This window comes from Vibrio sp. 10N.222.55.B11 (genome assembly GCF_041473705.1).
In the GTDB taxonomy this organism is placed as follows: Bacteria; Pseudomonadota; Gammaproteobacteria; order Enterobacterales; family Vibrionaceae; genus Vibrio; species Vibrio crassostreae_C.
Genome location: NZ_JBFRST010000046.1, coordinates 1 through 57,293 on the forward strand (window position 1 = coordinate 1; position 57,293 = coordinate 57,293).

At 43.8% G+C, this 57,293-nt stretch carries 54 protein-coding genes, 2 tRNA genes and 4 pseudogenes; 30 read left to right on the top strand and 30 right to left on the bottom strand.

Annotated elements, in window-relative coordinates:
- Window positions 1-1,327, bottom strand: a 1,327-nt coding sequence (locus AB4503_RS16710) for an ATP-binding protein (RefSeq protein ID WP_372115408.1), incomplete at its 3' end; no start/stop codon positions are given.
- A 275-nt stretch (window positions 1,328-1,602) separates the two neighbouring features.
- On the opposite strand from AB4503_RS16710, the gene AB4503_RS16715 reads away from it, so the two are divergent.
- Window positions 1,603-2,457 carry a WYL domain-containing protein gene (locus tag AB4503_RS16715; RefSeq protein ID WP_372115409.1) on the top strand — a complete coding sequence of 285 codons (855 nt, stop codon included), beginning with the start codon at window positions 1,603-1,605 and terminating at the stop codon, window positions 2,455-2,457.
- 201 nt (window positions 2,458-2,658) lie between these two features.
- Here AB4503_RS16715 and AB4503_RS16720 read toward each other — a convergent pair whose 3' ends face one another.
- Window positions 2,659-2,889: a helix-turn-helix transcriptional regulator gene (locus tag AB4503_RS16720; protein ID WP_102393890.1), complete on the bottom strand. Its 231-nt coding sequence runs from the start codon at window positions 2,887-2,889 to the stop codon at window positions 2,659-2,661.
- A gap of 60 nt (window positions 2,890-2,949) precedes the next feature.
- Between AB4503_RS16720 and AB4503_RS16725 the strand changes: the two genes are divergently transcribed.
- Genes AB4503_RS16725 through AB4503_RS16735 form a run of 3 tightly spaced genes read left to right on the top strand, consistent with a single transcriptional unit; the run spans window position 2,950 to window position 4,699 of the window.
- The gene (locus tag AB4503_RS16725; protein WP_102321027.1) at window positions 2,950-3,186 is read left to right on the top strand and encodes a hypothetical protein; all 237 of its coding nucleotides are present in this window, start codon (window positions 2,950-2,952) and stop codon (window positions 3,184-3,186) included.
- On the top strand, window positions 3,179-4,390 hold the full coding sequence (locus tag AB4503_RS16730) for an Arm DNA-binding domain-containing protein (RefSeq protein WP_372115410.1): 1,212 nt from the start codon (window positions 3,179-3,181) through the stop codon (window positions 4,388-4,390). Before AB4503_RS16725 ends, AB4503_RS16730 begins: the two co-directional genes overlap by 8 nt.
- Complete coding sequence (locus tag AB4503_RS16735; RefSeq protein WP_102321029.1) at window positions 4,391-4,699, top strand: hypothetical protein; 309 nt, start codon at window positions 4,391-4,393, stop codon at window positions 4,697-4,699.
- 557 nt (window positions 4,700-5,256) lie between these two features.
- Here AB4503_RS16735 and AB4503_RS16740 read toward each other — a convergent pair.
- Together AB4503_RS16740 and AB4503_RS16745 are read right to left on the bottom strand one after the other, a co-directional pair.
- A tRNA-Val gene (locus AB4503_RS16740) sits at window positions 5,257-5,332 on the bottom strand.
- A gap of 69 nt (window positions 5,333-5,401) precedes the next feature.
- Window positions 5,402-5,478 (bottom strand) — tRNA-Val (locus AB4503_RS16745).
- A gap of 758 nt (window positions 5,479-6,236) precedes the next feature.
- Here AB4503_RS16745 and AB4503_RS16750 point away from each other — a divergent pair.
- Complete coding sequence (locus tag AB4503_RS16750) at window positions 6,237-7,250, top strand: porin (RefSeq protein ID WP_229647281.1); 1,014 nt, start codon at window positions 6,237-6,239, stop codon at window positions 7,248-7,250.
- 127 nt (window positions 7,251-7,377) lie between these two features.
- On the opposite strand, the gene AB4503_RS16755 is transcribed toward AB4503_RS16750, so the two are convergent.
- The gene (locus AB4503_RS16755; RefSeq protein ID WP_372115411.1) at window positions 7,378-8,037 is read right to left on the bottom strand and encodes a DUF2726 domain-containing protein; all 660 of its coding nucleotides are present in this window, start codon (window positions 8,035-8,037) and stop codon (window positions 7,378-7,380) included.
- A gap of 272 nt (window positions 8,038-8,309) precedes the next feature.
- On the opposite strand from AB4503_RS16755, the pseudogene AB4503_RS16760 reads away from it, so the two are divergent.
- A pseudogene (locus AB4503_RS16760) lies at window positions 8,310-8,495 on the top strand (hypothetical protein).
- A gap of 153 nt (window positions 8,496-8,648) precedes the next feature.
- On the opposite strand, the gene AB4503_RS16765 reads toward AB4503_RS16760, so the two are convergent.
- Window positions 8,649-10,613 carry a diguanylate cyclase domain-containing protein gene (locus tag AB4503_RS16765; RefSeq protein ID WP_372115412.1) on the bottom strand — a complete coding sequence of 655 codons (1,965 nt, stop codon included), beginning with the start codon at window positions 10,611-10,613 and terminating at the stop codon, window positions 8,649-8,651.
- 260 nt (window positions 10,614-10,873) lie between these two features.
- On the opposite strand from AB4503_RS16765, the gene AB4503_RS16770 reads away from it, so the two are divergent.
- On the top strand, window positions 10,874-11,980 hold the full coding sequence (locus AB4503_RS16770; RefSeq protein ID WP_017059177.1) for a M20/M25/M40 family metallo-hydrolase: 1,107 nt from the start codon (window positions 10,874-10,876) through the stop codon (window positions 11,978-11,980).
- A 108-nt stretch (window positions 11,981-12,088) separates the two neighbouring features.
- On the opposite strand, the gene AB4503_RS16775 is transcribed toward AB4503_RS16770, so the two are convergent.
- Both AB4503_RS16775 and AB4503_RS16780 read right to left on the bottom strand, forming a co-directional pair.
- Entirely contained in the window at window positions 12,089-12,511 is a 423-nt protein-coding gene (locus AB4503_RS16775) for a DUF3859 domain-containing protein (protein ID WP_019824122.1), read from the bottom strand.
- A 78-nt stretch (window positions 12,512-12,589) separates the two neighbouring features.
- Window positions 12,590-12,958, bottom strand: coding sequence for an ATP-binding protein (locus AB4503_RS16780; RefSeq protein WP_102333268.1), 369 nt, complete (start codon window positions 12,956-12,958; stop codon window positions 12,590-12,592).
- Window positions 12,959-13,233: 275 nt separating this feature from the next.
- On the opposite strand from AB4503_RS16780, the gene metA reads away from it, so the two are divergent.
- Window positions 13,234-14,175 (top strand): homoserine O-succinyltransferase, encoded by a 942-nt coding sequence (gene metA / locus AB4503_RS16785; RefSeq protein WP_017066439.1) that lies wholly within the window; start codon window positions 13,234-13,236, stop codon window positions 14,173-14,175.
- A gap of 168 nt (window positions 14,176-14,343) precedes the next feature.
- Window positions 14,344-15,111, top strand: a complete 768-nt coding sequence (gene pilW / locus AB4503_RS16790) for a type IV pilus biogenesis/stability protein PilW (RefSeq protein ID WP_372115413.1) — start codon at window positions 14,344-14,346, stop codon at window positions 15,109-15,111.
- A gap of 90 nt (window positions 15,112-15,201) precedes the next feature.
- Here the strand turns inward: pilW and rlmF are convergent, their stop codons facing one another.
- Window positions 15,202-16,524 carry a 23S rRNA (adenine(1618)-N(6))-methyltransferase RlmF gene (rlmF, locus tag AB4503_RS16795; RefSeq protein ID WP_372115414.1) on the bottom strand — a complete coding sequence of 441 codons (1,323 nt, stop codon included), beginning with the start codon at window positions 16,522-16,524 and terminating at the stop codon, window positions 15,202-15,204.
- Between the two features lie 4 nt (window positions 16,525-16,528).
- Window positions 16,529-17,026, bottom strand: a complete 498-nt coding sequence (locus AB4503_RS16800) for a YgjP-like metallopeptidase domain-containing protein (RefSeq protein ID WP_004734935.1) — start codon at window positions 17,024-17,026, stop codon at window positions 16,529-16,531.
- A gap of 137 nt (window positions 17,027-17,163) precedes the next feature.
- On the opposite strand from AB4503_RS16800, the gene AB4503_RS16805 reads away from it, so the two are divergent.
- Window positions 17,164-17,400 carry a glutaredoxin family protein gene (locus AB4503_RS16805; RefSeq protein ID WP_016786183.1) on the top strand — a complete coding sequence of 79 codons (237 nt, stop codon included), beginning with the start codon at window positions 17,164-17,166 and terminating at the stop codon, window positions 17,398-17,400.
- Between the two features lie 89 nt (window positions 17,401-17,489).
- Here AB4503_RS16805 and AB4503_RS16810 read toward each other — a convergent pair whose 3' ends face one another.
- On the bottom strand, window positions 17,490-18,362 hold the full coding sequence (locus tag AB4503_RS16810; RefSeq protein ID WP_017066171.1) for a LysR family transcriptional regulator: 873 nt from the start codon (window positions 18,360-18,362) through the stop codon (window positions 17,490-17,492).
- 110 nt (window positions 18,363-18,472) lie between these two features.
- On the opposite strand from AB4503_RS16810, the gene AB4503_RS16815 reads away from it, so the two are divergent.
- Window positions 18,473-19,672: an MFS transporter gene (locus AB4503_RS16815; RefSeq protein WP_372115415.1), complete on the top strand. Its 1,200-nt coding sequence runs from the start codon at window positions 18,473-18,475 to the stop codon at window positions 19,670-19,672.
- Between the two features lie 85 nt (window positions 19,673-19,757).
- Entirely contained in the window at window positions 19,758-20,324 is a 567-nt protein-coding gene (locus AB4503_RS16820; protein WP_372115416.1) for a DUF1415 domain-containing protein, read from the top strand.
- Between the two features lie 28 nt (window positions 20,325-20,352).
- Here the strand turns inward: AB4503_RS16820 and AB4503_RS16825 are convergent, their stop codons facing one another.
- Complete coding sequence (locus tag AB4503_RS16825) at window positions 20,353-21,423, bottom strand: diguanylate cyclase (RefSeq protein WP_372115417.1); 1,071 nt, start codon at window positions 21,421-21,423, stop codon at window positions 20,353-20,355.
- A gap of 213 nt (window positions 21,424-21,636) precedes the next feature.
- Between AB4503_RS16825 and AB4503_RS16830 the strand changes: the two genes are divergently transcribed.
- Entirely contained in the window at window positions 21,637-22,212 is a 576-nt protein-coding gene (locus AB4503_RS16830; protein WP_008217561.1) for a nucleoside triphosphate pyrophosphohydrolase family protein, read from the top strand.
- Window positions 22,213-22,347: 135 nt separating this feature from the next.
- Here the strand turns inward: AB4503_RS16830 and AB4503_RS16835 are convergent, their stop codons facing one another.
- The 3 genes and pseudogenes from AB4503_RS16835 to AB4503_RS16845 all read right to left on the bottom strand — a co-directional run.
- Window positions 22,348-22,836: a GNAT family N-acetyltransferase gene (locus tag AB4503_RS16835; protein ID WP_372115418.1), complete on the bottom strand. Its 489-nt coding sequence runs from the start codon at window positions 22,834-22,836 to the stop codon at window positions 22,348-22,350.
- A gap of 114 nt (window positions 22,837-22,950) precedes the next feature.
- Window positions 22,951-23,460: a hypothetical protein gene (locus AB4503_RS16840; RefSeq protein WP_017066167.1), complete on the bottom strand. Its 510-nt coding sequence runs from the start codon at window positions 23,458-23,460 to the stop codon at window positions 22,951-22,953.
- 185 nt (window positions 23,461-23,645) lie between these two features.
- A pseudogene (locus AB4503_RS16845) lies at window positions 23,646-23,924 on the bottom strand (hypothetical protein); the annotation flags it as partial.
- On the opposite strand from AB4503_RS16845, the gene AB4503_RS16850 reads away from it, so the two are divergent.
- Window positions 23,857-24,624 carry a hypothetical protein gene (locus AB4503_RS16850; RefSeq protein WP_372115419.1) on the top strand — a complete coding sequence of 256 codons (768 nt, stop codon included), beginning with the start codon at window positions 23,857-23,859 and terminating at the stop codon, window positions 24,622-24,624. The pseudogene AB4503_RS16845 and the gene AB4503_RS16850 overlap by 68 nt on opposite strands.
- 59 nt (window positions 24,625-24,683) lie before the next feature.
- Window positions 24,684-24,917: a hypothetical protein gene (locus tag AB4503_RS16855; protein ID WP_171733535.1), complete on the top strand. Its 234-nt coding sequence runs from the start codon at window positions 24,684-24,686 to the stop codon at window positions 24,915-24,917.
- Window positions 24,918-25,141: 224 nt separating this feature from the next.
- Here AB4503_RS16855 and AB4503_RS16860 read toward each other — a convergent pair whose 3' ends face one another.
- The 11 genes from AB4503_RS16860 to AB4503_RS16910 all read right to left on the bottom strand — a co-directional run bounded on the left by AB4503_RS16860 (window position 25,142) and on the right by AB4503_RS16910 (window position 36,286).
- Window positions 25,142-26,608 (bottom strand): lytic polysaccharide monooxygenase, encoded by a 1,467-nt coding sequence (locus AB4503_RS16860; RefSeq protein WP_372115433.1) that lies wholly within the window; start codon window positions 26,606-26,608, stop codon window positions 25,142-25,144.
- Window positions 26,609-26,983: 375 nt separating this feature from the next.
- The gene (locus AB4503_RS16865) at window positions 26,984-27,343 is read right to left on the bottom strand and encodes a DUF6559 family protein (protein ID WP_372115420.1); all 360 of its coding nucleotides are present in this window, start codon (window positions 27,341-27,343) and stop codon (window positions 26,984-26,986) included.
- Between the two features lie 58 nt (window positions 27,344-27,401).
- Complete coding sequence (btuD, locus tag AB4503_RS16870; protein ID WP_136974865.1) at window positions 27,402-28,160, bottom strand: vitamin B12 ABC transporter ATP-binding protein BtuD; 759 nt, start codon at window positions 28,158-28,160, stop codon at window positions 27,402-27,404.
- Window positions 28,147-29,142, bottom strand: coding sequence for a vitamin B12 ABC transporter permease BtuC (gene btuC, locus AB4503_RS16875; RefSeq protein ID WP_017096955.1), 996 nt, complete (start codon window positions 29,140-29,142; stop codon window positions 28,147-28,149). The genes btuD and btuC overlap by 14 nt, the downstream gene beginning before the upstream one ends.
- Window positions 29,143-29,275: 133 nt before the next feature.
- A complete protein-coding gene (locus tag AB4503_RS16880; protein WP_372100469.1) occupies window positions 29,276-30,304 on the bottom strand; it encodes a succinylglutamate desuccinylase in 1,029 nt (342 codons plus the stop codon).
- A 278-nt stretch (window positions 30,305-30,582) separates the two neighbouring features.
- On the bottom strand, window positions 30,583-32,379 hold the full coding sequence (locus tag AB4503_RS16885; RefSeq protein ID WP_372115421.1) for a M3 family oligoendopeptidase: 1,797 nt from the start codon (window positions 32,377-32,379) through the stop codon (window positions 30,583-30,585).
- Window positions 32,380-32,518: 139 nt separating this feature from the next.
- Window positions 32,519-33,136, bottom strand: a complete 618-nt coding sequence (locus AB4503_RS16890; RefSeq protein ID WP_372115422.1) for a histidine phosphatase family protein — start codon at window positions 33,134-33,136, stop codon at window positions 32,519-32,521.
- A 9-nt stretch (window positions 33,137-33,145) separates the two neighbouring features.
- Window positions 33,146-33,739, bottom strand: a complete 594-nt coding sequence (gene cobU, locus AB4503_RS16895) for a bifunctional adenosylcobinamide kinase/adenosylcobinamide-phosphate guanylyltransferase (RefSeq protein ID WP_372115423.1) — start codon at window positions 33,737-33,739, stop codon at window positions 33,146-33,148.
- Window positions 33,740-33,763: 24 nt separating this feature from the next.
- On the bottom strand, window positions 33,764-34,570 hold the full coding sequence (locus tag AB4503_RS16900; RefSeq protein WP_372115424.1) for an adenosylcobinamide-GDP ribazoletransferase: 807 nt from the start codon (window positions 34,568-34,570) through the stop codon (window positions 33,764-33,766).
- On the bottom strand, window positions 34,570-35,616 hold the full coding sequence (gene cobT, locus AB4503_RS16905; protein WP_372115425.1) for a nicotinate-nucleotide--dimethylbenzimidazole phosphoribosyltransferase: 1,047 nt from the start codon (window positions 35,614-35,616) through the stop codon (window positions 34,570-34,572). Before cobT ends, AB4503_RS16900 begins: the two co-directional genes overlap by 1 nt.
- 58 nt (window positions 35,617-35,674) lie before the next feature.
- The gene (locus AB4503_RS16910; protein ID WP_371721625.1) at window positions 35,675-36,286 is read right to left on the bottom strand and encodes a flavin reductase family protein; all 612 of its coding nucleotides are present in this window, start codon (window positions 36,284-36,286) and stop codon (window positions 35,675-35,677) included.
- Between the two features lie 717 nt (window positions 36,287-37,003).
- Here AB4503_RS16910 and AB4503_RS16915 point away from each other — a divergent pair.
- Window positions 37,004-37,721, top strand: a pseudogene (locus AB4503_RS16915) (NAD-dependent epimerase/dehydratase family protein).
- 184 nt (window positions 37,722-37,905) lie between these two features.
- Entirely contained in the window at window positions 37,906-39,279 is a 1,374-nt protein-coding gene (locus tag AB4503_RS16920; protein ID WP_372115426.1) for an L-cystine transporter, read from the top strand.
- 112 nt (window positions 39,280-39,391) lie between these two features.
- Here the strand turns inward: AB4503_RS16920 and AB4503_RS16925 are convergent.
- Together AB4503_RS16925 and AB4503_RS16930 are read right to left on the bottom strand one after the other, a co-directional pair.
- A pseudogene (locus tag AB4503_RS16925) lies at window positions 39,392-39,758 on the bottom strand (GlcG/HbpS family heme-binding protein).
- A gap of 9 nt (window positions 39,759-39,767) precedes the next feature.
- Window positions 39,768-40,778 (bottom strand): aldo/keto reductase family oxidoreductase, encoded by a 1,011-nt coding sequence (locus AB4503_RS16930; RefSeq protein ID WP_372115427.1) that lies wholly within the window; start codon window positions 40,776-40,778, stop codon window positions 39,768-39,770.
- A gap of 132 nt (window positions 40,779-40,910) precedes the next feature.
- On the opposite strand from AB4503_RS16930, the gene AB4503_RS16935 reads away from it, so the two are divergent.
- The 4 genes from AB4503_RS16935 (at window position 40,911) to AB4503_RS16950 (ending at window position 45,313) form a co-directional block, all read left to right on the top strand.
- Window positions 40,911-41,795: a LysR family transcriptional regulator gene (locus tag AB4503_RS16935; protein ID WP_372115428.1), complete on the top strand. Its 885-nt coding sequence runs from the start codon at window positions 40,911-40,913 to the stop codon at window positions 41,793-41,795.
- 366 nt (window positions 41,796-42,161) lie between these two features.
- Complete coding sequence (locus AB4503_RS16940) at window positions 42,162-42,923, top strand: YdcF family protein (RefSeq protein WP_372115429.1); 762 nt, start codon at window positions 42,162-42,164, stop codon at window positions 42,921-42,923.
- A 477-nt stretch (window positions 42,924-43,400) separates the two neighbouring features.
- Window positions 43,401-44,873, top strand: a complete 1,473-nt coding sequence (locus tag AB4503_RS16945; protein WP_372115430.1) for an aerolysin family beta-barrel pore-forming toxin — start codon at window positions 43,401-43,403, stop codon at window positions 44,871-44,873.
- A gap of 218 nt (window positions 44,874-45,091) precedes the next feature.
- The gene (locus AB4503_RS16950) at window positions 45,092-45,313 is read left to right on the top strand and encodes a hypothetical protein (protein WP_017059142.1); all 222 of its coding nucleotides are present in this window, start codon (window positions 45,092-45,094) and stop codon (window positions 45,311-45,313) included.
- A 128-nt stretch (window positions 45,314-45,441) separates the two neighbouring features.
- On the opposite strand, the gene AB4503_RS16955 is transcribed toward AB4503_RS16950, so the two are convergent.
- The gene (locus AB4503_RS16955) at window positions 45,442-45,963 is read right to left on the bottom strand and encodes a DUF2058 domain-containing protein (protein ID WP_010441213.1); all 522 of its coding nucleotides are present in this window, start codon (window positions 45,961-45,963) and stop codon (window positions 45,442-45,444) included.
- Window positions 45,964-46,378: 415 nt separating this feature from the next.
- On the opposite strand from AB4503_RS16955, the gene AB4503_RS16960 reads away from it, so the two are divergent.
- Together AB4503_RS16960 and AB4503_RS16965 are read left to right on the top strand one after the other, a co-directional pair.
- Window positions 46,379-47,713 (top strand): sphingomyelin phosphodiesterase, encoded by a 1,335-nt coding sequence (locus AB4503_RS16960; RefSeq protein WP_372115431.1) that lies wholly within the window; start codon window positions 46,379-46,381, stop codon window positions 47,711-47,713.
- 39 nt (window positions 47,714-47,752) lie between these two features.
- Complete coding sequence (locus AB4503_RS16965) at window positions 47,753-48,703, top strand: chromosome partitioning protein ParA (RefSeq protein ID WP_372115434.1); 951 nt, start codon at window positions 47,753-47,755, stop codon at window positions 48,701-48,703.
- 4 nt (window positions 48,704-48,707) lie between these two features.
- Here the strand turns inward: AB4503_RS16965 and AB4503_RS16970 are convergent, their stop codons facing one another.
- The gene (locus AB4503_RS16970; RefSeq protein WP_372115432.1) at window positions 48,708-49,742 is read right to left on the bottom strand and encodes an AraC family transcriptional regulator; all 1,035 of its coding nucleotides are present in this window, start codon (window positions 49,740-49,742) and stop codon (window positions 48,708-48,710) included.
- 170 nt (window positions 49,743-49,912) lie between these two features.
- Here AB4503_RS16970 and AB4503_RS16975 point away from each other — a divergent pair, with 170 nt between their 5' ends.
- From AB4503_RS16975 to purT, 7 genes are all read left to right on the top strand, one after another.
- A complete protein-coding gene (locus AB4503_RS16975) occupies window positions 49,913-50,926 on the top strand; it encodes a DUF2804 domain-containing protein (protein WP_017065509.1) in 1,014 nt (337 codons plus the stop codon).
- Window positions 50,927-51,013: 87 nt separating this feature from the next.
- Window positions 51,014-51,862: a sterol desaturase family protein gene (locus AB4503_RS16980; RefSeq protein WP_017059137.1), complete on the top strand. Its 849-nt coding sequence runs from the start codon at window positions 51,014-51,016 to the stop codon at window positions 51,860-51,862.
- A gap of 206 nt (window positions 51,863-52,068) precedes the next feature.
- Window positions 52,069-53,493 carry an exodeoxyribonuclease I gene (sbcB, locus tag AB4503_RS16985; protein ID WP_017065508.1) on the top strand — a complete coding sequence of 475 codons (1,425 nt, stop codon included), beginning with the start codon at window positions 52,069-52,071 and terminating at the stop codon, window positions 53,491-53,493.
- Between the two features lie 25 nt (window positions 53,494-53,518).
- Window positions 53,519-53,890, top strand: a complete 372-nt coding sequence (locus AB4503_RS16990) for a CidA/LrgA family protein (protein ID WP_017065507.1) — start codon at window positions 53,519-53,521, stop codon at window positions 53,888-53,890.
- Window positions 53,891-53,892: 2 nt separating this feature from the next.
- Window positions 53,893-54,570 carry an LrgB family protein gene (locus tag AB4503_RS16995; protein WP_017059134.1) on the top strand — a complete coding sequence of 226 codons (678 nt, stop codon included), beginning with the start codon at window positions 53,893-53,895 and terminating at the stop codon, window positions 54,568-54,570.
- Window positions 54,571-54,856: 286 nt separating this feature from the next.
- Window positions 54,857-55,744, top strand: coding sequence for a cytidine deaminase (cdd, locus tag AB4503_RS17000; protein WP_017059133.1), 888 nt, complete (start codon window positions 54,857-54,859; stop codon window positions 55,742-55,744).
- Window positions 55,745-55,911: 167 nt separating this feature from the next.
- A complete protein-coding gene (gene purT / locus AB4503_RS17005) occupies window positions 55,912-57,087 on the top strand; it encodes a formate-dependent phosphoribosylglycinamide formyltransferase (RefSeq protein WP_017070928.1) in 1,176 nt (391 codons plus the stop codon).
- The last annotated feature ends 206 nt before the right edge of the window (window positions 57,088-57,293 follow it).

Here is a 57,293-nt window from a genome sequence, read left to right on the forward strand (position 1 = left end):
TCCAATTAGGAAACAAAGCCGTAGCGAGTTCAGCCCTATGCTCCATAAGAGCCTGAGATTTATCCGCTGTAAAAATCGTATGGGTTTGGGTCAGTTCCTTTAACTGTGGCTGATATACATCGTCTATCTTGTCTTTTTTAACCTTACACTCTTTCTCGGCATCAAGTTTTTGCTCTGTTAGGTCAGACTTTTCTTTATTGAACTTACTAACAAGGTTTTGTTTGTCTTTCTCATACTTTGCTTTCGCATCATTTACCTTAGTTTCAAGATCGGCGTAACTTTGTCTTTGTTGTGCCACCCTGTCTTCCATTTCTGGCAATTGCTTTAGCTTAACGGACAGTTCTGGATAACCACTATTTTCGTATGTTATAAGCTTGCTGTGATGTACTTCGATCTCAGAGTTAATACTTGTGATAGAGCGTTGAAGAGCGCTCTTTTGAACCTCTTTATCAAGCTTATCTTGATTAATTTCGCCAATCTGCTTGTCACTGTTTTCAAGAAAATCTGAGCGCTCGATTTCGGTTTTCTTAAGAGATTCATCAAGGCTTTCAGAGGCTTCACGAATGATTGTTAAGGCATTGGCGAGCTGAGTGGTTAGATAGGCAATCTGCTTATTGTTCGCAATAGCTTCAATGAACGCTTCTTTTTTGGCTAGGAACGCTGTTAGGCCGTTGTAGTCATCACACCATTGTTCAATTCTGTTTGCATCCACACCAAACTCTAATGTGCTATTTCCTTGCTCGAGGATATCCAGGAAAAGCGCCTTTGTGTCGGCCATATTGAATTCACCTTGAATCAACGCCGCTGTGATTTTTTCAATGTGACGGACATCATGACGACCAGAGCACAAAGAGTAGCTCAGGAACTGATTGCTCAAATTCCCTGCATTAATATTTTGGATAATTTCGCGGTACTCTTTGACGCTAGTAATACGCGACTCGTATTCTAAGCCGTTAGCGTTCAGCTCCGCGGCCAGCTTTGTACAGCCGATAGCGTAAGGCTTATCTTCGCTGTCTTGTTTAATGATCACTGACTGCTCAAACTGACCTTTGACGAAAAGGTAAACAATGCCACCTTTAGTACTAAGGTTTCGATAACAAATGACATGAGCAACTTGACCACGAGCAGTAATGTACTCGAAAACAATATAACTGTTGTTGTGTGGTAAATACCATTCGGCAAAGGGCTTATTGACATTCGATTTCCTGACGATCTGCGTGCCAGTCGCCCCATAAAAAAACGGAATGAGCCTTAAAAGTGATGTTTTGCCTTCTCCGTTACCGCCAGTGATCTGAGTGGGAGCGTCAAAAGAATACTCAGAAAACATCTTGTTTTTCTGATAAGAATTTATTGCGATAACTTTGGTCAATCCGGCATACATCATCGTATCTATCTCGAGTTATGTTGTTTTTCTTGACTGAAAATCAACCAGTTTGAATTTGTGGCCACTAAATCAGGTTACAGCTTTCAATACCATCGACTCTCTCACAGTAAAGATTCCTGACTTTTCCTGCCCTTGTCAATATCCACAATAAATATATGTACTTTTTTGCTACATGTATATACTGTATACATCAACATGTGACATTTATGAGCACGAACATGAATCAAGCAGATATCAAATGGGACCAACAAGTACGATTTCGACTAATTGAGATAATTGCTCTTTGGGAGGGTCGACTGACGACAAATCACCTATGTGATGCTTTTCACATAGGGAGACAACAAGCTTCCAGGGATATCAACAAGTACATTAGCTTAACTGACCAAGGTCAATTGATACTGGATAGAACAATTAAAGGCTATAGGCCAGCAGACAACTTTAAGCCTTTATTTACTCAAGGCACTGCTCATGAGTATCTACTTATGCTTCATCAGCAATATAACCAAGAAGAGACCTTCGAGTTCTTTAATTGGGGGGAAGCTCAATCGACCGTATTGAACGTTCCTGAAAGGGCTATATCACCAAGCATTGTTCGAGGATTAATTGCGGCAGCAAGGGCTAACCTTCGAGTCGATATTGACTATGTATCGCTCTCTACACCTGAGGTTCGAGGTCGAATTATTGCGCCTCACAGCTTAGTCTATGATGGGATCAGGTGGCATGTAAGAGCATATTGTGAAGAGAAAAATGAATTTCGAGATTTCGTGTTAAGTCGCTTTAGGAACGAACCTGACTTAATGGATAAGTCACCAAAAATGCGAGAACATGATGACAACTGGAACCATCAAGTTAAGTTAACGATTACACCTAATCCTTACTTGTCTGAGCAACAACAAGTTGTTGTTGCTGACGACTACGCTATGAAAAACAAGAAGATGGAAATAGTAACTCGTGGAGCTTTAGTCAATTATTACTTGCGACGTATGAGCGTCATACAAGACCAAAAGCTGCTAAAAGAACAACCAGAAGCCTACCAATTGACAGCTTACTTTGACGTAAGTCTACCTAGATAAATCAAGGTTCGTTCGAGACAGCCCGATAAGATTGGTGATGTTCTAGATGGAACATTACCTGTCTACTCGAAACTAGGGCTGACTGTATTTATGGTGTAAAGATCCATGAATATACGCTCCTTGCTGAATGCTTTAAAACAGCAGCCTACATCTATTGTAAAGTGACGACTAAAAACACCCTACATTTCACTCGATAAGTTTTTAGCTAATATTCCTTTTCTGATACCAAATAACCTCTGACACATCACAATCAAAGTACTGACACAAGGCATCAAGAGTTTTTGTGGTTGTAGTGTACCCTTCATCTCGGATCATTTTCGCCATGGCCGAACGCTGAATACCTATTTCGGCAGCAATTTGAGCTCCAGAGATCTTCCGTCCCTCTTCCGCTGATTTTTTATCTATAAGTTCCTTTAAGTTATATCTAATCACACATCAATTCCTAAAAGATATAATAATGTGTCTTGATAAAACACAAACAATGGAGGTCAAATGGACCAATTATTACTTACAGCAAAAGAGCTTGCAGGTCGTATCAAATTTAGCGCCAACTATATCAATTCGACTCTGCGAGATTCAATTTTCATCGAAGGTAAACACTACATTCGACCATTCAATGGTAGAAAAATTCTCTACATTTGGGAAGAGGTAGAGGCAGAATTATACCAATCTGCATCACGTAACCTTCAGTATATTCCAATGGCTGGCGGGAGGGTGTGTCATGGGTAGTATCAATTCACGTAGCGGTAAGCTCTATCTCGACTTCCGATATGAAGGTATGCGTTGCCGTGAGCAAACTGCACTGCCTGCAACTCAAGTAAACCAACGCAAGCTACAGAAACTGCTAAATCAAATTGAAGCGGACATTCGCCTGAGTTGTTTTGTATATAGTGAGTACTTCCCTGAGTCTAAGAAAGCTCAAACATTTTTGAAACAAGACATCCAAGCTCAAAAACGCAAACAGGAATTACTTGGTAATTACAAAACGGCAGTACAAGGGCTACAAGGAATTGAAACTGTCTTGTTCGAAAGCTTCGCACAGGAGTGGTACGACGAAAACGAAGTGCGTTGGAAAGAAAGCTATAAGGACAGTATGAAGATCTACTTATGGTCGTACCTTGTACCTCACTTCGGGCATTTAGACGTCGCGAAGATCTCTCGACCTGACATCTTAAAGTACCGTGCTTCTTTAGTGAAACCGCGTAACAACGGCAAAAAATTATCTGCCGAGTTCATTAATCATGTCATGACACCACTGCGCATGATTTTGAGCGAAGCCGGAGATCGCTATGATTTTCGTTCGACGTTTGAAAACATCAAACCACTACGTGTTGAACGCACTAATGTAAACCCGTTTGATTTTAATGAAGTGAACTTGTTTTTATCATCGGTACGTTCCAATTTTAAAGATTACTTCACCGTTCGTTTCTTCACCGGAATGCGCACCTCAGAGATCGATGGTCTGAAATGGAAGTACGTAGATTTTGAGCGTGGTTTAATTTCAGTTCGAGAAACGTTTGTACACGGCCGTTCAGACACAACGAAAACGGTGGGTTCAACAAGAGACATTCAAATGTCATCTGTTGTACTTAAAGCTATAAAATCCCAATACAAAGTGACTGGTACTAAGGAGTATGTGTTCTGCAATGCAGTTGGAAACCCTTTAGATAAAGGTAACGTCAGAGACCGAATCTGGAAGCCGACACTTAAAAACTTGGGAATGGAATATCGCCGCCCTTATGAGACTCGACATACGACTGCAACATTATGGTTAGCAGCCGGAGAAGCACCTGAGTGGATAGCTCGCCAAATGGGCCATACCACTACAAAAATGCTGTTCACAGTTTACAGCCGATATATACCAAACCTAACCAGGCAAGACGGCAGTGCTTTTGAAAAGTTATTAGATGCTAATTTAAATGGAGGAAAGTAAATGGCTTATTCACCTCTAGCTATTCACTGCACCAGTTTGTGCTGTGACATTCTTCAGGCTCAGCGTTTTCAGAAAATCTCTCATCAAGATATTGATTGGCTATACGATGAAATTTACGAACTTATCAAGCAACGTACTGAACTGTGGCCAGATAAATTCCATCATGAACATGTCTTTATTGATTCAGTCACGCGCGGTGTACTAAAAGCACTACATCTATGTAAAGACAAGCCAAATAATCGAGATGCCAGTTGGCTGTTGATTGCAATGCAATCACGGATCAGTTTTTCTTTGAAGCAATTGCATTAATGAGAGCTACTCAAAAAAGAGCCAAATGAACCCATGTTTATTTGGCTCTTTTCTATTTCCCATTTTTGAACATTTCCATACTCTTCTTGAATCTACCCTCACCTACAACTGGCGCCTAGTTCACCTTGAAATAACTCATCAGCCATCACCCGTTAACAAGAACACTATAATTTATTGCACACCCACTTCACTGGCCGCACAAAGTTAGCGTTGATAACTTGAACCTAAGTTCTATAGTAGTTTTGCATTAACCGTAGTGCTGGACCCTTCAAACCGCACCAGACTCAGATTAACGAGAGCACTCTTTTTAAAAATGTGCTGATGACTATTTCTTAAATGTTCTGTTACTCCCAACTGTAGATGCTTAGAAGGTTGTCACAGCATGGTCACCACGCGGTCACAAATCGAGTTTGAGAGATATGAGTCACTTAGCCCATCCAATAATTATTCAACGGGGAGGCAGACAAGAATGATGCTATTTAAGGTACTTTCCAGAAACGCAGACACAAAAAAGCCCACGCTAGGTGGGCTTTTTGCTTGTTCAGAAAGAACGAATTTGGTGCCGCTACTGGACTCGAACCAGTGACACCTTGCATGTCATGCAAGTACTCTAACCAACTGAGCTAAGCGGGCGATGTTCTAATTTCTTATTACTACCATTGTGACAAACTCAATAGTTATGCAATAAAAACAAATAAGGAATGGTGCGTCCGAGTGAACTCGAATCACCGACCCCCGCCATGTCAAGGCGGTACTCTAACCAACTGAGCTACGGACGCATTCCCTTAGAACGCCAACGATGATATCCATGATAAACAGATGGTGCAAGTATTAACTGGCATCTTGCGATTCGTTTGCTCACTTTGCAATCAAAGACATAACAACATGTCGATTTTACACCCAGATTATCGTCAAACCGCTGAAAAACAAAGTTTAGTTAGAAAAAATTCTAATCCTTGATGACAACCAATTAACTAACCTAATGTGTTCAATTTGGGATTTTTGTTGTCTATACCGTTTTTCTTGGCCTTTACAGTAACCATACAGGTATAGATCAATGCCTATATTTAGTGTCAAAAATTTTGCTTGCCCATTGGGTTACCGTAGTATTTTGATCATTATAAGTGAAAGGCACACAGAGGCTTTGTAACTCACTGAAATACATCATTCATAAAAATCACCACGATTTTGTAATCGTCGTCATCGAATTACTAGGCCGCAATGACTAAATTCGGATTTTTCATATAAAGTGGCCGGGTTATTACCAACATACATAAATACGATAGCACTCTATAGTCGAAAAACATCAGCTACAATTAATCTCCCTCAAGAGCAACAATCTATAAGCAATTCAAAACCCAACCCCACACATCATAGCTATTTTGAATACATACAGCACAGTAATACATAATGAAATTTGCATAATGGTAAAGCGCGCCTATATTCATAACCTGTAGGAATCAATGATCTAAATTCAATGCTATACGTGAATTTATGGTTTGCGATAAATACAAGTGTGAAAAATAGGGAATAAATTATGAAAAAATCACATATCGCCATTGCAGTGGTGAGCATACTATCGACATCTGCCGTATCGGCGGCGACCATTTATGAGACAGATGAAACAGTATTCAATATCGGCGGCCGCGCAGAAGTTCGAGGGAATTTCTCTGATGCGAATAAAAGTGCTGGTAATAGTAGCACCTATAGTGATAGATCACGTGTCCGCTTAAGTGTCGATGGCACACAAAAAGCGTCGGACGATGTTTCCTTTTTTGGGAAATATGAATTCGAACTAACAGAGTCTGAAGATGGCGCATCAGATGATATCGGCATTAACACTCGATTCTTATATACGGGTGTTCAAACCAATCACGGTAACGTCTATTATGGCCACCAAAATAATGCCGTTACCTACTTAACCGATTGGACGGATATGGCTGAAACCTTCAGCGGCTATATCAATGAATACACGGTGTCGACTGCTGATCGAGCAAAAAATGTTTTACGTTATGAACTGACAAGCGACAACATCACCTTTCAAATTGATGGCAATTTCAATTCAGATAGTGAATCAGCACAAAGTGACGGCTTCGGTGCAGTTGTCGCCGGCAGCACTTCGATTGGGTTAGATATTGGCGTCGGTTATGCGTCAAGTGATGAAACCTATGGCGTTGGGACAGATACAGAAACTTCTGATGCCTATATTGGTGCGGTTAAGTACACCAACGATCAGGGGGTTTGGTTCGCCGCACTCTATCAATTTGGTAGTATTTCAGGTCTAGGCGTAAAAGATTCAGACTACGATTCTGCCGATGCTTACTTGGGATACTCGTTTGGTGTCAACACCGTCAACCTGACCTACAGCTACTTTGAAGCTGACGATATTGCAGATTACGACATTAACTTTATCGGTCTAGAATACGCACGTTATATTGGCGATGTGGCCTTCTTTGGTAGTTATAAGTTTAACATGTTAGACGAGGGCGAAGGTGGGCAAGGCGATAACGACGAAGATGAGCTACAGCTCGGTATGCGTTACGCGTTTTAGTCTAAACCAATCCACTTAATATTAGTAAAGCCGAGCATAATCAATGCTCGGCTTTTTAGTTTGTATAACTTATTCGTATCTAAGCGATTGAATCGAGTCCAACCGGATGCATTACTATCGATACCAACTATTCTTCAACATCGAATACAACGTTGTAGTTTTCGGTATAGGTGCAGTTTGGCTGGCGGCTACAAGTGAAAAAGCGTCGGCCTTTGTAATCGCCTTGGCTGGCCAGTTTGATGATCATCGGGCTGCCACACTTCTTACAGAATCGAACTTCTTTTGATGGCTCGATTAAATCGATGTGTGCTGCCAGTAACCTCTTCAAACGGCTCACTTGGTAGCTGTGTTTAATAGATGCACCAATCAGTGGCAAGCCTGCCGATTTACACACGTGGATCAGTAGCTTTTCTCGATCGGCCTTTCCCTTGTTGAGCTCTTTGCCGTTATCAAGTTCTATGATCACGCGGGGCTCTAACGTTCGCGGGTCGCACACAACAAAATCAAAATAGCTACGTGAGATTTTATTGTTGGCGATAAACCAATTCTTCTTGTTGTTCGCCTTAGCAGGAACAAGAACGTTCGACATGCTGACCTTAGCAAACACTTCGCCATGGTTGCCCACCGCGGATTTAAGTGCGTTATAAAATGTCGCCTGTTGCGCCGACATCAACGACCCTTTTTTCTGGTAAGCATGATCTTTGGTGTCGTCATGCTTCACTAGATAATTTTGGATAAAGTAAAAGAACATAACCAGAACAATTACAACGATAAAGATATTAGTCATTTTCCAACACAATCACGTCTGTATAGGGATTAAGAGAGTGGCTAGCGTATGTAGAAAAGCCTCACGTGGCAAGCAAAAGAGCGAGAGTTGCCAACCAGAATCACGACCTTTGAATGCTGTAATCAACAAGAGGTCGCTCATACGCTAGACACACCTCTCCTATTTGATAATCAAATCATCAATTACACTCTAAATTGACTTAGATCAATTTACCTAAATTTGTGATCAACTAGTCTGAAAAACGTTAGGCAAATGTTAATAAGGAAATTGATATGGAACTCAAACAAGACCCAAGATGTTATACGGACGTATGTGTAGACGGTAAATGATTCCACTATGACCACTGCGGAACCCAAGCCTACATGTTAAAGGGAGGAGCTTCGGCTGTGATTGAACTCGCTAGCGAACCAGCGACAGAAGGCGAATTGGTTGAAATGCTTCAAGGTGTCGCTAAGTAACTCATTTAGAAAATGTTGATATAGATAAACTCGACATATCGCTAAGTAAACCCCACTTCTCACTCAAATTTTGATATTAGCGATCTCAGAGTGTTCCAGAAGCCATTCTTATCTCACGAAGATCAGAATGGCTTTTTGTTTCCAGATTAGCGATTAACTTTCAGCAATGATGACTTGATTCCTACCCGACTCTTTCGCTTGATATAGTGCATCATCCGCGGCTTTGAGGTACTTCTTGTAAGTATCTTGATTGAGTTGCTCATGAACAATACCAATCGACGCTCCTATCGATGTGGTGAGGTCTAAAGAGCCGGAGTGCGTATCAATGGGTGTTTCAGAAATAGCTAAACGGATAACGTTCAACTGTTGCTCAGGATCAATGGAACCAGACAGCAACAAAACAAACTCTTCCCCACCCCATCTTGCCACTACATCGTTTGTTGATAAGATTTTCTCTAAACGCTTAGCGACTTCCACCAGCACTTGGTCACCAATATCATGGCCATAAGTGTCATTAACTTGTTTGAAGCGGTCTAAATCTAGAATAGCGAGCGTATACCCAAACGACGACAAATGATGTGGCATCGGCTGAGTTAACCGTTGCTCTAAGTAACGCCTATTGTATAAGCCTGTCAGTTCGCATCTTGTTGATTGCTTAAGTAGTTCTTTGTTGGTCTTCTGGATCGAGCGTAACCTTATCAATAGTAACGTGGCGCTTATCATCACCATGATACCCAAAGCGACGACGATTCGATTCCGTAATTGCTGCTTATCTAATGTCAGCTCACCCAACTCTTTTTCTGCGTTAAGCAGTTCGTTTTCTTGAGCTAATGATGCCGTAGCGAAATCTTGCTCGAGTAAAAAGATATCACTCTGGCGCTTATCAAATAGCAGCGCTTTATTACCCTTGTAATAGAGCTTGAAGTAGCGAAGTGCGTTCTCGCTGTCGCCTCTTGAATCATAGTATTCAGCAAGTGTTCTTAAGCCGAGGACCTTCCAGCTGCGAGTCCGCACAACATCGAACATTGCAGACGATCGCTTTAGATCAGCAAAAACAAAATTATCTCGGTTCAAACCAATGTTCGCTAAGGCTCTATTTAGGTAACACTGCCCCAATTGAAGTGTGTATTTGTCCACGCCTGGGTATCTAAGACACAAGTTTGCGACTTGTCGTGCTGACTCAAAGTTCTTTTCCGCCAACAACACATCACTCTCTGCTTTTAATAGGATGATTTTGTATCGTTCACTCACGTTATCGCCATTTAGCTTAGCCGCACTTTGATATGCTTCTCGGCCTTTGACTAAATCACCACTGCGCAGATAAGCAAAAGACTCATTCACATGCAGCACGCCGATGGTAGACGCTTCGAGTAGTCCACTCTTGTAATAGAGCTTTTTGGCTCTTGTAATCAGCTTGAGCGCTTTAGGCCAGTCTTCCAAATAGATATAAAGCAGTGCCATATTTGACACTAACTTGCTGTTGTAGATGTGATGAGGGTACTTCTTACCAAGGTCTAAACCTTTATGGAAAAAGTATTGAGCTTCAGGAAAGTCATTGCGGATGTTATTGATGACACCAGCCGTGTTATAGGCCTTAATCAACAACTCTTCATAGTGGAGCGATTCTGCGATATCTATCGCAGCTCTGATTTGGATTTCAGATTCCGCTAGCTCACCCGTACTGATGTATTCGATCGCTAATTCAACGAGAGATTGGGCCTTTAACCAACCCATATGTTCGTGTTGTACGAGTGCTTTAATCTGCCTGACGTATTCGGAAACCGCTTTGGTATCCAACTTATGTTGCGCGAGGTTCGACAAAATCATCAATTCGTAAGCACGATAGATGGCTTTATCTTGGTCTGGGAACTTGGCTTGGAGAGCCTCAAGTTGTAGGGAAGCTAAATTAGGGTCACCACGAGATACATCGAGAATATCGATCAACGCAGATCCATATTGAGAGAGTGATAACTCTTTCTCTGGACTATAAACACTCGGGTTTTCAGGGCGAATATGCTTTAAACCGTCGTCATAAGTTGGATAGAGCAAATACAGCCCCAGCACAATACTCATCAGCACCACGAAAAGGAATGAACCTAACACATTGTTTCTATTCATTTATCAGGGCCATTATTGATTGAATTCCAATTTTATTGACGTTTTTTAAGAGCGGTCAAACATTATACCCGACAGATATACAGATTAAAATCCTGCGCACTGGTGGATCTGAATTGGGTTTTTCTCATTAATTAGAATAATCAGGCAACTTTCTTGATTTAACTCAGACAATCATCTACCTCATTGGCGTTATAGTGATTTTCCTGTTCCTACCTCCGCGGCTTCTTTTTGAACAAGCGGAAGCATAATGAGAATTAACAATGACCCAAATTAATGAACAACGTCTTGTAGAACATTTCTGCGATCTAGTGAAAATTGATAGTGAATCTCGTAACGAAAAAGCGATTGCTGAAGCTTTGGCTGAGCAACTCGGTGAACTAGGTTTTGAAGTTCACAAACTGGCGGTTCCTGAAGAAGTGTCTAATGGTTTCAACATCTACGCTCGTCTAGATGGCACTCTTCCAGGTAGCACAGTGTTCAGCTGCCACATGGACACAGTAACGCCAGGCATCGGCATTGAGCCAATCATCGAAGACGGTATCATCCGTTCAAAAGGCAACACAATTCTAGGTGGTGACGACAAGTCTGGTATCGCAGCTATCATGGAAGCGGTTCGTTGCATCAAAGCAGAAGGCCAAGAGCACAAAACTATCGAGATTGCGTTTACTGTATTCGAAGAAGGCGGTCTGTTCGGTTCTTTGAACTTCGACATGTCTTACATTCAATCTGAGCACGCAATCGTACTTGATACAGGCGGCCCAATTGGCACCATCGTAAACGCAGCGCCTGGCCAACAGAAGATTGTAGCTAAAATCAAAGGTCGCCCTGCTCACGCTGGCTTAGCACCAGAAGAAGGCATCAGCGCAATTCAGGTTGCTGCAGACGCAATCACTAAGATGAACCTACTTCGTATCGATGAAGAAACGACAGCAAACGTTGGTATTGTTGAAGGTGGTCAAGCGACTAACATCGTAATGCCAGAGCTTAAAGTCGTGGCTGAAGCACGTTCTCTAAACGGCGAAAAGCTAACGGCTCAAGTTGAACATATGATCTCTACATTCCAAGAAAGTGCTAAGCAGTTCGGCGCTGAAGTAGAAATCGAATCAACTCGTGCTTACGATGCATTCGTTATTGCAGACGATCATCCGCACATTCTTTCTATCAAATCGGCGTTTGAGAAGCTTGGCGTCACAGCGAACACTAAACGCACTGGCGGCGGTAGCGATGCAAACAACTTCAACGCAAAAGGCCTGACAACAGTTAACCTTTCTACTGGTATGGCGAAAGTTCACACCACTGAAGAGTACATTGCAGTGAAAGACATGGTCGCAATCACTGAGTTTGTTGTGGCTTACGTAACGCAATAATCGAATCCATTAGTTAGGTAGTCACTTCTATCTAGCACAATGAAAAAAGCCGAGACATCATCACGATGCTCGGCTTTTTGTTGTTTAGGTGAACATAGAAGGTCGAATCTAAAACCCTCTACGCTTCCAGAATTGGCCTTCGTCTTTTGCTACTAGGTCGAATGTCTTGTCGGCGATGATGTTGCCTTTTAGCTCAACCGTCATGCGCCACTTTCCTAGCTTGTTCGAGACAGGAGCCCAGATAGTGTCACCTAAGTAGAAATCCCAGTCATTGTTACCGACATACTCCTCACCATCAAACGGTTCGAGCACTTCACCTTTGTCTGTGGTGATGTTTGGGTGATAAATGCAGTAACGGATCTTCTCACCTTTGGCTTTTTTGATATTCAGGATATAGCCAAACTCTACGTCGATTTCAGCATCAACGGTGGTGGTGAACTCTTGGATTTTTGGAAGATCTTTAGATTTTGAATCCCATGTGGAATAGATACCATAAGAAGTCATGTCGACCACAACAGAGCGCTTTGCCATTTCAATCGTTACCTTGAAGTTGTTCTATTAATTTAATTCTATTTGCCATTCAGCCACGCAAGCAGAAGAAGAACGAGGCTATTCTTGCCAGTCTTTCGCCATACGCTTAATTACTGAAGGTTCAATGTCGTGAATAGTGCCATATTGCTCTCGGCACACTTCGATAATTAATTCTGCTTTATATTTGAGTGCAAGTTGGCGGTAGGCTTTCATTTCCCAATGCTTAATAAAGGTATTTGAAACAACCACATCAAACCCTTGCTTTAAGCCGTTTTCAGCTGTGTTTTGACACCACTCATGAGCTTGTCGCAGCTGCCTAGGATCAAAATGGTACTCACCTTGCTCATTCACATAATACATATCGGCTTCGACATGCAATGCATCGTAGGTTTTTGCTTTTGTTGATTTGCCAGAACCGGGCAACCCTCGAATGAGTATTAACTTCATCTGTCACTTTACAGGCTAATTCGAAAACATGAGTTTATCGTAAATAGTAAAGAGTTGCTCTGATAACTGCCTCTGCTCAGCATCCGAAAACCAACTACTTAAACACGACTCAGATAATCACTGAATACAATGAGACTCCCCTCGAAGTGCGGGGATTGCTTCTGATAGAAAACACAAATAATTTACATCTAGCCATTTTGCATATCGACAAGCGTACCAAACTACTATAGATTTAGATGTATAGACGTCTACATATCTAGCTTAGGGAGAAAGCTGTGCCTATTCGCATTCCAGACCAATTGCCAGCATCCGATGTTCTTCGTGAAGAAAACATCTTCGTTATGCCGTTATCAAGAGCATCGACACAGGAAATTCGTCCACTTCGAGTCTTGATCCTCAACCTAATGCCGAAGAAGATTGAAACTGAAACTCAATTTTTACGCCTACTATCGAACAGCCCATTGCAAGTTGATGTAGAGCTGCTGCGCATTGATGACCGACCAAGTAAAAACACACCGACTGAACACCTTGATAACTTCTACCGCCAATTTGAAATGGTCAAAGAAAGAAACTTTGATGGATTGATCATCACTGGTGCGCCGCTTGGCTTGGTTCAATTTGAAGATGTGATCTACTGGGATCACCTGAAAACCATCATGGAATGGGCAAACAAGCACGTTACTTCAACGCTATACGTGTGTTGGGCGGCTCAGGCTGGTTTGAAATTACTCTATGATTTGCCAAAACGCACTCGTAAAGAGAAGCTGTCTGGTGTTTATAACCACGAGATACATAACCCATACCACCCTATTTTACGTGGCTTCGACGATACATTCTTAGCTCCGCACTCTCGCTATGCGGACTTCTCTCAAGAGTACTTAGCGGAACATACTGACCTTGATGTTCTTGCAACTTCTGATGTTGCAGGCGTATACCTAGCAGCAACCAAAGATAAGCGAAACGTGTTTGTAACGGGTCACCCTGAGTACGACTCTCACACACTTCACAATGAGTACATTCGAGATTTGGGTGAAGGCATGGAGCCTGTGATACCAATCAACTACTACCCGAATAACAATCCAGACAACAAACCGGTTGCAAGCTGGCGCAGCCACGGACACTTGTTGTTCTCAAACTGGCTAAACTACTGCGTTTACCAACAAACGCCTTACGATCTGGATCATTTCAGCGAAGACAACTTTACCAAAGACGATTAAGTTCTTTCTTCCGATTCACAAACACATAAACCGTGTTCAGTATGTTGTTGATAAAACGACGAATTGGACGCGGTTTTTTTATGGTGTGTGGGTCGCATTCCATGATAGATTTACGACTTCAATGGGTTTGATTTCATATGATGGGTTGGTGTTCATAAGGAGCTTCACATGCCTGCCAAGCCATCATTTTCAAATCCGATTTCGTTGTCCCGCCCTCTTTCGTTATCAAGTGTGGTACTACTTGCCTCGCTTTCCTTGGCCGGTTGTGTCTCTGTCACTGAAGGACCGCCAAAGATTGAAAGTGATCCTATCGCGATGTCTGAATCTCGAATCGAATTAGGTTTGGGCTATATGGGACAAGGCAATATGGTGAGAGCGCGTGAAAACCTTGAGCTCGCGATTAAACACGCACCTAGCTACTACCGTGCTCGGCTTTCAATGGCGCATTACTACGAACAAGTGGGTGAAGTAGATGAAGCGAGAAGCACTTACCGCAAAGCACTCAGTCTTGATTCAAGAAATGGCAATGTATTGAACAACTACGGTACCTTCTTGTGTAAACAGGGCGAATACGAACAAGCCGATAATTACTTCAATCGCGCCATCGACCAACCCTACTACTACTTGGTGTCTGCAAGTTATGAAAACGCCGCGTTTTGCGCATTTAAGGCTGGCAATACCGACCAAGCGAAGTACTACTTCAGCAGAGCGATTGACCACGATCCAAACCGCGTAAAATCGATACTACAGTTATCAAAAATTGAAGTGAGTGACGCCGATTACAATGACGCTCGAATCCGTTTATTCAAATTCCACCAGCGTTATGGCTATGAAATTCCATCGCTTAAAATCTTGGTCGATCTCGAAAACAAAGCAGGTAACAAAGCTCTAGAGCAGAAATATCAGAGTAAGTTAGATGAGTTGCTTTCTGCTTAGGTTATATGCAAAACACAAAAAAAACGGGCTTGTTGCGTTAACAACAAGCCCGTCCGTATTTCAGCTTAATATCTTAACTAAGTGCAGCCGCTATTTTAGCGCGATCCACTCTTGTCTTTGCTCATCGTCCATAAAGGTCCATGCGATAAAGCGACTTACCTTCTGGCCTTGTGACATCTCGACGACTTTCACTTGTTTAGCTCTAAGCTTGCCAAGCTCTGAACGAACCATATCGACGTTATCTTTCTTAGAAATCAATGTCGTAAACCACAAAACTTGAGTAGCAAAAAGTTGACTCTCTCTCGCCATCTTCATAATGAAAGCGGCTTCACCACCTGGGCACCAAAGCTCGGCTTTTTGACCACCAAAGTTTAAGGTTGGTTTATCTTGCTTAGTTGATTTATCTAACTTAACTGGCTTCTTATTCATTTCTGGCTTGAACGACTGACCGGCTTTCTTAGCACGGTTCGCCGCTAGATTATCCAGTTTACGTTGTGACCCCTTTTCAGCCTCTTCAAGAGAGCTGTGGAATGGCGGGTTACAAATAGTGACATCGTAACGTTCATTATCCTTAATCACGCCCTTAAAGATAGATTCAGAGTCAGCTTGTAGGCGAGCGCGGATCTTACCTTTTAGATTAGGGTTGCTTTCCGCTATGAAGTTCGCTGTTTTGATGGAGACTGAATCAACATCTGTCCCTGTACAACGCCACTTATACTCTGTCGCACCAATGATTGGGTAGATACAGTTTGCACCGACACCAATATCTAATGCTTTCACAGACGCGTGGTTATAGGGTTCACCTTGGCCATCGCTATTAAGGATGTCGGCCACTCTGTGAATGTAGTCTGCACGACCAGGAATTGGCGGGCACAAGTAACCAGCAGGAATATCCCAATGTTTAACGCCATAGTGATGCGCCAACAAAGCTTTGTTGAGTAGCTTAACGGCCAATGGATCAGAGAAATTAATGGTGTCTTCGCCAACCGGATTCTTGATCAGATGCTCTTTTAGCTCAGGCAAGGCTGCAACTAGTAACTCGAAGTTATAGCGGCCAGTGTGCTGGTTTCTTGGGTGTAATCCACCTTGAGGTTTTTCAGCCGAGCGTCTTTTCTGAGCTGCGTTCTTGTTAAAAGCCGTTTTATTGAAAGAACCCTTATTCGATGATCCTTTATTTGCACCCTGCTTCCCTTTACTGTCTTTTGCAAAAGGTCGCTTTGCTTTGTTATTGCCCGCGCCTTTAGGTGCGCTATTCTTGCGGCTTTTATCAGATGTGTTGTTTGTAGAAATACGCTTGTCGCTGCTTGGCTTAGCTGTACTTGGCTTAACATCAGCTTGGTTGTCTTTTGTTTTTGCTGATGAAGTGCTGTTTTTCGACAGGCTTAGCGTCGTTCTATTTTGTGATTGGCTCATTGGGCTACTTCTTTAAATCTAAATACATCATGAATAAACGGGCATCCAACTCAAGTTGATGATATTCCGGTTCCATGTGACAGCATAGTTGGTAAAAGGCTTTGTCGTGCTCTTTCTCTTTGATATGCGCCAGTTCGTGTACCACCAGCATTCTTAGCAAAGGTTCTGGTGCATTTTTAAAAACACTGGCGATACGAATTTCATTCTTTGATTTGATCTTTCCACCGTGATTCTTAGCAACATAAGAATGCAGACCTAACGCATTATTGATTAGGTGTATCTTGCCGTCGTAAATCACTTTGCTGATCGGTGGTGTTTTTTTCATGTAGCGATTTTTTATCTCAATCGCATAGTCAAACAGGGCTTTCTCGCTTTTTATTTCATGATTCTTTGGGTAGCGAGCTTCAAACCAAGGCACCAATTTACCCGACTCTACAAGTTGAGTAACAGGATCAAGAATGTGCTTAGGATAGCCTTGAATATAGCGTAAAGAAGGATGCATGCTGAAAGACCGTACAAGTTACACCACGACAATACGTTGTGGTCTTGAAAATTGAGCCGCATAGTGTAACTGATCACACTTTTCTAATCACCTAGGATTCGTTACACTTTAGCGAGATTCACCAAGAGAATGAAAAAATGAAACGTGTTGTATTGTACGTCGCAGACAAATGCCCGCACTGTAAAGATGCCCAAAGGTATTTAGACTCTAAGAAAATTGTTTACCGCCTGACGAATGCAAAGATGCAGCGTGGTCGTAAAGAATTACAAGCGATGGGTGCTCGTTCTATCCCCGTGCTTAAGATCGGCGATCAAGTGATGGTCGGCTGGAATCAGAAGAACTTCGATAAGATGTATAACTCAAAGAACACCTAACGTGCTCTGAGCCAGTCATACTTCTATACAACAAAGCCCGAATATCCAATCTAGGATGTTCGGGCTTTGTTTATTTAAATCTTACTAAATCACACATACCGCTTAACGAAATCAATAAAGGTTCTGTCAGCTTTCGACAAATACCCTTCCTTTCTCCAGGCCAACGATAGATTCAGTTTTACAGGGTCTTTAAATGGCACGCCTATCACGTCTTTCTCATATTCCGTCACTAAGCTCAACAGCGCGGTGATCGCAAACTCTTGTTTAACGATAGAAAGAATCATCGGGAGCAAGTTGGTTTCAAACGCAATGGTCATATCAAGATCGTACTTCTTACAGGTCGCATCAATAAAATCGCGGTGGAAATAGCCCGATTTAAACATGATCAGCTCTTGAGCAAAGAATTCTTCAAAGGTCATCGAAGGCTGTTGTGCTAGCGGATGCTCCTTACCGACAACGGCGACCATCTCAGAACTTAACAGATGATCCGTTTCCAAATCATCTGGAACGTTCTCATGATTAATTACGCCAATATCGAGTTCGCCGTTTAACAGCATTTCACGAATCGATGCGGTGCCAGCATCAATCAAGGTCAACTTTAGGTTTGGGTATTGGCTTTTAAATGCCATCACTACTTGAGGGAAAAAGTAACTGCCCATCATACTTGGAGCGCCTAATCGAACCTCGCCTTTTTCTAGCCCCTTTAGTTCATTCATCGCGAGCTGAGCATCATCAAACTGCTGGGCGATTCGCTTTGCATGCTCAAACAGTACTTTGCCCTCCTCCGTTAAAGTGACGGATTTATCGCCTCGACGGAATAGAATCAACTCAAGCGTCTGTTCTAGTTTTTTAATAGAAATGCTCAATGCGGGCTGCGCGATATGCAGCGCTTTGGCGGCCTGAGTGAAGTTACCAAACTGCGCAACAGCCAGAAAATGTCGAAGAGGTTTTGATTCAAGCATGGCGATATATTTAATATATAGAGGTGATATTTTTAATATATTTCTTTAATCACACTTGTGCTGATAACTTGTTCACAAATAGCTTACTAACTCGTGCAGGCACAACGTAAATGTTTGATAAAGGCAGTCTTCAATACAAACGCATCACCCAATCATTGGCGATTGGCTCGTTTATCATTTTCTGTAACCTTTACCTCTTTCAGCCAATCTTGCCGCACATGGCGGAGCACTTCCAAGTATCTGAAACTCAGATCAACTGGTTGTTTGCTGCTACAACACTCGGCCTTTCGATTAGCTTGGTACCTTGGGCAATTGCCTCTGAAACCTTTGGTCGTAAACCCATTATTCTGTTCAGTCTGTTCGCTATCCCATTAATAGGGTTAAGCATGGTGTTCACGACTACCTTGTTGCAACTCGTTATTGCCCGCGCATTTATGGGCATCGCTGTGGCGGCGTTTGCTGGTGTGGCGGTTGCCTATATGGTTGAGGAGTTAACACCCAAAGCCTTTGCTGTCGCGATTGGAGGTTATATTGCGGCCAACTCATTGGGTGGAATCTTCGGACGTGTATTAGGCGGCTTAATTACAGACTATTTCGATTGGCATGCAACTGTACTGTTTTTCGTTGTCGGTTCATTGCTTGGTGCACTCTTTATTGCCTATCGCCTACCTGACCAACAGAACTTCAAACCTCAAAAAGGGCTGTTCTTTCATCACAACCGCTCCGTTGTAATGCACTTAAGAAACCGTACCTTGTGGCTTGCCATGTTGATTGGTGGTGCTAACTTCGCGCTGTTTGTTAACCTGTACTCTGTAATGGGCTTTAGGCTAGTATCCGAACCTCACTCGGTACCCGTTGGTTTAGCTTCACTGATATTCCTATGTTACTTGGCCGGTACGGTAAGCTCTAAGCTCTCCAACAAATGGACACTTCGCTTTGACCCGTTAAACGGTATATTGATGGGCGTGTGTATTAGCTTAATCGGAATGCTAACTTCTGCCATCGACAAAGTCCCGTTCATGTTAGCAGGCTTGTTATTGATTAGTGGCGGCGCGTTCTTCGCCCATACCCTTGCCTACTCTTGGGTAAGTCAAAAAGCGCCGAGCGCTAAGGCGACAGCAACCGCACTTTACTTAGTACACTATTACATAGGCGGGAGCTTAGGTGGTTTCTTACTCTTATATTGTTGGCAGCTGTTCGGTTGGAATGGCGTGATTGCGGGCGGTTCAATCTTCTATGTCGCGATATTTGCTTGGGTCTACCAGTTGAAACAGCTACAAGTATCGGCGTCTAAACTTGCACAAGCATAAGTACGACTAAGGTTGTAACTCAATTATTGCTTTTGATTGACGTCCGTTCTGATATCCTACGCAAAATTTCATTTCGGAACCTGTTATGTCGAACACTCAAAGCACAGATCTTCAAACAACCCACGACCAAGTAAAACAGTGGTTAGACGATGTCGTTATTGGCCTAAACCTGTGTCCATTCGCAGCCAAGCCACAACGTAATAAACAGATTAAGATCTTTGTGAGTGAAGCGAATACGGAAGAAGCGTTGTTGCAAGACATCATGACGCATTTCGTAGAGTTAGATAACACGCCAGTCGCTGAATTAGAGACGACTTTAGTGGTGGTTCCTAACATGCTGCAAGACTTCTTCGACTACAACATGTTCATTGATTGGGTTGAAGCGTTGATCAAACAGCAAGACTGGGAAGGCGTTTACCAAGTGGCAACGTTCCATCCTGACTATTGCTTTGGTGGTGCGGATCCAGAAGACGATGAAAACCTAACGAATCGCTCTCCATACCCTGTTTACCATTTGATTCGTGAAGCAAGCATGGAAAAGGTACTGAAGCACTACCCTAACCCTGAAGCGATCCCAGACACCAACATCGCAAGAGTTGAGTCTTTAACGCCAGAAGAACGCCGTCAACTGTTCCCTTACTTGTTTAGCTAATAGTTCAGTTAATCGCTAACATGATGGCTCATATTCCTGAGCGCTCTTGATGATATGGACGAGAAATGAACTGATCTCGTCCATTTTGTTTCGCAATGTACAGACACTCATCGGCAACTTTGATGAGCTTATCTAACGCCGACATCCTTTCCCCTTTGGTATCCCCTGTACTCAACTCAAAATGACACGCACCAATTGATATAGTGACAGGCTTTCGATCCAGTGTGATTTTCTTCATCTCTTGCAAAAGAATCATGAACTTATCTTCAACATAATTTGGTGTTTTATTTGGATACCAAAGAATGAACTCTTCACCACCAAAACGCGCCACAAACTCACCCTTTTGAGTGTTATTGTTCAGCACGCTCGCCACTTTCTTTAATACAACATCGCCCATTTGGTGACCGTAAATGTCGTTAACCTGTTTAAAGAAGTCGATGTCGACAACCGCCAAGGTTCCCTTTCCTAAAGAGCCTTTTAACTGCTCGACTTCCGCATTCAACGTTTTAAACAAGCAACGTCTATTTGGCAAGTGTGTCAGAGGATCATACAGAGCTTGATACTCCAATTTCTCATTCAACTCTTTGAGTTTTCGTTCTTGCTGCCTTCTAACCAGCTCCACTTCGATCCATGATGCCATTAGTCTCATCACGTCGACATCGAACTCTTTGAACTCACGATGATAGGGTGCTGGGCTTGAAAAGTTTAAGGTGCCATAAAGCTCATCATTAACGAAAATGGGAACCCCAATATAAGACTCCAAGCCAAAAGACTGGTAAGCAGGATGCTTCGCATACTTATCGTGTTTGCCACAATGCTCAATACAGATAGGACCAATCGATTTACAGGTAATTTCGCAATAGGTTGAACGATAATCAAAAGTGTCACCGCTATTGAGTTCTACCCCTTCAGGCGTAACACAATGTTCAACAACATAAGTATTGCCATCGACTTTCGATAAGATACCAATATCAAGGTTGAAGCGTTCAAGTCCCATAATAAGCAGCTGAGCGATCTGAATATCGAAGCCCTTTCGATAATCATTGGTGATTTGATACAAGCGGCGTATAACAATTTCGCTTTCACTGGCTTGGTTCATAAATGGGATTCCACTACTGCTGACATTAATGGCAACATTAATATTTCGTATATTAAGAAGAGTAAAGTGTAAAAAAACATAATAATCAATTAGTTTGTATGCAAAATACCTCATTGGTCCAATGAATAAAAGTCGCGTTCTTCCACTTTGCGTTAGCACCCCATTCCTACCTTTGTTAAAATGGTCCATTAACGAAACAAAATGGATAGGAATATGAACCTTTCTCAACTAAACCAAGAAATCTACGATCACCTTTACCGCGACATTGAAGAGTTCCGCAGTACTTTTGATCTGCCGGTTGCTGCTCCTGAAACAATGGACGAAAAAGGCGATACGCTACATACCTCTCTAGCGATCGAAGAGCTAACAGAACTTGCAGAAGCTGACTCTAAAATCGAACAAGCGGACGCTATTGTAGACAGCGTTTATGTTTTGATGGGACGTCTGGTTCACCTTGGCCAATCCAAAGTAGAAGACAACCTAGCGATCAGCTACTTAATCGACTTACTGTTGAACGTTGCCAAAAACCGTTCAATTGACTTCTTACCTTGCTGGGACGAAGTACACTCAAGCAACATGAGCAAAGTATGCCGTAATGAAACAGAATACGCAGAAACAGAAGCATTCTATGCTGAGCAGAACATTAAGCTAATGGCGGTTCAAAAAGGTGAATACATCATTGCTAAATGCGCTGAAGATTTTGTATCGGAAGGTAAAACAGTTCGCCAAGGTAAAGTACTAAAATCTGTACACTACCGTCCAGCCAACCTTGAGCCTCTTACAGCTTAAGTAGAGTTAAAACTGAAGCGCTTCAAAGCATCAGTTGACTGAAATAGAAAACGCCACGTTATTGTAACGTGGCGTTTTATTATCTATTGAAGAACTCTAGCTGTTTTAATTGTAGCCTTGGTTAGAAGCCGAGCGCTATACTAGTCGAGCCATATGATAAGCCGCCACATATTCGCCATTTCTGAAAGCGAATCCTGCGGACTCTCCTTCAATCACGAAACCAAACTTCTTATACAGACTGATCACTCTTTCGTTATCGGTATACACCGTTAACTCCATTCGCTTGATGTTAATCCAGTTATCACACAAGTCGATTGCTGTAGCGAGCAGTTGGCTACCGACACCTTTGCCTAACACATCGTCTTTAACACCCATACCAAATGAAGCCACATGTCGTCTTCTTGGGTTCACACACACTTCCATTCCCAAGTTGCCAACAATCTCATCGTCGATCATCGCGACATACGAGTACACGTTGTCAGGTATATTAGAGATTCGTTTTTGCCAGCTTTCCAGAGATGGATTTGGGAGTTGCAGCGTACCGGTATAAGCATTAGTGCATTCGTAAACTTCTTTTATTCCCTTTGCATCTGACGGTTCAGACCGTCTCACTATAATACTCATCGCAACTCCTAATATTTCTTCGTTAAATATGAAACACATCCTCAATGTGCACCTAGACACACTAACAAATAGTAAATATTTAACAATAGGTTAGATGAACTTATCTTATTGGGCTTAGTTGATACTGAGTAAACGCCCTCTCTCAATATCTTGTTCAAGTACCTCTGGCGTTAAATCGCCATGTCCATGGTGGTCATGATTATGGTGATGTTCATGATCGTGTCCGTGGGAATGACCTTTGTGTTCATTTGCTCTTTGAGCTAACTTGTCTGAGTCCAAATAGGTATCAGTCAAATCAGCACAATAATCTTCAGTCCATAAACGTCGAGCCTCATCATCACTCATGATTTGCTCGGCTTTAGGGCCCAACTTATCCATGTAGTACATCCCCAGCTCCTCACCTTCTACATTGGCGTGGTTGATAAGGTTCATAAACGCAGGCTCTTGATTCTCATCTGATAGATGACCATTTTTGTAACACACGGTTAGGCCAATAATGTCGTCGCCAAGTTGCTCTAATTCAGGGTTAAAATGATTGTGACTGTGATTATGTTCGGCAGCGGCGACAAGCATTGGAGTAAGTAAAACACATGCGATAGCCAGTAGCTTAATGGTATTTTTCATAGGATAGACCTTCTGTATTTTCGAATACAAATTTGATTAGTTGGTTGACTTAGCTTCTTGTTATTTGAGCTAAGCTGAGGGGAACTTTAAGAGCATTTCAGCCTGAGTACCCCTCTGTCTCACTACAAATAATCAATATGATTGGATAACGAGGCTCGATATAACGAGCGTTCTGTAGACAAAAATCACTTATCAACTACGATTCTTGCTGGTGCGATGGTGTAAGTCATTGGCTTCACCTCCCATTCACCTTTTGCTTCCAATGCAACCGCTAGTGCTTGCGCCTCTTCACATACCTTCGCTGGTTTCCCATCAGCCCAGTATGATGGACCCGAAGTGTAGCCGCACATCACTGAAAACGTGTGTTGCCCATTCTTTGTGGTGTATTCCGTCATAATGACACCACCTTCTCCATGCGTTATTTTTAGCGAGCCTTCATCGGCAACATGCATTGCATCGGAAGGTGCTCTACCACTTACGTTACTCAACAGCGCAGCGTTTGCGACTTCGACTCAAGTTTACATCGAACAAAACGTTGCCTCTAATGCTGCTGATAACGGTGTCTACACCACAGAAGCTGGCGCATTAATCGATACCTCAGAAAATGGACAAGTCTATATAGGTTTTGATGACCAGGGTTGGTTGGCAGCGGGTTACGGGCACGATTTTCACATCAGCGAATCTTTCACGTTCAACTTATACGGTGAACTTAGTAAATGGGACAACGGTGAAGAGTTATTAATCGAAGGTATTATCGATTATCAAGTGAACGACAACTTCAATGTATTCAGTGGATTGGGATATAACCAGTCAGGGCAAGTACTCGAGAATGTAAGCGACACCACGATCAACACCAATAAGTTCATCGCCGGTGCGGGGTACTCACTCGCAGGCTGGGATTTAGCTTATCAATACACTCACGAAAACAGTGATGGATCCAATGGCGGGTTTACCCACAACGATGACAACGTAATCTTTCATCAAGGCGACTACCGTACCAATGAGCACGAAGTCGTTCTCTCTAAAAGCATCGACGACTGGACACCCTACGTGAAATACACCTACTTCAATACCAACGAAGGTGACCTTTACTTGAACGGCCAATCGATGGGCCCGATCGACAACGACAATATCATTACGCTTGGTTTGTCTTACGACTTCTAAACATCTCAGATTCAATTCTCATAGGCAGATGGATTTGCCCACCTTTCGAGGGCACTACTATGAAAATGACTCCTCAACGCAACAAAGCCATTAATATCGCTGCAGCGATCAGTATCGTTTTGTTTTCTGCGATTCCCACCTACGTAAGTGCTGATCACTTAGACCCCCATTATCTAGAGCCGAGTTATCTAGAAACCAGCTATCTAGACTCCTCCTCCGTCGAATTTATGACACCAGATTTTGATCAGGGGTATCTTAACGATGAGATTAAAGAAAACCTTATTCTGAAATAATTCGTCAACACATTACAAAACGTTATATAGCTCTTGTTTTCTATATAACTCTCATCTTCTTATAGAGCCGTGCTGAGTGATTAAGACTCCGTTCCTGAATCACTTTTTCTAGGCTGATGACATTCAAAACCGCAAATGCAGAGGCTAAAAAAGACACCACACTCGTCAAAAAGTGTGGTGTCTTGGTTATTATTGCAAGGCTAATTAACTAACAATAGTTAAGATTAGTTGGCTGGACGCCAAACGCCCCATTTGTCATTTTCGTAAGTCGCTTTAGGGTTAGTACCACCTTGAACCCACCATTGTGCTTTCCATGACTGGTTCGAGTAAGTCACGACTTCGCCACCAAGGTAAGTCGCTGATGAGTTCCACGTACCTGGATCTGGCGTAGGGTCTGGGTCAGGAGTCGGATCAGGATCCGGCGTTGGATCTGGGTCTGGTGTCACGCCACCGTCATCGGCAATTACTTCAAAAGTGAAGGTTTCAACACTGTCGCTTTCAATCGAGCTAGCCATAAACGATAAAGTTTCGTTTGCAGTGATGCCAGTGGTATCAACTACGATAGAAGCCGTGCCGTTATTTTGGATGCTTACTGAAGAACCTTGAGTTTGAGTCAATGTCGCGGCTTCGCTTGTTGCAATCACAACCTTATCGCCAGCATTGACTACATTGTCACTCTTCACTAGCTCGTAGATGTCACCTTTCAATGGTTCAACACCACCGTCGCCACCATCAATCAACGTTAACTGACCAGAAGCACGGCTATCTTTTGAGTTGAAGAAGTTACGTGAAGGATCGTTTTGGAAGTACATGTAGTGCTGCATTTCAGCATGCCAGTCACCAATGAAGATCGCGCCGTCTTTAAACTCTTCATGCCAGCCGTTAATTTCTGAAGCCAACAAACGAGCCCAATCGTTAACGTTTGAAGCGTCGATGACGATGGTGAAGCTACGCGCTACTTCACCGTACTTGTTGATGATGTCGTATTTAACCGTATCACCAATTTCTGGCGTGCCAAACTGGTCAGAAACAAACAGGTCACCACGCACTAGATCAGGCTCTGGACCCGGCTCTGGTGGAGGGGTTGTGCCACCCGCGATAGTGATGTCTGAACAGTTGTAGAAGCCTTCGCCCGCAGCATCATCACGTTGCCAACGAACGAATAGAATCGCATCGCCAGAACGGTCTGAAGGAATAGTGACATTAATGCGGTACTTACCGCCATTAACCGGAACGTTACCCTCTTCTTGGATAAGATCTAAGTCTCCCCACGCTAGGCCTTTGCTCAGGTCTGCGTTTGGTTTCGTTAGGTAGAATTCCCAGAATGACGGGTTGTGTGGTGCAGTCGCGTTGAATACATATTCAAATGTACCAGTATTTAGCTCGGTACGAGTCCAGCCTGTATGAGGTGCACCCATGCCGCGTTTTTGCGAATCGTTGGCATAACATAACGTGCCGTCAGGAATCGCCGCTTTTACAGCATTGATATTATTGAAATCTTGGACATTTTTCGCGTACTCGTTACGTTGAACAAACGGGTATGAACCCGAAATGTCTTTTGCTTGAGCACACGCAGCATTAGGTGGTGTACCCGACCAAATCCCGCCTTGCTCGTAACACGTGTTCTGACGCGCGCTTGGAAACTCAGACCAACCATGAGCATTTGCCACTGACGGCACACTCGATAGCATAGCCATACCCACTGCTATTTTTAGAATATTATTATTTATTGTTGTCACTTTCCCACTCTCTATTATTTTACCCTAAACACAAAACCAATTGGTTACTAACCAACCAGCACTGTAATTCGAAGGTTTATAGTTTCTGACTTAAAGAACAACGAAAAATATATACGTCAATTTTATCAATAACAGCGGGTTTTATATTGATAGGAATCAGCATCACACAACTCAAACAAATGCGCTGTAGATAGATGATGTTGCTTCGAATTATGACGTTTCAGTATTCTATGTTGATTGAGGGAACATTATTCGGAATGAATAAAAAAGCGGCTTTATGATTAAGCCGCTTTGGGGATATAAAGGCGTTAGGTAGTAAGAAGATATTTAATAACGGCTATGCATGCCCATGCGATGTGACATGTCATCGTCCATACGACCGCCCTTCCAACCGCCGCCACCCAATAGATTAAATACATCTCGCGCTGTGTAGTCTTCTCCGCCAAAGAAGTCATTAGACACATCATTACGCAGCAACTGAATAGTTGGAGCTAATTCAACAGCAAGATCTTGTGGATCCGCAAACAAGGCTAAAGCAATCTGTTGTTGGCGTTTACTCAACTCACGAGAACTTGTTTCAACCTGCCCAATAGAGAAGAAATCACGGCTTCCGTAGCTCTTCACCATCTTTGCAGACAATGACTTAATCACCTTTTTGATTCTTCTTCTTTGGATGTATCTAAACATATTTGCTTCCTTTACTAACTCGCCTTAAACCCAATGAGCAGCTTAACTAATTAGTCTTTTAACCAAACAAAAGATAGGTCTGATTGTCGACTGAGATACTTTTGACTTCGGTGTTGAACACGGACTCTAGCTGCTCAGGGGTAAGCACTTGATCAGCTGAGCCTGATGCTTGAAGTACACCTTTATCGAGCAACAACACTTGGTCTGCGTGTCTTAGTGTTCTGTTCAAATCATGGTTAGCCATGATCACAGCGATGCCCTTCTCTGCCACTCGTTCAATGAGCTTGTACAACAAGGCTTCTTGAGCAATATCCAACGGAGCTGCGGGTTCATCGAGGATCAGCAGCTTCGCGTATGGGTTAAGTGTCGGCCAAATTTGCAGGCACATTCCCGCCAAACGTACGCGTTGCCATTCACCACCAGACAGTGTCTGAATTGAGCGATGAAGTTTGTCTGCAATGTCTAGCATCTGGCTGATTTCTTCCAAAGCTGCGTTGATTTCAGCATCAAGGCCGTGTGAGGAGCTTGGCAGTGACAATGCAAGATATTGGAACACTTCTAAGTTGAAGGCTGGCCTTGCGCTTTGGCACAAGTAAGCACGATGCAATGATAAATCTTGTAAAGACAGCTCCGACAAATCCTGCCCGTCGATCTTGATATCACCTTTGTAACCATCACCAATGCCAGATATCGATTCGAGTAAGGTACTTTTACCGCTGCCATTCGGGCCGATAACGTGAGTCACCTGCCCTTGCTTGAGCTCAAATGATAGTGGTAATAAACGAGCGCCAACGCTCAGGCTCTTAATTTGAATCATGATTTTTAATTAACATCCAAATGAAGATAGGCGCACCGATACTGGTGGTCATGACACCCAAAGGTAGCTCTGCGGAATCTAATAAGGTTCTTGCACAGATATCAGCAAACACCAACAACGCAGCGCCAGCAACGGCAGACAAAGGAAGAAGGTATTTGTTATCAGTACCAATCGCTAAACGCAATAAGTGTGGCACAACCAAGCCAACAAAGCTGATCACGCCACCTAAAGCTACCGCGCAGCCGACTAAAATAGACACGGCGAAAATTAGACGCCAGCGCAATCTCGGTACGTTTACGCCTAACTGTGCGGCATGCGTTTCGCCAATCATTAACTTATCTAGCTTACTACCTTGCAGGCACAGCCAAATAATCACGGGGATCATCACCAACGTGAGCGAGTGTTGATACCAAGTGACGCCACCTAAGCTGCCCATCAGCCAATACATCAATAAGCGTAGACTTAAGTCATCACTAAAATAGAACGCCCATGTCACCATCGCGCCAGAAAGAATGCCTAACGCGACACCCACTAGCAGTAATTTAGCCGTGGTGAGTCGCATCGTTTTTACCATGCTCACCAGTATCACGGTGAAACAGAGCGAGCCTAAAACGGCGGCAATCATGAACAGTTCTGGTGTGGGAGCAAACGGCAAGAAGAACAGCACGATAACCATCGCCAAACTTGCACCACCAGAAATGCCGAGCACACCGGGCTCTGCTAATACGTTACCCAATAAGACTTGTAAACTTGCGCCAGATACGGCTAACCCTGCCCCGATAGCAATAGCCGCCAATAGTCGAGGTAAGCGTAAATCAATCAGTAGTTTTTGTTCTAACGTGGACAATGTGCCCAGAGGGGAAATGAAAAGATCGCCAACCATTAGGTAAATCGCACTCAGCGCGACAAGCAGTGCTGCCATCAGATAAATGGCTCTAGTCCATTTGCGCTGTTTTTGGTGAAGAAGTTGTTGGAAATCCATATCAAGCTACTTTGAAAATGTTCGCGTAACCTTACCTGTATCCCCAAATAAACTCAAGGCTCACACCGTAATGTGAACCTTGATATTTCAACCAGTTGAGCGGTTGTTTTCGTCGTTTAAACCCGAGTCGATATTAATCGTACACAAGCTGACCATGGTCGAATCGCGTTTCAACTTCACACACCATTAAGGCTGCTCGTTGACCGATAGCAACATTACGATTAGGGAACACCACCGCTTCGTTTTCATTCTTAGCCATTAACGGTTTATCACCATCATGACCGAATACTTCACCGTGCTTGAACGCGGTAAAGTTCTCTACAGAATCTGAGAACATGAAATCGAAGTCATCATGTAAACGAACAATGGTTCTGCTCACGCGATAAGTGATGGTTCGCTTAGGTAAATGCTCTGGCTCAACTTCAGCAATCAAGTTACGCATCGCCAAGTCAAAAGCCGTTAGCTTATCAAGTTGGTTCTCACCAATTCTCGCGACCTGCCCTAGTTCCATTGTCAGTGCTTGCGCTTCGAAGTTTTCAGCACTGTACCAACTGAATGTACTGGTTGGCGCATTTGACAACAACACTGCTTCCACGTGCGCACTGTTAATGAAATCAAACAGCTCTTTACTGCGTACTTCGTGGCGAACTTTAGGGCTCACTGCAAACGAGTAATGCTTAGATAAACGGATTGCACAGTGCAAATCTAGATGCCAACGAGTGACAGGTTCCGTTTCTTTGTAAAACTCAGTCACCAAGAACTTCAAGTTCTTCGCGATATCCACTTCTCGATTGCTCTCGTACTGCTTTTCATCAAACAGACGATTCATGTTCACATCAAGAAAACGAGTATGCGCGTTAGTGGCTTCTGGGTGAGCTATGATAAACAAGCATCTCGCGTTTACTACTTGGAAACCTGTTTCAATATCCTCAATGAGCTTATCGATCAGCTCCATTGGTGAAGTTTCGTCGCCATGAACACCGGTTGAAAAAATGATGTTCTTGGTTTCAGAATTAAAATCCGCGGGAATCACTTCCAAGACACCGCGTTGATGAAGCTTAATTTGAACACCGTTACTCAGTACGGTCTGTCCTGCAAACACTTCTTGCTCAAGATCTAGGCTGTCAAAAAGAAATGATTGGCGAAAGAGGGTCTTCGTCATGCGCTACTCCTTAATTGCACGGCCGTATGTTAATAAATTGTACATAGAAATTGTGTTGCTAGGATCGCACTTATCAACAGAAACTCCGTTATCACTCACAAATACTACCCATATATTTTTATATTACCTGCTGACTTTACTAACCGACATCTGTTCCAAATAACTTTCTCTATTTAAAGAGACTTTTGGTTGTTTCGGCTTATCTCAGGTTATGCCAGCAAGATAAGAGCCACGTAAGCTAACACAGCTCTTACCTGCTATGAACAGATTGAGATCAATTAATCTTCCTGATCGAGCAATCTTTCAAATTCATCGATTTGAACTTTGACCATGTCGATGCTTTGTTGCCAAAAATCAGCTTGAGTCAGGTCCATTCCTAAGTGCTTTTGAACGACTTCTTCCGCCATCATGCTGCCCGTATCACGAAGCAACGAAACGTAATCGCCGTAGAATTGCTCACCTTTCGCATCGCGCTGAGCGTAAACACCTTTACTGAACAGGTAACCGAACAAGTATGGGTAGTTGTAGAAGCTTACTTGAGAGATGCTGAAATGCAGTTTGCTCGCCCAGAAGTAAGGGTCAGCTTCTGTCATTGCATCGCCATACCACTCTTTCCAAGTCGTTTCCATCAAGTCACACAGCTGCTGAGCCGTTAGCTCGCCTTTTTCACGCTGCTCGTAGAAGGCTTTTTCAAACTCAAAACGAACGGGAATGTTCACCATTAATGCCAAAGAAGAAGAAAGCTCTTCCCACAGCATTTCAAGTTTCTCATTACGTGTTTGTGCTTGTTTTAACAAATGGTCTCGAACGATATTTTCAGCAAAGATCGAAGCGGTTTCTGCTAGCGTCATTGGGTAGCGTGTTTGACACAACGGCATGTCTTTCATCACCCAGTTGTGGAACGCGTGGCCTAACTCGTGTGCCAATGTCATTAAATCTGAGCGGCTACCGCTCCATGTCATGAACACAAGCGGAGTGCGTGTAGCAGCAAACTTGGTGCAGTAAGCGCCTAAACGTTTGTTGGCTGCTGGTGCGGCATCAATCCAACCATTATCAACCATCAAAGCGACAAAATCAGCCATCTCTGGATTTACTTCAGCGAACGCAGTTTTGATCACGTCGATCGCCTCATCAAATGGGTAAACCTTAGATTCAGCGTCACCCAGCGGCGGCATCGCAGCTAAGTGATTCCAAGGCTTCATTTCATCTAGCCCGTGAACTCTTGCCATTAACAAACCTACTTTCTGACCAACAGCTCGATTAGCTTTCGCTACCGACATCATGGTGTCTAGCGTTTCTGGCACAATGCGGCTGCCGTGTAGGCTTGGATCTAGGAAATGCACATCGCTAATCTTCGAACGCTTTTTGTTTTCAGTCAGTCGCCAACCCGCCAATGCATTTAGAATCGAAGCAAAAGACTCTTGGTGCGTTTTCATCGCACCTTGAACCGTGCGCCATGCTGGTTCTTGTTTGTCGAATTCGCTGCCGTACAACAGGCTCGCGGCTTGTGAAAAGCCTAGGGCTTCCTCTTCACCGTCCAGCTTTAGCGACAGTTTTAAAGATCCGGTTAGGTTATCGTATAAACGACCCCATCCGTCACGACCATCAACCTTCATCGCTGCCAATAACTGCTCTTCAGCAACACTGAGTCGGCTGCTTGATAACTTACGAGAGCTTTCAATCGCAAAGCGCTGCCCTGCTACGTCCGCACTATCATGCTCTAATACTGCATCAATAAATTCTGGTTCTGCGTGAATTAGCGTATCTTCGTAAGGGCTGAACGCTTGAGACATTTCAGAGTTCAGCTTCGCTACACGACCAAGCAATACTTTCGCTTCTGTGTGTGTCGCGTCGACCGATGCGTGGCAATTAGCGAAGGTGTTGATTGTACTCAGTAACGTGCCTGCCGCTTCTGAAGTCTGAATCGCGTTTTGCATCGCTAGAATGATATGACGCTTTTCAACGTGTAGGTTCAACAGCTCAATGCACTGCTGAATGAGTTCAATGTCCTGTTCGATTTTTGCATCATTAAGATCGCTATAAGCAATGCTTAGATCCCAACTTGGTGTTGTCATGACTAAATTCCTTTCACGTAGGTAGTAATACCAATCAGGTATAGCGGCTGTGAACGCCGCTTTATACTTCTATTTATATTTCTGTTTCTATTTACAGATCTAAAAGATTGTTAATTCTTAAACTGTGTTTTTTGAACACTCAGAGAACAGGTATCCCTATCGATTTAACGCTGATAAAGCTCTGCGCAAACTGAGTGATATGAATATGCGTTATCGATGCGTTTTCTATCGATAACTTCGAGTACAAACTCGGGTTTTTCCAATCAATATTAAGGCAGTGCGCTAGCAGTATGCGAATCACACCACCATGAGTAACCAACAATATGTTGTCACTTGAATCATTCAAAAGTTGCGACCAAGCTTGAGTTACTCTGTCGTGGAAGCTCTGTAAACTTTCTGCGCCAGTTAATTGATGATTAGCAGGGTCTTTCCAAAAGGTTTCTAACATTCCCCACTTGTTTTCAAGTTCATCAAATGGGACACCATCTACTTCACCGAAGTTCATTTCCTGAAAACCCGATGCAACTGATAAAGGCACAGACATACGCTCTGCAAACAAGCTCGCGAGATCACCACATCGTCTTAGTGGAGAGCTAACCACGCTATCAAAGGTAATGTCTTGTGTAGTTAGTGCCTCACATATCTGTTCTTGAAGATCAGAGTTGACCAGCACATCAGATAAACCATTGAGCGCAGCTTTTCCTTCGACTTTGCCATGTCTTAACAAATAGATGTTTTTGGTTGTTCCATTGACCATGTGTGCGACCTAGCCTTGAATATCAAGCAAGTGATTAGATGGTTTTAAGTGCAGCGGCAATCCGGCAGCAACCAGCGTGACGCGCTCAACGACGCGAGCTAGCGCTTGGTTCATTCGTCCTGCATTGTCCACAAACAAGCGAGACACTTTACCCAGCGGCACCACACCTAAACCGACTTCGTTAGAGACCATGATAATTTGCGCCGGACTTTGCTCGACGCTTTTGACCAATACTTCAACCACGGCTTCAACCTGTTCATTAGTTGCGTCATCACCCAGTTCAAAGATGATGTTGTTCAACCACAAGGTTAGGCAATCAATCAATACCACATCTTCTTTCTCAAAAGACTGCAGTTTTTCGGCTAATTCGACGGGTACTTCATGCTCAATCCACTGCTCGCCACGACGTTGTTGATGGTGCGCGATTCGCTCGCGCATTTCATCGTCTAGATAAGTGGCGGTCGCTATGTAATGCAAATGCCCATTTGAACATGCTTCAAGTGCACATAATGCTTGTTGTTCTGCAAAACTCGACTTACCTGAGCGCGCGCCACCTAAAACAAGATGGTGATGACTCTGATACGTTTGATTATTGGTTGTCATGTGTTGCCTCTAATCCTGAATGCGTTACATAAAGCCGTTGGAGAAAGCAGCGGCGAACACAACGTAAATCAGTAGTTCCATCAACTGTTGAGCCGCGCCCAAACAGTCACCAGTAAAGCCACCAATTCTTGCAATTAACCACTTTTTGAAGCCCACTCTAAACACGTAAGCAATCACAACTAAAACACACGTACACGCCAATCCAAACCACAAACTTGGTAACAGGCCAACCAACATAAGGAAGACAAGTTCGCCCTTGGTTTGTTTATTGGCTAGAGGCTTACTCTTGCTCGTGTCTAAATCGCTGACGTAAGGCATGTCGTAAATAAGGGATGCAGCAATCGCGCGGCTAAAGGTATAACTGGTCACGATTACCATAAACAGTCCCGTCATGCTTATGAGTTCATTCAACAGCACCCACTTGCCAAACAGAGCCATAATCAGAGCAGACGCACCATAAGTACCGATTCGACTGTCTTTCATGATGGTCAAACGGCGTTCTAGGGTCATGCCGCCACCAATGCCATCGGCCATATCAGTCAAACCATCTTCATGGAATGCGCCAGTGAGCATCAGGCTAAAACTCATCATCAAAAAGATCGCTACTGCACTCGGCAGTACCACATCAAGTAGCAAGAACACACCGCCACACAGAACACCAAGCAACAAACCAACCGTTGAAAAGTAGCGACCAGAACGGTTCATTCGCTCTGTAGAATAGGGCGTGTTTTTCGGCATTGGCAAGCGAGAAAAGAAACCCATCGCCAGCGCAAAAAGCTCCCACTGATAAGTAACTCGATCTTTCAACGATCTTTCTGGTGCATCACTCATTAAACCGTGACTCCAGCACTTTCGAAGCTCGCCATGTTGTTATAGAACTCGGCTGCCGCACGAATGATTGGCATAGCTAGCGCAGCACCTGTGCCCTCGCCTAATCTCAATCCAAGATCGAGCAGTGGCTCAGCGTCGAGCAGCTCTAACAGAATTTTGTGTCCTGACTCTTCAGAGCGATGGGCGAAGATCATATAGTCTCGGCAACTCGGTTCAATTAAAGTCGCGACATACGCCGCAACCGACACGATAAAGCCATCGACTAATACTGGGGTTTTGTTTTGGTAAGCGCCAAGGAAAGCACCGACCATTTGAACGATTTCATAGCCACCGACTTGTGCGAGTACCTCTTTAATATCTTTAACTTCATTCGCATCTAAACCTTTGCAACGCGCGACACCTTGCTCAACCACAGCCACTTTACGTGCAAGCTGTTCATTGTTGATGCCAGTGCCTAGGCCAACACACTCCGCTGCAGCACGATTCGCTAATGCACTTAAGATCGCTGATGCGCTGCTGGTATTTCCGATACCCATTTCACCAAACATGATGATATTGGTGCCATTCGAAATGGTTCTAGAGACAAGCTCAGTGCCCAGTTCAATCCCGCGTTCCACCGTTTCTAAACTCATTGCCGCTTCATTGGCAAAGTTATTGGTTCGCGTACCCAAGCGCTGAGAGATCAACATGTCACTGTCTGATTCAACAGGCAACAATATCCCCGTGTCGACTACCGTGATATCGATATTATTCACCGCACAGAAACAATTGATCGCCGCGCCACCACTTAAGAAGTTCAACACCATCTGTTGTGTGACGGCACTTGGGGCAATACTCACGCCTTCGTCAGCAATGCCATGGTCGCCAGCAAAAATGATGATACTTGGCTTATTCAATTCGATGTGTTCAACCGCCGCTTCTTTGCCTTGGCTCTGAATCAATGCCAGTTGATGTGCGACTTTTTCGAGTAAACCAAGGGCACCGAGTGGCTTGGTTTTTTGGTCAATTCGGTGTTGGATGTACTGCGAGTATTGGGTATCTAACATAGTTTTTAAAAACGCTTATTCTGGGTACGTTGATTTAGGGACTGCTACTTAAGGATTGTTACTTAGGGCGTGCGACAGAAAACACATTGGAAAGCGTCGCGTATTCACCGCCACCAAGGCGAGACAAAGGGTCCAATGCCAACGCATCAATCTTAAGACGTTCACTCTCTTTATCGATCACGTCTTCGGAAATGTACACGGTTTCGACTTGAGCAAAGATGAGGCTTTGTGGCACCTCTCCAACCTCTTTTACTTCGTATAAGGTGCAGCCAAAAGCGACCGCGCACTCTTTCACTCTCGGTAAAGAGAAGCCTTCAAATTCAACCAGCTCAATGTTATTCGCGGTGACTTCCGAATCACCATGTTCAAGGGTAGCTGCTGTCGCCGTCATGGTTTCGGCAGAACTTGAAGAAGCAATGTGAATCACTAGCTTACCCGTTTCTAGGGCATTACGAGTGGTATCTTTGATTTCGCCGGACGGCTTCTTCCCAACCGATAACATCAGTAACGGCGGATTACTAGAAACAGGCGTGAAATAAGAGAAAGGCGCGAGGTTGTACTCTTGGTCAGAAGATTCCGTCAATGCCCACGCAATCGGGCGAGGAACAACGGTTTGTGTCATCAGGTGATAAATCTGAGTGGGAGCAAGAGTATCAAGCTTGAGGTTCATAGCACGTCCTTGGTCTATGTGAATTACGACTCAGTTTACGTGTTAAGCAAGGCTGTATCTATGGCTATGTGGCAGAAACCGCAGAGAGTGTTCTTAATTTAAACAGATCACACTGGTTTTTTCTCAGATTGACAGTCAAATTGACGAACCCTAAAACACAAATAATACTGATAATAGATTTATCAATAACTTACATTTTGGCATCGTTTATGCCTTATCTAAATTACTTATTAATCTCTCCATTGATAAGTACCCATACAGTAATGCCCACAACACTGACGCTACACGAAGAAAGACAATCGATTGAAAGACAAAACAGAACAACGATTTAGGAGGTGTAATGATTCCAAATTCAAGTAAAAGAAAACCAAATAAATCTAGTAAGAAAGCTAGCAAAAAGGTAAGGAAAATCCCACTGTCCTTTACCTAGTAAGAAGCAAGAAAAGTAACAAAGCCCGTCGCCCAGCGGGCTTTGTTATGTTTAACGCCTAACTTAAGTTTCAAACCGCATTTATCTTTCCCACCGCCATTATGTTTCATATCGTACTTATGCTTCAGACCGTACTTATGCGTCGAGCCAAACTAAATCATCTCTTTTTCCATAAACAGGCGACTCCCCACATACTACTGACCACTCGTTTAACAAACTTTTATTCGCTTAAAATTCAAACACTGTTTATATTAAACAAGCACTTGTGGAGTGAAGAAGGGATTAAAATGAGCATTTCTGGAGACAAAACATCGGTTGTGGTGGCTGGTGCAACCGGGTTAATTGGTCATCATGTGATGAAGTTGCTCATCGATGAACCCGCAGTTGCTCATCGATGAACCCGCAGTTGATCATATCTATGCCCTATCTCGCCGAGCATTAGATTCACAGTTTGATTCCAACAAACTACACACTCTTATTCACAGCGACCTACAAGTTACAAGTTGGGATGACACCAATGCGACGCCTAAACTTGGCGTTATCTGCTTAGGTACGACTAAGAAAAAGGCAGGATCAAAAGAAGCACTTCGCAAAGTCGATGTTGAATTGGTTAGCCAGGTTGCACAGTCGATGAAGTTTCTTGGGGTAGAACGCGTTGCCGTCGTTTCGAGCTATGGCGCTTCGCCAGATTCTTATTCACACTACCTTCGTTGCAAAGGGCAAATGGAGCAAAACTTAAAACGTATTGGCTTCAAGCAACTTTTCATCGCACGTCCGGGGCCGCTGGTTGGTGAACGTGATGAACCAAGAGCCGATGAAAAACTCCTGCAAAGCATCTTTCCTTTAGTCTCTCCCTTTATGTTTGGTCAGTTCAAAAACCTACGCCCTATTCAAGCGGAAGACGTCGCGAAGGCAATGTTGTTCCGATTATTCGAAAATAATTTCAAAAATATCGAAATTTACTCGTCAAGTGACATGCTCAATTTATTGGCAAAATATCGCTAAAAAGCTCACCTATTCATCACAATGTTGAATATCCACCCATACCATTGAGTGGATATTACTAATCGTTCTAATAAATTACTTTTCCTTATTTTACGTTTTGTAACAGAACGTTATTTTAGCAGCAGTACTGACACCTATACATCTAGGTGCCTAATTGATTTAGAGTTATTCATAAGGAAAACAAATGTCATTTTCAGCTATCGCTGCCTTAGCGGTATTCACTGGTATCCTCTTTTTTCTCTACGGACAGCAGAAAAAAGAAAACACACTTTCTCGCCTCGTTTTACTCGGTTTAGTTTTTGGTAGTGCATTTGGCCTTGGTCTACAGCTGCTATTTGGTGAAGGCAATCCCATCATCAAAGAGACACTAGACTGGGTAAACATCGTTGGTCGTGGTTACGTTGGATTACTTAAAATGGTAATCATGCCATTAGTCTTGGTTTCAATGATTGCGGCGGTGGTGAAGCTTGAAAAAGGCGGTTCACTGGGCAAGATTTCTGGTATCACTATTTCAGTATTACTCGCAACAACAGCGATCTCTGCAATTGTTGGTATTGCAGTGGCTCAAGCATTCGGTCTTTCGGCTGAAGGCTTAACAGAGGGCGCGCGTGAAACAGCTCGTATCGCAACACTAGAAAGCCGCATGGGAAGCGTGTCTGACCTAACTATTCCACAAATGCTGATTAGCTTCATTCCAACTAACCCGTTTGCTGATCTAACCGGTGCTCGCTCTACGTCTATCATCGCGGTGGTTATCTTCGGTGTGCTTACAGGCATCGCTGCTCGTAAAGTGATGGCAGAGAAAGAAGAACTAGAATCTCCAATCCGTACTTTCGTTGAAGCGTCACAATCTATCGTTATGCGCTTAGTTAAGATGATCATGGCACTAACGCCATACGGCATCGCAGCGTTAATGGCGAAGGTAGTTGCAACATCAAGTGCTTCTGACATCCTCAGCCTACTGGGTTTCATCGTTGCATCTTACGTTGCGATTCTACTGATGTTCGTCGTACACGGTGTGTTGGTTTCTTTTGTTGGTGTAAACCCGAAAGAGTACTTCCAAAAGATCTGGCCTGTACTGACGTTCGCTTTCACGTCTCGTAGTTCTGCAGCAACAATTCCACTGAACGTTGAAGCTCAAATCACTAAGCTAAACGTGCCACCAGCGATTGCTAACCTGTCTGCCTCTTTCGGTGCGACGATTGGTCAAAACGGTTGTGCGGGTATCTACCCTGCAATGCTAGCAGTCATGGTTGCGCCTACAGTTGGCATCGACCCAATGGACATCAACTTCATTCTGTCTCTGATTGCTATTATCACAGTGAGCTCATTCGGTATTGCTGGCGTAGGTGGCGGTGCAACGTTCGCGGCGCTAATCGTACTTCCTGCTATGGGCCTTCCTGTAACGATTGCAGCACTGCTTATCTCTATCGAGCCACTTATCGATATGGCACGTACGGCGCTTAACGTATCTGGTGCTATGACAGCCGGTACGATCACAAGCCGCCTATTAGGCAAGAAAGACAAGCAACAAGATCTGGAACAAGCGAACGCTTAATGGGTTCGATTGATTCAAGCACTTGAGTCTCGTTAAACAAAAAAACCGATGCACATGCATCGGTTTTTTATTATCTGTTACTTCTAACTTCCATTACTTCACGAGCAACAGCTTAGAACACAAGTTGAATGACTTTTTCGGCAAGTGCTTCATCGTCGTCTTCACTTAATCCGCTGACACCAATAGCGCCAATCACCTGCCCATTTAATTCAATGGGAACACCGCCTTTAAAGCCAGTGATCTTTGGGTCAGTCCAGTAACTTAAGTCTTTACCAGTTTCTCTCGCCCAAGCACCTAAGTTACCGCTTGGCTGTCTATCTCTTGCAGATGTATAAGCTTTGTTCTGTGCTAACAATCCGGCTTGAACACTCACATTATCCATGCGAATAAACGCCAGTAACTCACCGTGCATATCACACACGCTCAGCAATGTCTAGAGCGTTAGACACCAGTTGTTGCGCGATCTTTTGATTCAACATATTCATTCCTTATGGCAGTGCTTGACCACGTGAGTACACGTATAGGTTGTACCACTCTTCACGAGACAGGTTTATCTGAGTCGCGACTGCCGAAGCTTTGATTCGCTCTAGATTTGTGGTGCCAATTACAGGTTGGATACGAGCAGGGTGACGAAGCAAAAATGCCAACACAATCGCTTCACTTTCTACGCCATATTGGTTCGCTAACTGAGCCACGTAGTGCGCTGTCTTTTTCACGTTTTCATGTTCTGAATACAAACCTTGCTCAGCAAATCGGCCTTGTGCCAAACAGCCCCAAGCTTGCAGTTGGATGTTATTCAATTGGCAATGTTCAAGAGTGCCTGCGGCGAAGTCTGATTGATGGTGCCCTTGCGAGTTAATCATCACCCCATCATTCAACCAATCCAATTTGGCTAAGCTCAGCTCAACTTGATTCGCGACGATAGGTTGCCCAAGCGCAGATTGCAGGTACTGAATTTGATGGCTGTTCATGTTCGACACACCAAAATAATCGACCTTACCTTGCGCTTTTAAGTTCTCTAACGTTCTTGCTAGCTCATCGAGTTCCATCAAAGGATCAGGGCGGTGCAATAACAGCACATCAAGCTTTTCAGTATTCAATCGATTGAGAATACCGTCTACCGATTGGCCTACCCAATCAGCCGAGAAATCATAACGACCAACATTGCCCTCGCCTTCAAAACGAATCCCACACTTAGATTGAATGAACATCTGTTCACGCAGATCAGGCGCTTGTTGTAATGCTTGACCAAAGGCTTGCTCAGCTTTGCTGAAGGTATAGATATCCGCATGGTCGAATAAGTTAATGCCCGATTCTAGTGCGGTGCCGATTACGCTTCGTGTTTGAGCAACGTCCGCACTCGTCACTGGATTATCATTCCAGCCACCACCTAACCCCATGCAGCCATAGGCAATTTGCCCAACATTCGGTAGATAATTTGATAATGGGATACGTTTTTTGTCATTCGTTTTGTTTGTAGATTCAGTGCTGTTCGTCATATCGATTCTCGCTTAGAAGATTTGCTGACCAGAAATATGCCTCTATCATATTGTTCTTTTTAAAAAACAGAATATGCTAGTTACGAAATGATTGTTTGATATGGCGAACAATAGATTGGTAGGAACGCGCGAATGAACGAACACAAAAGAATAGAACGACTGATCCTGTTTGTAGAACTTGCTCAGCAACTCAACTTTACCAAGGCAGCCGAAAAGCTCGGTATCTCTAAGAGCTACCTTTCTGAACAGATCAAACGTTTAGAGAACGATTTACAGTGCCCGCTTTTGGTCAGAACCACTCGCAGTGTTCGTTTAACCCAAGAAGGCGAACGCGCGTTACAACAAGGCTTAACGATTCGCTCGCAAGTCTTACAGCTTGAACGCAGTGTTTCTGAGCAACACGACATCGTCAAAGGCCTATTACGCCTCACTGCGCCAAAGATGTTTACTGAGGTATATCTATTCGATATCTGCCAACAGTTTAGGCAGCAATACCCTGAGATTCGTTTCGAGATAAACAGTAGCTACACCAACTTTAATCTCAATCAAGATGATATCGATATCGCGTTTCGTGCCACCAATACGCCACCTGACAACATGGTGGCGAAACTCTTGATTAGCTATCAACATGATTTAGTCGCGACTCCCGGTTATCTTAACCAATTTGGTCGCCCTACCAATGTGAGTGACTTAAGTGATCATCAATGCTTAGCAACTCTGCACCAAACCGAGTGGCCTTTAAAATCGGTAAATATTGATGTGTCCGGCTGGCTTTCAAGTAATGACAACCACCTGCTTAAGCAACAAGCTATGGCAGGCAGTGGCATCATCCGTATTGCAAGTTACTACGTTGCGAAAGAGGTCGAACTGGGAGAATTAGAGCGAGTGCTGCCTGATGAATGTCTGCAACAAGGCAACAGTATTTATCTGTTCTATCCGCAAGTTATTTATCCGGCCAAGAAACACCAAGTGTTCGTTAAATTTGTTCAGCATTACTTTGAAAACTTGAGAGCTTGATAGTTTAAGATCTTGAAAACTGGAGAGCTCGATCATTTAAGAGCTTGAAGATTTGGTAGTTTAAGAATATGAAAGCTGAGTTAACGAGTTGAAGAAACGGAAACCGATGAACAGATAAATCAAATAACACGAAATAAGGTTTAAATAACCCTCTTGATTTATATACCTATATTTAAAATGGGATTATCGAACAATAATAAAGCGATTTTTCGAATGCTCTCATCGATGATTGTTCTTGATAGAAAGAAATCGTGCATTTGTTCAATAATACAATGAGTTACCTATAAATGATTAACATAACTGATATATGATGCACCGCTTCAGTATGTCACATCATCTTGGCACCAGTTCGATAACAGGATCCTCATGAGCTTTATTATATTATTACTTCTTCTGCTATTCGTAGGCTTTACACGTTTACTTCAGTGGCGAAAAACCTCTCTGTTTTTATCTCTTGTTCTTATATCGTCATTTGTGCTGATTGGTTCAGGTTTAATTCCTCGTTATTTACTGAACGATCTGCAAGCCGATTACGAAAATAAGCCTGATATCCAATGGTCTGACAATAACGCCATTGTTCTTCTGGGTGCGGGAACGCAGTTAATTAAAAGCACGCAAGAGTTCGAGCCAGCCTTTTTCTCTTTTGGCCGAATCAGTGAAACCGCCAGCCAATATAAAGATTGCGCCAAAACCCAAACCACATGCAAAGTGATCATCAGTGGTGGCGATGCACAAAATAACGGTGTTGCCGAAGCAGAAGTTTATCAGCAACAATTGCTGAGACTTGGCGTTCCGATGGGTGACATCATTCAAGAGCCAAATAGCGTCAACACTTGGAAGAACGCTCAGCTCACTAGTGACCTAATGAAGCATCATAAATTCGAGAACATTGTGTTGGTTTCATCTGGCCTACATATTCGTCGTAGCGAGCTCTACTTCAACCACTTCGGCTTGAATGTTATTCCAGTGAGAGCCGACTATATGGCTGCTCAAATTTCATGGTTGCCATTGTGGTACAACTTTGCGGTCACAGATTTTGCTTTGCATGAACAGATTGGCTTTGCTCGTTACAACATTTACAACTTTATGGGTTGGAACAGCAAACGCGAAAAACCAGGTGATGCTTAATCTCTTCCAATTAAGTTAACTCGAACAATAAAAAATGCAGCAGCAATCGAACGGTTGTTGGCTGCATTTTTCGATCTTGCTTATCACAACATCCCTCCTTATTTGGCTTACTCAGTACTTCCCCCTCCTTTAAACAATAAACCTATCTAATCCATCTTGCTGGCCTAAATTTTCCAAGCCAACATACCAAATAACGAGGCTTCAAAAACAGAAACGTTCAACAATTAATCACCCATAGATTGGATTGTTGAAACTAATTGAAGTCATCAAGATAAGTCTTTATCAAACAACAAGTTGATCAGTACAACCTCCTGATATCTATAAGTATTTATTTTCAATTCATTTCAGTATTTTTGGCATTGTTTTATATGACAAAGTACACCCCGCTAGAGCCCCTCGGCTTTAAATAATATCAATAAAATCTAATAACTCGATTCTAATAAAAATAGCCAAATAATGGCATTTAGGAACTTATTCATGCTTAACGTCAGTAAAACCGTTCTATTTAGCTCTGCCCTCTGTTTCATCTCTTTTGCCACTCATGCCAAGATATATTCAGACCAAATCGTATTGGATAACCTCGGTGAAGATATCTGCCGTTCCGATTATCGTCCGCTCAGTAATACAGAAGCTCAAGAACACAAAACCGCCCTACTATCTCGCATGAATGTGTGGGACATTGCTGGCCTTAAAAATGACTGGGTGATCATGGGGTCTGGCTACCACGGGCTCATCAAACAAGGACAACCAAGTGACAATACTTGGTGCTACCCCAATACCCCAGACGCAGGCCTGCCTTACTACGAAGCGCAAGCTATCGAAACGAACAATAACCTTGATATTCAACGCGCCTTAGTCTGCGACAACACGAACTTTATCAGGCCACTGAGTTACTTTGCCCATAACCTCGGTTACGCTTGGGTTGGAGGCGATAGCGCGCGTTACGTCGGCCAAGACATGGCAATAAAACCGCTTAACAATGGTTGGGAGATTAAAGGCAATAACGATGGAAGCTGTGCCGGTGATCGCTGTGATGAGAAGACAAGCATCACTGTTGATAACTTCGCTTACACGCTCGATAACACATCGTTTTTACACGGTTCTATGACAGAGACCGACCAAGAACTGATTGAAACCGTCTCGGCTTATGCAATCAATGACGACGATCAGTCTAAACAAATCGTCGTTGACCTTCATTTTGAGCAATCCACACAATGGAGTAAAACCCAACGCTTCGACCTTGCTGATTCAGTCGTCATTGATGAAACCTTTCATTGGCCACAAGTTGGAAAGACAGAAGTAAGAGTAGCGCTAGAAGATGGCCAACGTTTCTCCGTTACCAACAGTGGTGCTCGTTTTGAACCAACAGAACTGGAAGCCATCATCACCGTGCCTGCTCACTCAGTACTTCCTTTTCAAGTAGAGTTCTTACGCTCTACCATCACTTACCCATACCGTATCAAAACCAGCATGAGTTACGACGTGAACTTCACAGGTTTCCTTCGTTATAGCGGCAATGCGCTAAGCTCACACCCAACAAACCGCCCGACGGTCTCTCACACCTTTACCATGGGAACCACCAGCGAAGATCAAGCCAATATCCGCTACCAATGGGATCACCGTTATATTCCTGGAGAGATGAAATGGTGGGATTGGAGCTGGGCAATCAACACCAATGGTTTAAGTAGCATGCAGTACGCCGCAGGTGCCAGTGTCCGTCCTTTCTACACCTATGTTTCAGGCCAGTTTAGTGCGGAGTCACAATATTCTGGAATGATCGATATTGGTACCGAGCACTCTATTGATTCATTTAACGCCATGACACCTTCAGGCGATTACACACCCTACTACGCTGGTGACATCAAGGTTCTGACTGACTTCGACCCTGCAGCCCTAGCGCAACTGGGTTATAACAGCGCTCAGCTAACGCTTACCCCAATGCAGCCATAAGCCCATAGAAAGTTTCAGCTGTTATTCCAAGCCCATTGCGTCTGCTCTTGGCTTGATTCGTCTTACATTCTCTCAGTCATACATCTGTATTAGCCGCTAAGTATTCACTTTCTGAATCGTTTTTCATTGACTTAAAAATGAAATCATAACGACACACTAATTTGCGTAACTTAGGATGCAAATAGGCAATCAGATTACAGTGCCTATCAGGAGGATGTATGAAACCAAATCGATCTACGGTACTCACTGGACATGTAAAACACTGCCCATGCTGCTCTACCGAACTGGTCATCAAAGACCACATTCACGTTTGCCCGCGCAATGAAATTGGCGACTGTTACTTCGATGGCTATGACCAACACGAACAGCGCGCTAATACCGATTTTATCGATCATGCAAGTGCCAATGATAGCCTTGTTTACGGCATGTCAGAACACTAAGCTTTATTCAAGATTTGTTGAAGTCATTTCGCGCCAAAAAAAATGCAGCGCCAATCGAGTGATTGTTCGCTGCATTCTTAGATCCTGTAAACTTAGCTAACCATTAAAATGGAGCTAGGTAAAACGGATTACCACATTAGATCATCTGGGATCACGAAGTCTTTGTACGGGTCATCTTCGTCTACTTCGTCTGTGCTACCTGCCTGCGTATCAACGATAGATTCTTCGTCGCGCATAGCAATCTTGTTCGCTACTGCTGTTGGAATAACAACATAGCTCTCGCCTTGACGAGCAATACTTAGAATGCCTTTACTTAGTTGCTTTTGAGTCAGCTCTTCTACGTAAAGATATTTAACTAGCGTACCGTCGGTGAAGTTGTATTTGATCTCACCGTTCTTCTGTTCGATCTTGTTCATCTCAATCAGTTGCTTCACTTGAGCTTTAATTTCTTTGCTCAACTGTTGTTCTTTCAACTGTTGGTTTAGCTCTTTGTCTTTCGCTTGCTGCGCCAGTTTAGTTTCTTCAGCTGCCGCTTTTGCTTCACGAGACTGAACGCGAGACTTTTTAGAGCCTTTCTTCGCCTTCTTTAATTTTTTCTCATTTACCAAGCCAGCTTTAAGCATCTGCTCTTGGAGTGTTAACTTTGCCATGACTTTCCCAGTTCAGGATTAAAAACGGCACTATCATACCTGTTTTTAAGGTTTCTGTTTACTGAACAAGAGTAAATTACAGAACAATCGCAAAATTTGTGCTGATAGATCTAAGCTGTCGCCACAATCCCTTCTAGTTGCTCACAATCTCTACTCTCCCCGAACATACAGTTTTGATTTAAGCATGCCAACATTGGCTGCTCCACCGACTCAAAACCATTATCTGACTCTATTATTCGCGCGCGTACCATTTATCATTCCAACAAGACAATATGTTAATTTTCAATGGTTAATCAATTTTATAAAACCTTGGCATATATCTCATATTTGAATAAATGCCATAGAGTTATAACTCCAATGTCATAACTCTTGACTACGTTATTCTAGACATCAATCAATAAGGATAACGTAAACGATGAAAACTCAATGGACTTGGTTAGCTGCACTTGTGGCTTCCACATCAATCGCTTCGACCTCTGCGATCGCAGACACCGACGTGTATCTCACCAATAACACCAATCAAGTGATGACCATTCAAGCCAACCACACTGGTACCGACCTGCTTCAACTCGGTGATGAGTGGCAACAGCATGTTGAACAGATTGGTCCTTGGGAGACGAAGAAGCTGATAAGTTTCAACCGCTGGACTGGTGTGAAATCTGGGAAGACCTATGAGTTTGACACTGTGGTATCAAACGCTGTGGGCGAAAGTGTCACGCTCAACCAAACCATGAAGGGACATTGGTATAACTCGACACTGCAACATGGTTTGAGTGCCGCAGACGTCAAACTAACATTGCATGACGATCGTAATATTCATCGCAGCACAACCGATGCGTTCGGGGTCAATGCAGAGCTAGCCCTCAAAGCCGATTCTACAGCGCGCTATGATGATATTTATTACACCATCACCCCACCAAAAGTGGATGAGCAACCAGAGCCGGATGCCAATACACTCAAGGTCATGACTTACAACATCTGGGCGCTGCCTGCCATCGCTTCACATATTGGTGACCGCTATGACCTACTCCCTCAATATGTAAAGGGCTATGACGTGTTGGCGCTTCAAGAGGTGTTTGCTAACGGCAGAGATGAGTTCTTGCGTGAGCTTGCGAAAGAGTATCCTTATCAAACTAAAATGCTCGATAAAGATGGGATTAACATATACGACGGTGGTGTGATCATTGTCAGCCGCTATCCTATCGTTAATGAAGCGCAGTATGTTTTCCCTGATTGCACGGGCACAGATTGCTTTGCTGATAAAGGTGTTAACTACGCGGAAGTTATCAAGAATGGTCAGGCTTACCATGTTTTCGGTACCCACACGGCATCATTCGATACGGACACCGCTCGTGATTACCGACAACGTCAATTCAAGCAGATGCGTGCACTGGCGCAGTCTCTGAATATCCCGGCATCAGAAACTGTGGTTTACAGCGGTGACTTCAACGTGAACAAGCTCAAGTTCCCAGACGACTACCAACAGATGTTCGCTAACCTGCAAGCTGACGAACCAACCTACTCAGGTTACACCGCTTCTACCTTTGACCCACGCATCAACAACTTTGCGGGTGAACCTATGTCGGGTGGTGAAAACGTTGAGTATCTCGATTATGTGGTAGTGAGCTCGGAATATGCCGCCAAAGCTCATAACGACAATCGTGTGGATGTCCCAAGATCAACAAGCAGTGAGTTATGGAAGCACTACAACCTTTCAGACCACTTCCCTGTTAGCGCCGTCATTAAGTAACTCGGTGAACGCATAATGCATCGAGTTATATTAACCCTAATGCTCGTCTTAACGGCGAGCATTATTGGCTATTCGTGGTCATCAAAAACGAACGAAACAGCGCTATCTTCTGCTCAACACACAGAACCTAAGCCGCGTGTTTCTACGACAACTAATGACGATAATTCCACGCCTACTGCAACCGCTAGTTCGGAAAACTCCGCATCGCACAGCAATCAAGCCCAAGCTGGAGCACTGGACGGTAAAATTCTTGCTGAAAACTTGAGTGAGCTTGAAGGCAAGGCTTTGTTCGATGAACTCGATGGGTTCTGGAAGCTTTGCCAACAACGTGATGACTGCACTGAGCAACTAGCACGATTGAAATCAGAATTGCCGAGTATATGGTTTGAATTACTGAGCGACTATCCGCAGCTATCGGCTGACTGGCAATTAACACAAAGCACTATCCCACTTGAATCCATAGAGACTCTTGAAGATCGTGTTGCCTTATTCAAGCAATCTGCACAGCAAGTATGGGGAGAGTTGGCCCACCAGCTATTCGCTGACCAGTTTGCTCATCTGGATTTTACGCTTGACGCCAACACCCTTGAAGAGAACGAAGCGAGCCAGTTTTTGGCCAACTATCAAGATTTGCTTAGTGAATGGCAAAACAATACGGGCACGTTAAACGCCGAAACACAGCTTCAAAAATATGAACTGGCAGTATCTTTGATACCAAGCAGCTATAGCCCTGCTGAAGTAGCATCAGTCAAAGCCGACCTTCAAGATGCCTACTTAGATGAAGCGCAGGCCAGCAACATTGCCGCGCGAGAACAACAAGTCGCACAACAGCAACAAACCGTGATGAGTTATCACGTGCAACTGGATCAGCTCAAAGCGACCTTAGACTCTCAGCGCTCATCAAGTTATGCCACTTGGACTCAACAAGATTGGGACAGTTATTATCAACAGCAAGTCACCGATTTCAGGGAGCAGTTCTTTAGCAAGTAACGCCTTAACTTAAACCATCACGAAACTGAGCGGGCGTTTTATTGAGCCAACCTTTAAACGCCCTTCTGAAATTTGCAGGGTCGCTATAACCGAGCCTTTCACCGATGTCATCAATGCTCATGGTTGTGCCGAGTAATAGCTCTTTGGCCAGCTCCACTCGAACTTCGGTAAGCAATATTTGGTAACTGGATTCATGGGTCACTAGCTCTCGCCTGAGTGTACGAGAGCTACAACCAAACTCATCCGCGAGTTGTTCTATAGTCGGGAAACTACCTGCGGTTTGATAAAAAATCGTTTTGATCTGATTAGTCAGCAGATGCTCAGAGTCCAACGTTTCGACTATCGACTGGCAAGACGCAAGATAGCGCTTCAGTGTCGCGGCATCATGAGTCAATAAGGTCTGTGATAAAACCGAGGCATCAAAACGCAATTCACAATGGCTCTGCTCAAAAACTACAGGGCACTGGAAACGGTCGTCATAGAGCTTAGCGTAATTGGGACGAGCATAAGGCAAAGCCAAAGTGTGAATATCCAGCTCATGACCAGTCAGTTCTTTGAACAAAGAGACGATGGAACTTAAGAAATACTCACTGCAGAAAGGGAGCAGATCGCCCACTTCCAAGGTGTTCTCAATCTGAATCACTGCATGCTCGGAATCTAGAAACAATTTAACCGAGAAAATAGGACCGTTCAGGCGCAGATATTTAAAGCCCGACTTGATGGCCTCCCCGACATTTTGACTGGTCGATAGCGCATAACCCAACACACCAAAGTGGCTCAAGCTAGCGTGTTCCCCCAGCCAAAGCCCTAAGCCATCGTGAGGAAAGCTCTGATTCGCCACGCTAAATAACGCTAGTTTATCAGCGTAAGTCAGCTTTCCATTCGGGTCTCGCCAATCTATGTTCGGCAAACCCACATCATTGAGTAGCCTTTCAATATCGATACCTCGTTGCTCTAGCGTATTCAACAGCAGCGCGATATCTAATGTACCCAACTGGTGCCTATGTCCGGTTGGCTTATACTCCGCGATAATCTCCAATCGTCTCTCCTTATATCGAGCCCATTCCCATCAACATGACTACTCAGCCTTAACAACACATGCTGACAAAATCGTGATTGGTAACGCGCTCTTGTCCGAATATGACCTCCCAATTCTACGCTACTCATCGCACAATGGCTTTAGTTGTTAAAATAATGTGAACCATCGCAATGATAAAAACCAACCCAGCCCCACACAGTTTGATTAATTCTAATGGTCAGCCGATCATTGGGCATTTCGATGGCATCCTTAAACACCTAAACATCGAGAACTTTGACTACCGAAACTCGATGGATTCAAAAGCAAACCCTTGGCAGAAGCACTTCCACTATAAGCAATTCCAGTTTGTCAGCATCGTCACCGACACACACATTATCGGCGTCGCTATCGCGGATATTCGCTACTTAGGCTCGGCATTTTGTTATCTGTACGACATAGAAAACAACCATCTGCAAGAGTCATCTTGGTTGAGGCCATTAGGGTTTGATAAGCATGTAACGCCTTCACCATTTGAAGGAAAGACAAGCATTGCAGATCAAAGCATTGCTTTCTATATCGAGGGCGGACAATGGCGAGTTCGCTTGAAGACCAAACTCATCAAGGCCGATATCGCTTTAGAGCCTGAAACCGACAGCCTGCCCATGGCGATGTGTAGCTCAACGGGTTATTCAGGTTGGACTTACACCCAAAAGCACAATGCTTTGCGCATCAGCGGCGACATCCAAATCAAAGGAGAATCACTCGATCTCACTCAAGCTCGTGCCGGTTATGACTTTTCAGCGGGTTACATGAGACGTGAAACCAGTTGGCGCTGGGCAAGCATCAACACGCAATCCAATGGGACAGATATTGGCTTGAACCTCGCAGCAGGCGTCAATGAAACCGGAGGCTGCGAGAACGTTTTATGGATCAATGGAACTCGGCACTTACTTAACCCGGTACAGTTTGCGTTTAGTCGCCAAGACACCAATTTACCTTGGCAGATAACATCACAAGATGGACGTATAAACCTGACCTTTACGCCCTTAAATAATCGCAGCGAAAAGCTCAATTTATGGCTGTTAAAAAGTAACTTTCGTCAGTTCATTGGTCACTTTTCTGGCTCGATTGAAGACAACAATGGAGTGACACATCAACTCGATGGTGTTCTTGGCCTAACAGAAGATCACTTTGCTCGCTGGTAGCGAAATTTTGCTAACTGAATTTCAGGCGAGCAAGTCTAAGTAAACTTGATACTAAGAACGCGTATGGCGTCTCAACAAGGATAAAACATGAATATCGACGCATTAATCAATTACCCAGAATGGCTACTGCTGGTATTAGCGCCCTTGTTCGTGGTGTGCATGTTGGCTGAGTATTTTATCGGTCAGAAGCAAGGTCGACTGCCTGATAACTCCAGCTATAAGCTTTCAGAAGTGATGTGTAATTTCACGCTGGCGGGAATGCATCAACTCTCCGATTTGCTCACCGGGTTATTGGTCGTGCAGCTGTATCTCTGGATGTTTGGTTGGCGCCTAATGGACATTGAAATGGGCGTGCTGAGTTTTGTTGTATTGATGGTGTTGCAAGACTTTTGCTATTACTGGTTCCACAGAGCAAGCCATCGTGTTCGCTGGATGTGGGCAGCACACGTGGCACACCACAGTTCAGAAAGCATGAACTTCAGTACGGCTTTCCGTCAAAGCTTAATGTATCCACTTGCTGGGATGTGGCTTTTCTGGATACCGTTGGTCATCATAGGTTTTGCCCCTAAGTGGGTCATCTTTGTGGTGCTTCTCAATCTAGGTTTGCAGTTCTTCGTCCATACACAATGGATACGAAGCTTGGGGCCACTTGAATACATCTTTAATACCCCTTCGCATCATCGAGTACATCACGGCAAAAACCCGCAATACATTGATAAGAACTACGCCGGCGTTCTTATTATCTGGGATAAGTTATTTGGTACATTCGAACCTGAAGTTGAAACTGTACGTTATGGCGTCACCAAACCCGTGAACAGTTTTAATCCGATAGTGGTCACCTTTCAAGAATGGAAGGCCATATTCAAAGATTTGAAGAACCGAGAGTTAACCATGAAGCAGAAAGTCCAGTTGATACTCTCGCCTCCATCGGATTAAACGGACGATAGACAGATTGTATTAACTAAGAAACCGCCTCAATTGGTTTCAAAACCTTCCCCACTGACTCGATTGAATAGTAAAGCACCGTTTTCCGGCAATTTATTTGTGATCTGGGTTGCACGCGTACCGCATACTATCAGATACTGAACAAAACTAACCTTCAGCCACAGTAAACGTTCCGCGCTTGCTGTTCAGGAAATTCAATGAGTTCAGATAATCAGCCAACCTACTTCTTTTTCGATTACGAAACATGGGGCGTTAGCCCAGCAAAAGACCGTCCGAGTCAGTTTGCGGGTGTTCGTACCGACCAAGATTTCAATGTTATTGGAGAGCCTCTGGTTATCTATTGCCAACCTCCCGCTGATTACCTCCCTGCGCCTGAAGCTGCACTGATCACCCGTATCACACCACAAAAAGCGGCTTCACAAGGTCTTCCTGAACCAGAGTTTATCGCTAAGATCCATGCTGAGTTAGCCAAACCAAACACCACAAGCCTTGGCTACAACAGTATTCGATTTGATGATGAAGTAACGCGTTACACCTGTTACCGAAACTTCATCGACCCATATGCGTGGAGCTGGCAGAATGGCAACTCTCGTTGGGATTTATTAGATGTAATGCGCGCTGTTCACGCACTGCGTCCTGAAGGCATTGTTTGGCCAGAGAACGAAGAAGGTTACCCAAGCTTCAAACTGGAACACCTATCTGTGGCAAACGGCATTGAACACGAGAACGCGCACGATGCGATGGCCGATGTTATTGCGACCATCGAGTTAGCGAAGAAGCTGAAAGCTGCGCAACCTAAGATGTTCGATTACCTTTACAACATGCGTCATAAGCGTAAGCTGAATGAGCTGGTTGATATCGTAAACATGACACCATTGATGCACGTTTCGGGCATGTTTGGCCGTGACTGCAACTACACAAGTTGGATTGTGCCTATGGCTTGGCACCCAACCAATCAAAATGCGGTTATCGTGGTTGATTTAGCCAAAGATCCAAGCCCACTGTTAGAACTGGACGCTGATGAACTCAGAGACAGACTCTACACCAAACGCAGTGAACTGGGTGAAGACGAGCTACCAGTACCAATCAAATTGGTTCAACTGAACAAGTGCCCTATTCTTGCTCCAGCCAAAACGCTGACGGCTGAAAATGCCGAAACCATCGGTATTGATCGCCAACAATGCTTGAAGAACTTGGCACTGCTGCGCGAACACCCAGAGATCCGCGAAAAACTGATCGGCCTGTACTCACAAGAGCGAGAGTACGAAAAGAGTGATGATGTTGATACACACCTTTATGACGGTTTCTTCTCACCTGCTGATAAAACAGCGATGAACATCATTCGCGAAACTGACCCAAATAACTTGGCAGCTTTAGATATCACCTTCGGTGATGAACGTATTAAACCGTTACTGTTCCGTTACCGTGCGCGTAACTTCCCATGGACGCTCGACGAAGCTGAGCAATTGAAATGGGCGAACCATTGTCGTGAGTTTTATGAAAGCCGTTTAGAAGAGTACATGCTAAACCTTGAAAACCTCGCGCATGAACATGAAAGTGACGAGAAGAAAATGGCTATCTTAAAGGCGGTTTATCAATACGTAGAAAAGTTAGCTAGCTAATTCCATTATCAAGAGACGTAACACTTTGAAAGAAAGATTGATCCAACTGGTTTACTGCTTAATCTCCTTCACCTTAATCATAGGTGCACTTACAGCAGGTAACGCGTTACAGCACTTTTTGGATACCTCAATCCCAGGCAGTATTTTTGGCATGTTGATTCTGTTTGCCGCCATGGTGATTGGTATTGTTCCTTCGCACTGGGTACAACCCGGTGCAAGCTTGATGATCCGCCTAATGATCTTACTGTTTGTTCCAATCAGTGTTGGGTTGATGGATCATTTCGACATGCTCATCGCGAACGCATTGCCAATTATGGCGAGCGCCGTTGGTGGCACATTATTGGTGTTAGTATCCTTATCATGGTTCTTAGACCGCTTGCTTTCGAGAGGTAACTGATCATGTGGATTCTACTCACCATCGTGGTATTCCTATTTGCTCGCTGGGTAAGTCAAAAAGTAAACTCGCCGCTGTGTAACCCCCTGCTTATCAGCATTGGTATCATCATTCCGATTCTCACGTTCTTTAGAGTACCGTTTGAGACTTACTATGCTGACAACACTTGGATTACCTACATGCTGCAGCCTGCGGTTGTTGCACTTGCTTACCCACTTTATGAGCAGCTACCTCAAATCAGAGCCAACTGGCGCATCATTACCTTTGCGTGCACGCTAGGCAGTGTGATGTCGATGACAACAACGGCAGTGATCGCAGTAGCATTTAAAGCGGACTTAACTTTGATTGCGAGCTTGTTAGGCAAATCAGTCACCACGCCAATTGCAATGGAAGTATCGAGCCATTTAGGTGGTGAAGCAGCGATTGCGGCAATACTGGTATTGATTGTGGGTCTATTTGGGGCAATTTTTGCTTACCCAATCTACAACCTCATTGGTATTAAGAGCCCGATCGCCCGTGGTTTAACCATGGGTACCGTGTCTCACGCTTTAGGCACCGCGACTTGTGCGGAAAAGAATCAGGAAGATGCAGCATTCAGTTCTTTGGCTCTTGTGCTTTGTGGCGTCATTACCTCAATCATCGCACCGAGTATATTTTCGCTCGTGGTTTGGTTCTACTCTTAACCTAAACGATCACTACGCGATTCAGCCCAACCAGAATGCTGTTTATTACAGTGTCTGTTTGGGCTTTTTATTCGCATTTATTTAGCAATAGCAGTCAAGTCACGGTCTTTTACGAGCAATAAGTGCGATATCAGCTGTATAAATGGCTCTTGTAATCGATTTCAAGTGTGACCTCACTCTAATTATGCAAACCAATGTAACAACAACAATTCAATAATGATCTTTATCACAGAAAATTCCTGAGCAATGCATAAACTTAAAGCCTAAGGTCAATTAAGGATTCAACATGAACAGTCGTATTACCCTGGCGCTGGAAAGTGCTCCATCATCAATGAAAGCGCTTTTGAGTGACATCGTATTAGCAGACAACTTTGACGCGACATTGTCTCCAGAACAATTTGCTAGCCTACTGCAAGCAAGTGGTCTAGCGGATGACGAACTACGTATTGCGCTACTTCCTTTTGCCGCAGCGTATTCTTACGCTCCGTTATCTGACTTTTATGTTGGTGCAATCGTGCGTGGTTTGTCTGGTACTCTGTATTTTGGTGCAAACCTTGAAATCGCTGGTGCTCAACTTGGTCAAACCGTTCACGCTGAGCAATCTGCAATCAGCCACGCTTGGATGAAAGGCGAACTAGGTATCTCAGATATCACCATCAACTTCAGTCCTTGTGGTCACTGTCGTCAATTCATGAACGAACTGACAACAGCAAAAGAACTTAAAGTTCAGCTGCCACAACGTGATGAAATGTCTCTGCAAGAGTACCTACCAGACTCGTTCGGCCCTGCTGATTTAGGTGTGACAACTGGCCTAATGACAAAGCTTGATCATAAGTACACGACCGAAGAAACAACGCCTATTGTTGTAGAAGCGCTAGCAGCACTAAACCGCAGCCATGCTCCTTACACCAAAAACCTAAGTGGTGTTTCACTACAACTGACGTCAGGTGAAATTTTTACGGGTGCTTACGCAGAAAATGCGGCGTTCAACCCGAGCCTACCACCCCTTCAAGTCGCGTTAATTCAACTTAAACTGGCTGGCTTCGATTTCGAACAAATTGAAAGTGCTGCTTTGGTTGAAATCGCAGAAGGTAGCATCAGTCACCTAGCGGATACGCAATCTACATTAGAAGCGATTAATCCCGACATTCCAGTGACTTACTTAGCAATATAAGCACATCTGATTAACAAAAATTTAAATAAGCAGCCCTATTTAACAGGGCTGCTTTTTTTATACCTGTAATTAAAGCAACAACTTGCGCAAACGTTTGCTTTTGTCATTGAAATAAGTATGATCACCCCGTTTTCAATCAATCGTTCAAAAGATCGGAAGGAATTTCTATGTTTGGTACTGCTACTCGTGAAAATGCTACTCGTGTACTTCTATTAGGTTCGGGTGAACTCGGAAAAGAAGTTGCCATCGAGTGCCAACGTTTAGGTTTAGAAGTTATTGCTTGTGACCGTTATGCAGACGCACCAGCAATGCAAGTTGCGCACCGTAGCCATGTATTAGACATGTTAGATGGTGATGCGCTACAAGCTATCATTGAGCTAGAAAAACCAGATTATGTGGTTCCTGAAATTGAAGCTATTGCCACTAGCAAGTTAGTTGAGCTTGAAGCACAAGGCTTGAATGTCGTTCCAACGGCTAATGCAACCAAGCTAACGATGAACCGTGAAGGCATTCGTCGTTTAGCCGCTGAAGAGTTAAAACTAAGCACTTCGCCTTACCGCTTTGCAGACACTTTTGAAGATTTCGCCGCTGCTGTTGAGTTCGTAGGTATGCCTTGCGTTGTTAAGCCGGTAATGAGTTCTTCAGGCAAAGGCCAAAGCGTTATCAAAACCGAAGAAGATATCCAGAAATCTTGGGACTACGCACAAGAAGGTGGCCGTACTGGCGCGGGTCGTGTAATCGTTGAAGGCTTCATCGACTTTGATTACGAAATCACGCTTCTAACCGTTCGTGCTGTCGACGGTGTTCACTTCTGTGCACCTATCGGTCACCGTCAAGAAGACGGTGATTACCGTGAATCATGGCAGCCACAGGTCATGTCTGACAACGCACTTAAAGCGGCGCAATACACGGCAGAGCAAGTGGTTAACGCATTAGGCGGTCACGGCATCTTTGGTGTTGAACTGTTCGTTAAAGGCGACCACGTGATCTTCAATGAAGTCTCCCCTCGCCCACATGATACTGGCTTAGTTACTCTGATGTCTCAAGACTCATCGGAATTTGCACTACACGTACGCGCATTTACAGGTATGCCGATCAAATCAATTACTCAGTATGGCCCTTGTGCCTCTGCCGTAATCCTTGGTCAAGGCACATCAACGAATATCCGCTTTGAAGGCCTTACAGAAGCGCTAGACGCACCACAAACGCAAGTTCGCTTGTTTGGTAAGCCTGATATCGATGGTCGCCGTCGTCTTGGTGTGGCGCTTACTCGTCGCAACAGCACTGAGACAGCGATTGAAGATGCCATTGAGAGCGCGTCAAAAGTAAAAGTGATTTACTAACCTGCTATTCAATTCTGAACAATCACGAGTTCAAATCTGAACCATAAAAAGACGGGCTATCGAGCCTAATGCCGATCAGTTAAAGCCAAAGCGATCGGTTGAAGGATCCTTCAGAGCTGTCAAAATCCAAGTGTATTTAATGCACTTGGATTTTTTTATGGATGTTTCTCAAGCTCTAAACATAATTAATGATTGGAAACCTAGCA

Excerpts from the sequence above, each read along its gene's own strand:
- AB4503_RS16715 (WP_372115409.1), top strand. The coding sequence starts at position 1,603 with ATGAATCAAGCAGATATCAAATGGGACCAACAAGTACGATTTCGACTA.
- AB4503_RS16725 (WP_102321027.1), top strand. The coding sequence starts at position 2,950 with ATGGACCAATTATTACTTACAGCAAAAGAGCTTGCAGGTCGTATCAAA.
- AB4503_RS16730 (WP_372115410.1), top strand. The coding sequence starts at position 3,179 with ATGGGTAGTATCAATTCACGTAGCGGTAAGCTCTATCTCGACTTCCGA.
- AB4503_RS16735 (WP_102321029.1), top strand. The coding sequence starts at position 4,391 with ATGGCTTATTCACCTCTAGCTATTCACTGCACCAGTTTGTGCTGTGAC.
- AB4503_RS16750 (WP_229647281.1), top strand. The coding sequence starts at position 6,237 with ATGAAAAAATCACATATCGCCATTGCAGTGGTGAGCATACTATCGACA.
- AB4503_RS16755 (WP_372115411.1), bottom strand. The coding sequence starts at position 8,037 with ATGACTAATATCTTTATCGTTGTAATTGTTCTGGTTATGTTCTTTTAC.
- AB4503_RS16765 (WP_372115412.1), bottom strand. The coding sequence starts at position 10,613 with ATGAATAGAAACAATGTGTTAGGTTCATTCCTTTTCGTGGTGCTGATG.
- AB4503_RS16770 (WP_017059177.1), top strand. The coding sequence starts at position 10,874 with ATGACCCAAATTAATGAACAACGTCTTGTAGAACATTTCTGCGATCTA.
- AB4503_RS16775 (WP_019824122.1), bottom strand. The coding sequence starts at position 12,511 with ATGGCAAAGCGCTCTGTTGTGGTCGACATGACTTCTTATGGTATCTAT.
- AB4503_RS16780 (WP_102333268.1), bottom strand. The coding sequence starts at position 12,958 with ATGAAGTTAATACTCATTCGAGGGTTGCCCGGTTCTGGCAAATCAACA.
- pilW (WP_372115413.1), top strand. The coding sequence starts at position 14,344 with ATGCCTGCCAAGCCATCATTTTCAAATCCGATTTCGTTGTCCCGCCCT.
- rlmF (WP_372115414.1), bottom strand. The coding sequence starts at position 16,524 with ATGAGCCAATCACAAAATAGAACGACGCTAAGCCTGTCGAAAAACAGC.
- AB4503_RS16800 (WP_004734935.1), bottom strand. The coding sequence starts at position 17,026 with ATGCATCCTTCTTTACGCTATATTCAAGGCTATCCTAAGCACATTCTT.
- AB4503_RS16805 (WP_016786183.1), top strand. The coding sequence starts at position 17,164 with ATGAAACGTGTTGTATTGTACGTCGCAGACAAATGCCCGCACTGTAAA.
- AB4503_RS16810 (WP_017066171.1), bottom strand. The coding sequence starts at position 18,362 with ATGCTTGAATCAAAACCTCTTCGACATTTTCTGGCTGTTGCGCAGTTT.
- AB4503_RS16815 (WP_372115415.1), top strand. The coding sequence starts at position 18,473 with ATGTTTGATAAAGGCAGTCTTCAATACAAACGCATCACCCAATCATTG.
- AB4503_RS16820 (WP_372115416.1), top strand. The coding sequence starts at position 19,758 with ATGTCGAACACTCAAAGCACAGATCTTCAAACAACCCACGACCAAGTA.
- AB4503_RS16825 (WP_372115417.1), bottom strand. The coding sequence starts at position 21,423 with ATGAACCAAGCCAGTGAAAGCGAAATTGTTATACGCCGCTTGTATCAA.
- AB4503_RS16830 (WP_008217561.1), top strand. The coding sequence starts at position 21,637 with ATGAACCTTTCTCAACTAAACCAAGAAATCTACGATCACCTTTACCGC.
- AB4503_RS16835 (WP_372115418.1), bottom strand. The coding sequence starts at position 22,836 with ATGAGTATTATAGTGAGACGGTCTGAACCGTCAGATGCAAAGGGAATA.
- AB4503_RS16840 (WP_017066167.1), bottom strand. The coding sequence starts at position 23,460 with ATGAAAAATACCATTAAGCTACTGGCTATCGCATGTGTTTTACTTACT.
- AB4503_RS16850 (WP_372115419.1), top strand. The coding sequence starts at position 23,857 with ATGACACCACCTTCTCCATGCGTTATTTTTAGCGAGCCTTCATCGGCA.
- AB4503_RS16855 (WP_171733535.1), top strand. The coding sequence starts at position 24,684 with ATGAAAATGACTCCTCAACGCAACAAAGCCATTAATATCGCTGCAGCG.
- AB4503_RS16860 (WP_372115433.1), bottom strand. The coding sequence starts at position 26,608 with ATGCTATCGAGTGTGCCGTCAGTGGCAAATGCTCATGGTTGGTCTGAG.
- AB4503_RS16865 (WP_372115420.1), bottom strand. The coding sequence starts at position 27,343 with ATGTTTAGATACATCCAAAGAAGAAGAATCAAAAAGGTGATTAAGTCA.
- btuD (WP_136974865.1), bottom strand. The coding sequence starts at position 28,160 with ATGATTCAAATTAAGAGCCTGAGCGTTGGCGCTCGTTTATTACCACTA.
- btuC (WP_017096955.1), bottom strand. The coding sequence starts at position 29,142 with ATGGATTTCCAACAACTTCTTCACCAAAAACAGCGCAAATGGACTAGA.
- AB4503_RS16880 (WP_372100469.1), bottom strand. The coding sequence starts at position 30,304 with ATGACGAAGACCCTCTTTCGCCAATCATTTCTTTTTGACAGCCTAGAT.
- AB4503_RS16885 (WP_372115421.1), bottom strand. The coding sequence starts at position 32,379 with ATGACAACACCAAGTTGGGATCTAAGCATTGCTTATAGCGATCTTAAT.
- AB4503_RS16890 (WP_372115422.1), bottom strand. The coding sequence starts at position 33,136 with ATGGTCAATGGAACAACCAAAAACATCTATTTGTTAAGACATGGCAAA.
- cobU (WP_372115423.1), bottom strand. The coding sequence starts at position 33,739 with ATGACAACCAATAATCAAACGTATCAGAGTCATCACCATCTTGTTTTA.
- AB4503_RS16900 (WP_372115424.1), bottom strand. The coding sequence starts at position 34,570 with ATGAGTGATGCACCAGAAAGATCGTTGAAAGATCGAGTTACTTATCAG.
- cobT (WP_372115425.1), bottom strand. The coding sequence starts at position 35,616 with ATGTTAGATACCCAATACTCGCAGTACATCCAACACCGAATTGACCAA.
- AB4503_RS16910 (WP_371721625.1), bottom strand. The coding sequence starts at position 36,286 with ATGAACCTCAAGCTTGATACTCTTGCTCCCACTCAGATTTATCACCTG.
- AB4503_RS16920 (WP_372115426.1), top strand. The coding sequence starts at position 37,906 with ATGTCATTTTCAGCTATCGCTGCCTTAGCGGTATTCACTGGTATCCTC.
- AB4503_RS16930 (WP_372115427.1), bottom strand. The coding sequence starts at position 40,778 with ATGACGAACAGCACTGAATCTACAAACAAAACGAATGACAAAAAACGT.
- AB4503_RS16935 (WP_372115428.1), top strand. The coding sequence starts at position 40,911 with ATGAACGAACACAAAAGAATAGAACGACTGATCCTGTTTGTAGAACTT.
- AB4503_RS16940 (WP_372115429.1), top strand. The coding sequence starts at position 42,162 with ATGAGCTTTATTATATTATTACTTCTTCTGCTATTCGTAGGCTTTACA.
- AB4503_RS16945 (WP_372115430.1), top strand. The coding sequence starts at position 43,401 with ATGCTTAACGTCAGTAAAACCGTTCTATTTAGCTCTGCCCTCTGTTTC.
- AB4503_RS16950 (WP_017059142.1), top strand. The coding sequence starts at position 45,092 with ATGAAACCAAATCGATCTACGGTACTCACTGGACATGTAAAACACTGC.
- AB4503_RS16955 (WP_010441213.1), bottom strand. The coding sequence starts at position 45,963 with ATGGCAAAGTTAACACTCCAAGAGCAGATGCTTAAAGCTGGCTTGGTA.
- AB4503_RS16960 (WP_372115431.1), top strand. The coding sequence starts at position 46,379 with ATGAAAACTCAATGGACTTGGTTAGCTGCACTTGTGGCTTCCACATCA.
- AB4503_RS16965 (WP_372115434.1), top strand. The coding sequence starts at position 47,753 with ATGCTCGTCTTAACGGCGAGCATTATTGGCTATTCGTGGTCATCAAAA.
- AB4503_RS16975 (WP_017065509.1), top strand. The coding sequence starts at position 49,913 with ATGATAAAAACCAACCCAGCCCCACACAGTTTGATTAATTCTAATGGT.
- AB4503_RS16980 (WP_017059137.1), top strand. The coding sequence starts at position 51,014 with ATGAATATCGACGCATTAATCAATTACCCAGAATGGCTACTGCTGGTA.
- sbcB (WP_017065508.1), top strand. The coding sequence starts at position 52,069 with ATGAGTTCAGATAATCAGCCAACCTACTTCTTTTTCGATTACGAAACA.
- AB4503_RS16995 (WP_017059134.1), top strand. The coding sequence starts at position 53,893 with ATGTGGATTCTACTCACCATCGTGGTATTCCTATTTGCTCGCTGGGTA.
- cdd (WP_017059133.1), top strand. The coding sequence starts at position 54,857 with ATGAACAGTCGTATTACCCTGGCGCTGGAAAGTGCTCCATCATCAATG.
- purT (WP_017070928.1), top strand. The coding sequence starts at position 55,912 with ATGTTTGGTACTGCTACTCGTGAAAATGCTACTCGTGTACTTCTATTA.